General features: G+C 66.1%; 48 protein-coding genes, 1 pseudogene and 1 riboswitch (1 of these 50 running past the window's edge). Of the genes and pseudogenes, 22 read left to right on the top strand and 27 right to left on the bottom strand.

Features of this window, described 5'->3' with window-relative positions; translation table 11 throughout:
* The 7 genes from QO207_RS16420 to gloB all read right to left on the bottom strand — a co-directional run.
* Positions 1-546, bottom strand: partial view of an ABC transporter ATP-binding protein gene (locus QO207_RS16420; RefSeq protein ID WP_301533418.1) — the start only. Its footprint begins 1,065 nt before the window's first position; 546 of the gene's 1,611 nt are visible here — the first part of the coding sequence; it begins with the start codon at positions 544-546; its stop codon lies beyond the left edge, outside the window.
* A gap of 1 nt (position 547) precedes the next feature.
* Positions 548-1,567, bottom strand: a complete 1,020-nt coding sequence (locus QO207_RS16415) for an ABC transporter permease (RefSeq protein WP_301533417.1) — start codon at positions 1,565-1,567, stop codon at positions 548-550.
* A 4-nt stretch (positions 1,568-1,571) separates the two neighbouring features.
* Complete coding sequence (locus QO207_RS16410) at positions 1,572-2,654, bottom strand: microcin C ABC transporter permease YejB (RefSeq protein WP_301533416.1); 1,083 nt, start codon at positions 2,652-2,654, stop codon at positions 1,572-1,574.
* A complete protein-coding gene (locus QO207_RS16405) occupies positions 2,654-4,519 on the bottom strand; it encodes an extracellular solute-binding protein (protein WP_301533415.1) in 1,866 nt (621 codons plus the stop codon). The genes QO207_RS16410 and QO207_RS16405 overlap by 1 nt, the downstream gene beginning before the upstream one ends.
* Positions 4,516-6,345: an extracellular solute-binding protein gene (locus QO207_RS16400; RefSeq protein WP_301533414.1), complete on the bottom strand. Its 1,830-nt coding sequence runs from the start codon at positions 6,343-6,345 to the stop codon at positions 4,516-4,518. Before QO207_RS16400 ends, QO207_RS16405 begins: the two co-directional genes overlap by 4 nt.
* Before the next feature lie 115 nt (positions 6,346-6,460).
* On the bottom strand, positions 6,461-8,074 hold the full coding sequence (locus QO207_RS16395; protein WP_301533413.1) for a LysM peptidoglycan-binding domain-containing protein: 1,614 nt from the start codon (positions 8,072-8,074) through the stop codon (positions 6,461-6,463).
* Between the two features lie 79 nt (positions 8,075-8,153).
* Entirely contained in the window at positions 8,154-8,933 is a 780-nt protein-coding gene (gene gloB, locus QO207_RS16390) for a hydroxyacylglutathione hydrolase (protein ID WP_301533412.1), read from the bottom strand.
* Between the two features lie 89 nt (positions 8,934-9,022).
* On the opposite strand from gloB, the gene QO207_RS16385 reads away from it, so the two are divergent.
* The 9 genes from QO207_RS16385 to nudC all read left to right on the top strand — a co-directional run bounded on the left by QO207_RS16385 (position 9,023) and on the right by nudC (position 21,303).
* Positions 9,023-9,778, top strand: coding sequence for a class I SAM-dependent methyltransferase (locus tag QO207_RS16385; protein ID WP_301533486.1), 756 nt, complete (start codon positions 9,023-9,025; stop codon positions 9,776-9,778).
* A gap of 11 nt (positions 9,779-9,789) precedes the next feature.
* Positions 9,790-10,233, top strand: a complete 444-nt coding sequence (gene rnhA / locus QO207_RS16380) for a ribonuclease HI (RefSeq protein WP_296288268.1) — start codon at positions 9,790-9,792, stop codon at positions 10,231-10,233.
* A 58-nt stretch (positions 10,234-10,291) separates the two neighbouring features.
* Positions 10,292-11,029, top strand: coding sequence for a DNA polymerase III subunit epsilon (gene dnaQ / locus QO207_RS16375; RefSeq protein ID WP_301533411.1), 738 nt, complete (start codon positions 10,292-10,294; stop codon positions 11,027-11,029).
* 578 nt (positions 11,030-11,607) lie between these two features.
* Positions 11,608-13,860: an arginine/lysine/ornithine decarboxylase gene (locus tag QO207_RS16370; protein ID WP_301533410.1), complete on the top strand. Its 2,253-nt coding sequence runs from the start codon at positions 11,608-11,610 to the stop codon at positions 13,858-13,860.
* Between the two features lie 105 nt (positions 13,861-13,965).
* The gene (locus QO207_RS16365) at positions 13,966-16,152 is read left to right on the top strand and encodes a bifunctional diguanylate cyclase/phosphodiesterase (protein ID WP_301533409.1); all 2,187 of its coding nucleotides are present in this window, start codon (positions 13,966-13,968) and stop codon (positions 16,150-16,152) included.
* Positions 16,153-16,353: 201 nt separating this feature from the next.
* Positions 16,354-17,697 carry an amino acid permease gene (locus tag QO207_RS16360; RefSeq protein WP_301533408.1) on the top strand — a complete coding sequence of 448 codons (1,344 nt, stop codon included), beginning with the start codon at positions 16,354-16,356 and terminating at the stop codon, positions 17,695-17,697.
* Between the two features lie 238 nt (positions 17,698-17,935).
* Entirely contained in the window at positions 17,936-18,748 is an 813-nt protein-coding gene (locus QO207_RS16355) for a crotonase/enoyl-CoA hydratase family protein (RefSeq protein WP_301533407.1), read from the top strand.
* Positions 18,749-18,790: 42 nt separating this feature from the next.
* Positions 18,791-20,464 (top strand): ferrous iron transporter B, encoded by a 1,674-nt coding sequence (locus QO207_RS16350; RefSeq protein WP_301533406.1) that lies wholly within the window; start codon positions 18,791-18,793, stop codon positions 20,462-20,464.
* Positions 20,464-21,303 carry an NAD(+) diphosphatase gene (gene nudC, locus QO207_RS16345; RefSeq protein ID WP_301533405.1) on the top strand — a complete coding sequence of 280 codons (840 nt, stop codon included), beginning with the start codon at positions 20,464-20,466 and terminating at the stop codon, positions 21,301-21,303. Before QO207_RS16350 ends, nudC begins: the two co-directional genes overlap by 1 nt.
* Positions 21,304-21,339: 36 nt before the next feature.
* Here the strand turns inward: nudC and QO207_RS16340 are convergent, their stop codons facing one another.
* A complete protein-coding gene (locus QO207_RS16340; protein WP_301533404.1) occupies positions 21,340-22,119 on the bottom strand; it encodes a TSUP family transporter in 780 nt (259 codons plus the stop codon).
* Between the two features lie 156 nt (positions 22,120-22,275).
* Here QO207_RS16340 and QO207_RS16335 point away from each other — a divergent pair, with 156 nt between their 5' ends.
* A complete protein-coding gene (locus QO207_RS16335) occupies positions 22,276-22,920 on the top strand; it encodes a hypothetical protein (protein WP_301533403.1) in 645 nt (214 codons plus the stop codon).
* Positions 22,921-23,672: 752 nt separating this feature from the next.
* On the opposite strand, the gene QO207_RS16330 is transcribed toward QO207_RS16335, so the two are convergent.
* The 4 genes from QO207_RS16330 to QO207_RS16315 all read right to left on the bottom strand — a co-directional run bounded on the left by QO207_RS16330 (position 23,673) and on the right by QO207_RS16315 (position 26,949).
* On the bottom strand, positions 23,673-24,440 hold the full coding sequence (locus QO207_RS16330; protein WP_138216316.1) for an SDR family oxidoreductase: 768 nt from the start codon (positions 24,438-24,440) through the stop codon (positions 23,673-23,675).
* Positions 24,441-24,467: 27 nt separating this feature from the next.
* Complete coding sequence (locus QO207_RS16325; RefSeq protein ID WP_301533402.1) at positions 24,468-25,535, bottom strand: phosphotransferase family protein; 1,068 nt, start codon at positions 25,533-25,535, stop codon at positions 24,468-24,470.
* A 333-nt stretch (positions 25,536-25,868) separates the two neighbouring features.
* Positions 25,869-26,180: an SCP2 sterol-binding domain-containing protein gene (locus QO207_RS16320; protein WP_081516542.1), complete on the bottom strand. Its 312-nt coding sequence runs from the start codon at positions 26,178-26,180 to the stop codon at positions 25,869-25,871.
* Positions 26,181-26,238: 58 nt separating this feature from the next.
* Complete coding sequence (locus tag QO207_RS16315) at positions 26,239-26,949, bottom strand: histidine phosphatase family protein (protein WP_301533401.1); 711 nt, start codon at positions 26,947-26,949, stop codon at positions 26,239-26,241.
* A gap of 211 nt (positions 26,950-27,160) precedes the next feature.
* Between QO207_RS16315 and sohB the strand changes: the two genes are divergently transcribed.
* Both sohB and QO207_RS16305 read left to right on the top strand, forming a co-directional pair.
* Positions 27,161-28,189: a protease SohB gene (gene sohB / locus QO207_RS16310; protein ID WP_301533400.1), complete on the top strand. Its 1,029-nt coding sequence runs from the start codon at positions 27,161-27,163 to the stop codon at positions 28,187-28,189.
* Positions 28,190-28,262: 73 nt separating this feature from the next.
* Positions 28,263-29,255 carry a YhdH/YhfP family quinone oxidoreductase gene (locus tag QO207_RS16305; RefSeq protein ID WP_301533399.1) on the top strand — a complete coding sequence of 331 codons (993 nt, stop codon included), beginning with the start codon at positions 28,263-28,265 and terminating at the stop codon, positions 29,253-29,255.
* Between the two features lie 47 nt (positions 29,256-29,302).
* Here QO207_RS16305 and QO207_RS16300 read toward each other — a convergent pair whose 3' ends face one another.
* Together QO207_RS16300 and QO207_RS16295 are read right to left on the bottom strand one after the other, a co-directional pair.
* Positions 29,303-30,157 carry an alpha/beta fold hydrolase gene (locus QO207_RS16300; protein ID WP_301533398.1) on the bottom strand — a complete coding sequence of 285 codons (855 nt, stop codon included), beginning with the start codon at positions 30,155-30,157 and terminating at the stop codon, positions 29,303-29,305.
* An 11-nt stretch (positions 30,158-30,168) separates the two neighbouring features.
* Positions 30,169-30,606, bottom strand: coding sequence for a hotdog fold domain-containing protein (locus tag QO207_RS16295; RefSeq protein WP_301533397.1), 438 nt, complete (start codon positions 30,604-30,606; stop codon positions 30,169-30,171).
* Between the two features lie 150 nt (positions 30,607-30,756).
* Between QO207_RS16295 and QO207_RS16290 the strand changes: the two genes are divergently transcribed.
* The gene (locus QO207_RS16290) at positions 30,757-31,335 is read left to right on the top strand and encodes a TetR/AcrR family transcriptional regulator (protein ID WP_301533396.1); all 579 of its coding nucleotides are present in this window, start codon (positions 30,757-30,759) and stop codon (positions 31,333-31,335) included.
* A 397-nt stretch (positions 31,336-31,732) separates the two neighbouring features.
* Here QO207_RS16290 and QO207_RS16285 read toward each other — a convergent pair whose 3' ends face one another.
* From QO207_RS16285 to QO207_RS16265, 5 genes are all read right to left on the bottom strand, one after another.
* Positions 31,733-32,236, bottom strand: a complete 504-nt coding sequence (locus tag QO207_RS16285; RefSeq protein WP_301533395.1) for a DUF934 domain-containing protein — start codon at positions 32,234-32,236, stop codon at positions 31,733-31,735.
* A complete protein-coding gene (locus QO207_RS16280) occupies positions 32,220-33,878 on the bottom strand; it encodes a nitrite/sulfite reductase (RefSeq protein WP_301533394.1) in 1,659 nt (552 codons plus the stop codon). Before QO207_RS16280 ends, QO207_RS16285 begins: the two co-directional genes overlap by 17 nt.
* Positions 33,879-34,138: 260 nt before the next feature.
* Entirely contained in the window at positions 34,139-34,651 is a 513-nt protein-coding gene (locus tag QO207_RS16275) for a PaaI family thioesterase (RefSeq protein ID WP_301533393.1), read from the bottom strand.
* 344 nt (positions 34,652-34,995) lie between these two features.
* Positions 34,996-35,211, bottom strand: coding sequence for a DUF2970 domain-containing protein (locus QO207_RS16270; RefSeq protein ID WP_138525536.1), 216 nt, complete (start codon positions 35,209-35,211; stop codon positions 34,996-34,998).
* Between the two features lie 48 nt (positions 35,212-35,259).
* The gene (locus tag QO207_RS16265) at positions 35,260-36,585 is read right to left on the bottom strand and encodes an MATE family efflux transporter (RefSeq protein WP_301533392.1); all 1,326 of its coding nucleotides are present in this window, start codon (positions 36,583-36,585) and stop codon (positions 35,260-35,262) included.
* A 230-nt stretch (positions 36,586-36,815) separates the two neighbouring features.
* Positions 36,816-36,903: riboswitch (cyclic di-GMP riboswitch) on the top strand.
* Between the two features lie 121 nt (positions 36,904-37,024).
* Here QO207_RS16265 and QO207_RS16260 point away from each other — a divergent pair.
* From QO207_RS16260 to QO207_RS16245, 4 genes are all read left to right on the top strand, one after another.
* Positions 37,025-37,624, top strand: a complete 600-nt coding sequence (locus QO207_RS16260) for a hypothetical protein (RefSeq protein ID WP_301533391.1) — start codon at positions 37,025-37,027, stop codon at positions 37,622-37,624.
* Positions 37,621-38,151, top strand: coding sequence for an ATP/GTP-binding protein (locus tag QO207_RS16255; RefSeq protein WP_301533390.1), 531 nt, complete (start codon positions 37,621-37,623; stop codon positions 38,149-38,151). Before QO207_RS16260 ends, QO207_RS16255 begins: the two co-directional genes overlap by 4 nt.
* Before the next feature lie 31 nt (positions 38,152-38,182).
* Positions 38,183-38,593, top strand: coding sequence for a hypothetical protein (locus QO207_RS16250; RefSeq protein ID WP_301533389.1), 411 nt, complete (start codon positions 38,183-38,185; stop codon positions 38,591-38,593).
* Positions 38,594-38,663: 70 nt separating this feature from the next.
* Positions 38,664-39,023, top strand: a complete 360-nt coding sequence (locus QO207_RS16245; protein WP_301533388.1) for a hypothetical protein — start codon at positions 38,664-38,666, stop codon at positions 39,021-39,023.
* Positions 39,024-39,089: 66 nt separating this feature from the next.
* Here QO207_RS16245 and QO207_RS16240 read toward each other — a convergent pair whose 3' ends face one another.
* Both QO207_RS16240 and metH read right to left on the bottom strand, forming a co-directional pair.
* A complete protein-coding gene (locus QO207_RS16240) occupies positions 39,090-39,440 on the bottom strand; it encodes a 50S ribosome-binding protein YggL (RefSeq protein ID WP_301533387.1) in 351 nt (116 codons plus the stop codon).
* 197 nt (positions 39,441-39,637) lie between these two features.
* Positions 39,638-43,330, bottom strand: coding sequence for a methionine synthase (gene metH, locus QO207_RS16235; protein ID WP_301533386.1), 3,693 nt, complete (start codon positions 43,328-43,330; stop codon positions 39,638-39,640).
* A 272-nt stretch (positions 43,331-43,602) separates the two neighbouring features.
* Between metH and QO207_RS16230 the strand changes: the two genes are divergently transcribed.
* From QO207_RS16230 to nfuA, 5 genes are all read left to right on the top strand, one after another.
* Positions 43,603-44,409 (top strand): hypothetical protein, encoded by an 807-nt coding sequence (locus QO207_RS16230; RefSeq protein WP_301533385.1) that lies wholly within the window; start codon positions 43,603-43,605, stop codon positions 44,407-44,409.
* 260 nt (positions 44,410-44,669) lie between these two features.
* Complete coding sequence (locus tag QO207_RS16225) at positions 44,670-45,887, top strand: hypothetical protein (protein WP_301533384.1); 1,218 nt, start codon at positions 44,670-44,672, stop codon at positions 45,885-45,887.
* Positions 45,872-48,031: an ATP-binding protein gene (locus tag QO207_RS16220; protein WP_301533383.1), complete on the top strand. Its 2,160-nt coding sequence runs from the start codon at positions 45,872-45,874 to the stop codon at positions 48,029-48,031. Before QO207_RS16225 ends, QO207_RS16220 begins: the two co-directional genes overlap by 16 nt.
* A gap of 70 nt (positions 48,032-48,101) precedes the next feature.
* Positions 48,102-50,384, top strand: coding sequence for a fatty acid cis/trans isomerase (locus QO207_RS16215; protein ID WP_301533382.1), 2,283 nt, complete (start codon positions 48,102-48,104; stop codon positions 50,382-50,384).
* Between the two features lie 194 nt (positions 50,385-50,578).
* A complete protein-coding gene (nfuA, locus tag QO207_RS16210; RefSeq protein ID WP_296288236.1) occupies positions 50,579-51,163 on the top strand; it encodes a Fe-S biogenesis protein NfuA in 585 nt (194 codons plus the stop codon).
* Positions 51,164-51,397: 234 nt separating this feature from the next.
* On the opposite strand, the gene QO207_RS16205 is transcribed toward nfuA, so the two are convergent.
* From QO207_RS16205 to QO207_RS16180, 6 genes and pseudogenes are all read right to left on the bottom strand, one after another.
* Positions 51,398-52,567: an MFS transporter gene (locus QO207_RS16205; protein ID WP_301533381.1), complete on the bottom strand. Its 1,170-nt coding sequence runs from the start codon at positions 52,565-52,567 to the stop codon at positions 51,398-51,400.
* 9 nt (positions 52,568-52,576) lie between these two features.
* Entirely contained in the window at positions 52,577-52,819 is a 243-nt protein-coding gene (locus QO207_RS16200) for a DUF1272 domain-containing protein (RefSeq protein ID WP_301533380.1), read from the bottom strand.
* A 27-nt stretch (positions 52,820-52,846) separates the two neighbouring features.
* Entirely contained in the window at positions 52,847-53,851 is a 1,005-nt protein-coding gene (locus tag QO207_RS16195; protein WP_301533379.1) for a GlxA family transcriptional regulator, read from the bottom strand.
* A gap of 84 nt (positions 53,852-53,935) precedes the next feature.
* A complete protein-coding gene (locus tag QO207_RS16190) occupies positions 53,936-56,989 on the bottom strand; it encodes an efflux RND transporter permease subunit (RefSeq protein WP_301533378.1) in 3,054 nt (1,017 codons plus the stop codon).
* Entirely contained in the window at positions 56,989-57,435 is a 447-nt protein-coding gene (locus tag QO207_RS16185) for an efflux RND transporter periplasmic adaptor subunit (protein WP_301533485.1), read from the bottom strand. The genes QO207_RS16190 and QO207_RS16185 overlap by 1 nt, the downstream gene beginning before the upstream one ends.
* Positions 57,436-57,486: 51 nt before the next feature.
* Positions 57,487-57,671: pseudogene (locus QO207_RS16180) on the bottom strand (hypothetical protein); the annotation flags it as partial.

Genomic DNA, 57,671 nt, shown 5'->3' with positions numbered 1-57,671 from the left:
GGCGATCAGCAGCTCCGGCTCGCAGGCCAGCGCCATGGCGATCATCACCCGCTGCCGCTGGCCGCCAGAAAGCTCGTGCGGGTAGGCCTTGAGGCGCGACGCCGGGTTGGGGATGCCGACCAGTTCCAGCAGCTCGAGGGTTCGCGCACGGGCCTGGTTGCCGCTCATGCCCTTGTGCAGGGCGAGCACTTCGCCGATCTGCTTCTCGATGGTGTGCAGCGGGTTCAGCGAGGTCATGGGTTCCTGGAACACCATGGCGATGCGGTTGCCGCGGATGCCGCGCAGTTTGCGCTCGGGCAGCTTGAGCAGGTCCTTGCCGGCGTACTGGATGCTGCCGGAGGGATGGCTGGCGGTAGGGTAGGGCAGCAGGCGCAGGATGGAGTGCGCGGTCACCGACTTGCCCGAGCCGCTTTCGCCGACCAACGCCAGGGTCTCGCCCTTGCGGATGTCGAAGCTGATGTGTTCCACCGCGCGCACCTGTTCGTCGCCGCAGAGGAAATCGACGGACAGGTCGCGGACTTCGATGAGGTTCTCGTTCTGGTTCATGTCACTTCCTCGGGTCGAAGGCATCGCGGGCGGCTTCGCCGATGAACACCAGCAGGCTCAGCATCACGGCCAGTACCACGAACGCGGTGATGCCCAGCCAGGGCGCCTGCAGGTTGGACTTGCCCTGGGCGACCAGCTCGCCCAGCGACGGCGCGCCGGCGGGCAGGCCGAAGCCGAGGAAGTCCAGGGAGGTCAGGGTGCCGATCGCGCCGGTGAGGATGAAGGGCATGAAGGTCAGGGTGGAGATCATCGCGTTGGGCAGGATGTGGCGGAACATGATCGCCCCGTTGCGCATGCCCAGGGCGCGCGCGGCGCGCACGTACTCCAGGTTGCGGCCACGGAGGAACTCGGCGCGCACCACGTCCACCAGGCTCATCCAGGAGAACAGCAGCATGATCCCCAGCAGCCACCAGAAGCTCGGCTGCACGAAGCTGGCGAGGATGATCAGCAGGTAGAGCACCGGCAGGCCCGACCAGATTTCCAGGAAGCGCTGGCCGAGCAGGTCCACCCAGCCGCCGTAGAAACCCTGCAGCGCACCGACGACGACGCCGACGATGGAGCTGAGCACGGTGAGGATCAGGGCGAACAGCACGGACACGCGGAAGCCGTAGATCACCCGCGCCATGACGTCGCGGGCCTGGTCGTCAGTACCCAGCCAGTTTTCCGCGGTGGGCGCCGAGGGTGCCGGCACCCGAAGGTCGTAGTTGATGGTGTCGAAGCTGTAGGCGATCGGCGGCCAGAGGATCCAGCCGTTCTTCTGCGCGATCTGCTCGCGCATGTACGGGCTCTTGTAGTTCGCTTCCATGGGGAACTCGCCGCCGAAGGCGGTTTCCGGGTAGCGCTTGACCACCGGGAAGTACCATTCGCCGTCGTAGCGGATCGCCAGTGGCTTGTCGTTGGCGATCAGCTCGGCGCCCAGGCTCAGGATGAACAGCGTGAGGAACAGCCAGAGCGACCACCAGCCACGCTTGTTGGCCTTGAAGCGCGCCCAGCGGCGCTGATTGATGGGAGACAGGCGCATCGGATTACTCCCGGTTCTCGAAGTCGATGCGCGGATCGACCAGCGTGTAGAGGACGTCGCTGACCAGCTTCATGATCAGGCCGAACAGGGTGAAGATGAACAGCGTGCCGAACACCACCGGGTAGTCGCGGTTCAGTGCCGCCTCGAAGCTGAGCAGGCCCAGGCCGTCGAGGGAGAAGATCACCTCGATCAGCAGCGAGCCGGTGAAGAAGATGCCCAGCAGGGCCGAGGGCAGGCCGGCGATGATCAGCAGCATGGCGTTGCGGAACACGTGGCCGTAGAGCACGCGGCGCTCGGTCAGGCCCTTGGCGCGGGCGGTGACCACGTACTGCTTGCCGATCTCGTCGAGGAAGCTGTTCTTGGTCAGCAGGGTGATGGTGGCGAAGTTGCCGATCACCAGCGCCGTGATGGGCAGCGCCAGGTGCCAGAAGTAGTCGCGGACCTTGCCGGCCCAGGTCAGCTCGTCGAAGTTATTGGAGGTCAGTCCCCTTAGCGGGAACCAGTCCCAGTAGCTGCCGCCGGCGAACAGCACCACCAGCAGGATGGCGAATAGGAAGGCGGGGATGGCGTAGCCGACGATGATCGCAGAGCTGGTCCAGACGTCGAAGTGGCTGCCGTGGCGCACCGCCTTGGCGATGCCCAGGGGGATCGACACCAGGTACATGATCAGCGTGCTCCATAGCCCGAGGGAGATGGAGACCGGCAGCTTCTCGACGATCAGGTCGGTGACCTTGGCGTCGCGGAAGAAGCTCTGGCCGAAGTCCAGGTGCACGTAATTCTTCAGCATGATCCAGAAGCGCTCGGGCGCCGGCTTGTCGAAGCCGTACATGCGCTCGATTTCCTTCACCAGTTCCGGGTCCAGGCCCTGGGCGCCGCGGTAGTGGGTGCCGGCCGCGGCAACTTCACCGCCGCCGCCGGAGATGCGCCCGGTGGCGCCGCCGCTGGCGGCGTCGAAGCCTTCCAGCTTGGCGATCATCTGCTCCACCGGGCCGCCGGGGGCGGCCTGGATGATGATGAAGTTGATCAGCAGGATGCCGAACAGGGTGGGGATGATCAGCAGCAGGCGCCGCAGGATGTAGGCCAGCATTACTGGGCCCCTTGGACGACGGCGCCGTCAGCCGGCGTTTCGCTGGCGGCCTTGGCGTCCGCCTTGGTCGGCACCGCCTTGTCGCGGGCCTGCCACCAGGTCTGCAGGGCATAGCTGTAGGGCGGCAGTTTTTCCGGGTGGGCGATGCGGTTCCAGTAGGCGATGCGCCAGTTGCCCAGGTACCAGTTGGGCACCACGTAGTGGCCCCAGAGCAGTGCGCGGTCGAGGGCGCGGGCGTGGCGCACCAGGCTTTCGCGGGAGTCGGCGTTGATCAGGCCCTCCACCAGGGCGTCGACGCCGGGGTCGCGCAGGCCGATGAAGTTGCGGCTGCCGGGCTTGTCGGCGCTGCTGGAGTGCCAGAACTCGCGCTGTTCGTTGCCTGGCGAGCTGGACTGCGGCCAGCTGCTGACGATCATGTCGTAGTCCCGCGAGCGCAGGCGGTTGATGTACTGCGAGACGTCGACGCGGCGCAGCTGCATGTCGATGCCCAGCTCCGCGAGGTTGCGCTTGAAGGGCAGCAGCACGCGCTCGAAGTCGGCCTGGGCGAGCATGAACTCGAAGCTCAGCTGCTTGCCGTCTGGGCCGACCATCTTGTCGTTCTCGATCTTGTAGCCGGCCTCCAGCAGCAACTGGTAGGCCTTGCGCTTCTGCTCGCGGATGATGCCGCTTCCGTCGCTGGTGGGCGGCACGTAGACCTGGGTGAAGACTTCCGGCGGCAGCTTGTCGCGCAGTGGTTCGAGGATTTTCAGTTCCTGCTCGTCGGGCAGCTGCTTGGCGGCCATCTCGGAGTTCTCGAAGTAGCTGCCGTCGCGCAGGTAGGAACCGAAGAACAGCTGCTTGTTGGTCCACTCGAAGTCGAACAGGTTGCTGATCGCCTCGCGCACGCGCGGGTCCTGGAACACCGGGCGGCGGATGTTGAAGGCGTAGGCCTGCATGCCCCAGGGGTTGCCGTTCACCGGTTCCTCGCGGACGATGCGGCCGTCGCGCACGGCGGGCGAGTCGTAGGCAGTCGCCCAGTTCTTCGCGATGCGCTCGTCGTTGAAGTCGAACTGCCCGGCCTTGAAGGCTTCCAGGGCGACGGTGAGGTCGCGGTAGGACTCCACCACCACGGCGTCGAAGTTGTTGAAGCCGCGGTTCACCGGCAGCTTGTCGCCCCACCAGTCCTTGACCTTCTCGTAGCGGATCGAGCGACCGGCCTCGACCTTGGCGATGCGATAGGGGCCGCTGCCCAGCGGCGGCTCCATGTTGGTCTTGTTGAAGTCGCGGCTGGCCCACCAGTGCTTGGGCAGGATCGACAGCTGGCCAAGGATCAGCGGCAGCTCGCGGTTGTCGCCGTGCTTGAAGTCGAAGCGCACGCGGAGCTTGTCCTCGGCCACCACCTTGTCGACGTCCGCGTAGTAGTTGCGGTACATCGGGTCGCCGTCCTTCATCAGGGTCTCGAAGGTGAATACGACGTCTTCGGCGGTGACCGGCGTGCCGTCCTGGAAGCGTGCCTCGGGGCGCAGGTAGTAGCGGACGAAGCGATGCTCCGGGTCCTTCTCGATCTTCTCGGCGAGCAGGCCGTATTCGGTGAAGGGCTCGTCGAGGGAGTGGAAGGTCAGGGTGTCGTAGATCAGGTTGATCTGCGGCGCGGAGTTGCCCTTGGCGATGAACGGGTTGAGGCTGTCGAAGCCGCCGAAGTCGGAGAGGCGCAGGGTGCCGCCCTTGGGCGCATCGGCGTTGACGAAGTCGAAGTGCTTGAAGTTCGCCGGGTATTTCGGCGCCTCGTCATACAGGGTGATGGCGTGCTGCGGCGCGGCCTGCGCACTGCCCAGCAGTCCCAGCAACAGGCCGGCGCAGAGCGCGGCGCGGCGGGGGCTTTTCATAGGTTTTTCTCCTGGTCTTTTTGCCACCAGGCGCGCAGGCCCAGCGTATAGGGCGGCGTGGTGACGAAGGCGAAGCGGTTGCGGTACGCCAGCCGGTGCTTGTTCAGGTACCAGTTGGGAATGCTGTAGTGCTGCCACAGCAGCACCCGGTCGAGGGCGCGGGCGGCGGCTTCCTGCTGGTCGCGGTCGGTGGCGCCCAGCAGTTTCTCGAGCATCGCGTCCACCACGGGGTTGGCGATGCCCGCATAGTTCTTGCTGCCCTTGACCGCCACCTGGCTGGAGTGGAAGTACTGCCATTGTTCGAGGCCGGGGCTCAGGGTCTGGGGCAGGGTCATCAGAATTATGTCGTAGTCGAACTGGTCCAGACGCTGTTTGTACTGGGCGCGGTCCACGGTGCGCAAGCTCGCATCGATGCCGATGCTGGCGAGATTCTCGCGGTAGGGCTGGAGGATGCGCTCAAGGCTCGGGTTGACCAGCAGGATCTCGAAGCGCAGCGGCTTGCCGCTGGCGTCCTGCAGGCGGTCGCCGGAGAGCTTCCAGCCGGCTTCGCCCAATAGACCCAATGCATGGCGCAGGGTTTCCCGCGGGATGCCGCTGCCCTTGGTCACCGGCACCGTGAAGGGGCGGCTGAAGAGGCCGTCGGGCAATTGCTGACGGAACGGCGAGAGCAGCAGCCACTCCTTGCCCTGGGGGACGCCGCTGGCGGCGAAGGTACTGTTGGGGTAGTAGCTGCTGGCGCGTACGTAGGCGTCATTGAACAGTGCGCGGTTGGTCCATTCGAAGTCGAACATCATGCCCAGCGCCTCGCGCAGGCGGCGGTCGGCGAAGGTTGGCCGGCGCGTGTTCATGAACAGCGCCTGGGTCTGGGTGGGGATCTGGTGGGGAATCTCCACCTTGACCACCTCGCCGCGACGCACCGCCGGGAAGCGGTAGTTGCTGCGCCAGTTCTTCGCCTGGTGCTCGATGTAGACGTCGAATTCGCCGGCCTTGAATGCCTCGAAGGCAATGCCGGCATCACGGTAGAAGTCCACCTCGACGCGGTCGAAGTTGTACTTGCCGCGGTTCACCGGCAGGTCCTTGCCCCACCAGTCCTCGACCCGCTCGAACACCAGGCGCCGGCCCGGTACCACCTCTTTGATCCGGTAGGGGCCGCTGCCCAGCGGTGCGTCGAAGGTGGTGGCCTGGAAGTCGCGGCCCTTCCAGTAGTGCTGCGGCAGCACCGGCATCTCGCCCAGGCGCAGGATCAGCAGCGGGTTGTCGTGGCGCTTGAAGACGAAGCGGATGCTCTGCGCCGAGAGAATGTCGACCCGCTGCACTTCCTGCAGGCTGGTGCGGTACATGGGGTGGCCGTGGTGCAGCAGGGTGCGGTAGGAGAAGGCCACGTCGTAGGCGGTGATCGGCTTGCCGTCGTGGAAGCGCGCTTCCGGGCGCAGGTTGAACACCACCCAGCTGCGGTCATCGGCGTATTCCACGCTGCGGGCGATCAGGCCATAGCTGGAGGCGGGTTCGTCGCCGGAAGGATCGTACAGCCCAGTGCCGACCATCAGCGGTTCGTTCAGCTCGCTGACGCCGTACTGCAGGAAGTCGGCGGTGCTGATCGGCGGGCTGCCCTTGAAGGTGTAGGGGTTGAGCGTGTCGAAGCTGCCCAGGGCCATCAGGCGCAGGGTTCCGCCCTTGGGCGCCTTCGGATTGACCCAGTCGAAATGGTCGAAGTTGGCCGGGTACTTGAGATCGCCGAACTGCGCGTAGCCGTGGCTCTCGATGATCTGGGCGGAGGCGGGGAGCCCCAGGAAGAGGCCCAGGAGCAACAGAGACAAACGACGCATCAGGCGTAGGATCCGATCCTGGCTGGCTGAAGGGGTTAGCGTCGTACAGTAGCAGCTTGTCTAGGCTGCCAGAAGACATGCTGCCGGGGCTGTGCGCCCCGGCGCAGGGTGAAACTCAGCGGCTGGCGGTGTCGAGGTACAGGGTGATGGTCTGGCCGGGCTTCAGCGCCTTGCCGCTGCGCGGGTTCCAGCGCTTGATGTGCTGCATCTCGACGTTGAAGCGCTTGGCGATCAGGTACATCGAATCGCCCTGCTTGACCTTGTAGTAGGTCGCGGTGTCCTGCTTGGCCTTGGTCTTGCTGGTGGACGCCAGCTGGGTGGCGGCGGCGCTCTGCAGCTTGAGGGTCTGGCCGGGCTTGACGCCGTGGCTGTCCAGGCCGTTCCAGCGCTTGAGGTCGGCGACCTCGACGCCATTCTTCTTGGCGATGTTCCACAACGTATCGCCGTTCTTCACGGTGTAGCTGCGGGTGGCGACGCGGGCGCCGGCGACGGTCTTCGAGTTTTCCACCGCGGCCAGTTGGCGCGGGCTCTCCGGTTCGATGGTCGGGCGGCCCGGCTGGCCGGGGATGGTCAGCGTCTGGCCATTGCGCAGGCGGTTGGCGCTCAGGCGGTTGGCCGCCTTCAGCTCAGCCACGCTCAGGCGGTAGCGCTGGGCGATGCTGTGCAGGCTGTCGCCCTTACGCACACGGTACTGGCTGCCGCGGCTGGCCACGATCACCGGCTTGATCTGCACCGGCTCCAGGTTGGCTACGCCGGCTTTCAGGCTGTCGGCCTTGGCCAGCGGTACCAGCAGGTGATGCGGCCCGTCGATGGTCACCTTGCGCTTGAAGGCGGGGTTGAGCTGGTACAGCTCGTCTTCGTCCAGGTCGGCGACGGCGGCGACCTGGGACAGGTCCAGGCCCGGCTTGACGCGAATGGAGGTGAAGTAGGGCTGGTTGGCGATCGGACTGAGGTTGATGCCGTAGATGGTCGGGGCATTGACCAGCTGCGACAGGGCCAGCAGCTTGGGCACGTAGTCCTGGGTTTCCTGCGGCAGCGGCAGGTTCCAGTAGTCGGTGGGCAGGCCGAGGCGCTCGTTGCGCTCGATGGCGCGGCTGACGGTGCCTTCGCCGGCGTTGTAGGCAGCCAGGGCGAGCAGCCAGTCGCCGTTGAACATGTCGTGCAGGCGATTCAGGTAGGTCAGCGCGGCATTGGTCGACGCGGTGATGTCGCGGCGGCCGTCATAGAAGTTGGTCTGGCGCAGGTTGAAGTGCGTACCGGTGCTCGGGATGAACTGCCACAGGCCCACGGCCTGGGCGCGCGACACGGCCATCGGGTTGTACGAGCTCTCGATCATCGGCAGCAGCGCCAGCTCCAGCGGCATGTCGCGCTCTTCCAGGCGCTCGACGACGTAGTGCATGTACGGCGCACCACGTTCGCTGGCGTTTTCCAGGAACGACTGGTTGCTCATGAACCACAGGCGCTGGCGCTCGATACGCGGGTTGGTATTGAGCTGGTCCTGCAGCTGGAAGCCGCCGCGCATGCGATCCCAGATATCGTTCTGGGCCTGGGTCCAGGCTGGGTTGAACTGCACGTCGATGGCGCGCGAAGCGCTACGGACCGGGCTGCTGGACGACGATTGCGGCGTCGACTGGCAGCCGGCCAGGCCTGCGGCGAGCAGTACGATGGAGACTCGGATGGCACGTGCCAATGCGTCTAGATCGGAGGTCTTGCTGGTCTTGGGCGGCATTGGCTGTTGACTGTGTCCGGGGCAAAAATTTCGGGGATTCTAGGAATCGCGCCGGCCCTGGTCAAGATTTCGCCAAGCCTCAGAACTGGTCCTTCCAGCGACGAATAGCCGCAAAGACCTCCTCCGGCGTGCGGATTTGCTGGCCGCTCCGCTCGTCGGCGATTTTCTTAACGGATATTTCCGACACCCGAAGGAATGGATTCGTAGCTCGTTCCAGGGCAATTGAAGAAGGTAGGCTGATCTTCCCCTGTTCCCGCCAGCGGCTGACTTCCTCGAAGCGGGCGAGCACCTCGGGATTCTCCGGTTCCACCGCACAGGCGAAGCGCAGGTTGCTCAGGGTGTACTCGTGGGCGCAGTACACCGCTGTGGAGCCGGGCAGGGCAGCCAGGCGGCTCAGCGAGGCATGCATCTGCGCCGGGGTGCCCTCGAACAGTCGGCCGCAGCCGGCAGCGAACAGGGTGTCGCCGCAGAACAGCAGGGGCTGCTGCTGGTCATCGTTGAAATACGCGATGTGTCCCAGGGTGTGGCCGGGCACATGGATGATCTCGAAGCCCAGGCCGAGCACCTCGACCTGGTCGCCATCTTCCAGCGCCACGTCGCGGGCGGGGATCTTCTCTCCGGCCGGGCCGAGCACGCGGGCGCCGGTGGCTTCCTTCAGGCGGGCGACGCCGCCGACGTGGTCGGCGTGGTGGTGGGTGACCAGGATGTCGGTCAGCTTCCAGCCAGGGTGGGCCTCCAGCCAGCGCTCGACCGGGCCGGCGTCGCCCGGGTCGACCACCGCGCACTCGCGGCGGGTCACATCCTGCAACAGCCACAGGTAGTTATCGGAAAAGGCGGGCAGTGCGTCTATCTGTATCATGGGCTCGAAGTCGCCAAGAGGTGGGCATTGGCGCATAGTAGTGCGGATACGCACATTTGTGTCGCGCTGTCCCACAGGGGGTAGTGATGATCGAAGAACCCTTCGCCCAGGCCGATGCCGACTGGCTGGAGCTGATCGACCAGGCCCGCCACTGGCTGTCCGGGCCGATCGGCGGAATGATGCTCGCCGAGGAACAGCAACTGCTGATCGACGAGCTCGAACGCTATTTCGGCGGTTACCTGGTGCATTACGGGCCCCATGCGGAGCTGCCGGCCAGCGTCGGCAATATCCAGCGTGGCGTGCGCCTCGGGCCGCCGCTGCCGGGGGTGGAGATCGCCTGCGACGAGGCGGCCTGGCCGCTGGGCGAGCACGCCGCCGACGTGGTGCTGCTGCAGCACGGCCTGGACTTCTGCCTGTCACCCCATCGCCTGCTGCGTGAAGCCGCTCGCAGCGTGCGCCCTGGCGGGCACCTGCTGGTGGTCGGGGTCAACCCCTGGAGCGCCTGGGGCATTCGCCATTATTTCGCCCGTGACGCCTTGCGCCGTGCCCGCTGCATCTCGCCGACGCGGGTCTGCGACTGGCTCAACCTGCTGGGCTTCGCGCTGGAGAAACGCCGCTTCGGATGTTATCGTCCGCCGCTTGCATCGGCGAAATGGCAGGGCCGTCTGGCCCGCATGGAAACCTGGGGACCCGTCCTGCAGGGGACCGGCGCCGGCTTCTATCTGCTGGTGGCGCGCAAGCTGGTGGTCGGTCTGCGACCCCTGCGTCAGCCCCGTCGCGAGCCGCGCGGCCAACTGGTGCCGCTGCCGGTGGCCAAGGTCAGCCGCCGCGATTCCGAGTCCTGAAAGCGAGCCAAATGAGCGAAGAGAAAGTCGAGATCTATACCGACGGCGCCTGCAAGGGCAACCCGGGACCGGGTGGCTGGGGCGCCGTGCTGTTCTACAAGGGCGCCGAGCGCGAACTGTGGGGCGGCGAGGCGGAAACCACCAACAACCGCATGGAAATGACGGCGGCCATCATGGCCCTGGCCGCGCTCAAGCGGCATTGCGATGTGCGTATCGTCACCGACTCGCAGTACGTCATGCAGGGCATCACCGAGTGGATGCCCAACTGGAAGAAGCGCGGCTGGAAGACCGCCGCCAAGCAGCCGGTGAAGAATGCCGACCTGTGGCAGGCGCTGGACGAGCAGGTGAACCGGCATACTGTCGAATGGCGCTGGGTGCGCGGCCACACCGGCCACCCCGGCAACGAACGCGCCGACATGCTCGCCAACCGTGGCGTGAGCGAACTGCCGCGCTGAGATCAAGGATTGCCCGGAGCGTTCCGGGCGAATCAACCGCAAGAAGGTTTCACACAGAATGCGTAGCGTCGTACTCGACACCGAAACGACCGGTATGCCGGTCACCGACGGCCACCGGATCATCGAGATCGGTTGCGTCGAACTCGAAGGCCGCCGGCTGACCGGCCGGCACTTCCACGTCTACCTGCAGCCTGATCGCGAGATCGACGAAGGCGCCATCGCGGTCCACGGCATCACCAATGACTACGTCAAGGACATGCCGCGCTTCCGAGAAGTGGCGGATGACTTCTTCGAGTTCATCAAGGGCGCCCAGTTGATCATCCACAACGCGGCGTTCGACGTTGGCTTCATCAACAACGAGTTCGCCCTGCTGGGGCAGAGCGAGCGCGCGGACGTGGCCGATTACTGCGGCATCCTCGATACCCTGCTGATGGCCCGTGAGCGCCATCCGGGGCAGCGCAACAACCTCGATGCGCTGTGCAAGCGCTACGGTGTCGATAACTCCGGCCGTGATCTGCACGGCGCATTGCTCGATGCCGAGATTCTGGCCGACGTCTACCTGGCGATGACCGGTGGCCAGACCAGCCTGTCGCTGGCTGGCAACGGTGCTGAAGGTGACGGCAGCGGCCGTGCCACGGCCTCGGCGATCCGTCGCCTGGCGGCTGAGCGTGGGTTGACGCGGGTGATCCGCGCCAGTGATGCGGAGATCGAGGCGCATGTGGCGAGACTGGCGGTGATCGAGAAGTCTGCCGGCGGCCCGTCGCTGTGGGCGCAGATGGAGGCGCCGAAGGAGTGATTCTTCGTGCTGCATGATTTGTGAGGAAAGGCCCCTGAACTGGGGCCTTTTTCATTTGTGGCACTGGCTATGGGGTTTGGGCTTTTGTAGGAGCGGAGCTTCTCCGCGATGCTCTTGCTTCTGGTTGGGATTTTCTGCGCCGCTTCGGCGTGCGCCTGGACTTCCTGTTTCGCCCCCTCGGGCGACCTCCTTTGGCAAACGCCCCAAAGGAGGCAAAGGTCTTGCCCCGGACATCCGGTTTTTCGCTTAGGCGAAAAATTCCCTCGTTGAATCGAAGTTTCAGGGGCACGCCGCGAAGGGCCATCCCTGGCCCATCGCGGCTCTCGCGGCATCCATGCCGCTCAACCCCTGAAACTTCGCTTCAACGAGGCCTCCTGAACGGGGCAGTCGGAGTGCGCTGATGTTTTGCTGGAAGTCCTAATAAGCCAGAGCAGAGCAGAGCAGAGCGCTGAAGGTGGGTGTCCTGTCACCCACGCGACGTTTTATTACAGCGGTCAGCCGAGCGCATTCCCTTACATTCCGTGGGTCCATACTCTGAAAGGGATCGACGCCAGTCGTACGTCATTCAGGGGTTCACAATGTACAAAGACTTGAAATTCCCCATCCTCATCGTCCACCGCGATATCAAGGCCGATACCGTGGCCGGCGACCGGGTGCGGGATATCGCGAGGGAGCTGGAGCAGGACGGCTTCAGCATCCTTTCCACCGCCAGTTCCGCCGAAGGCAGGATCGTCGCGTCGACCCACCACGGGCTGGCCTGCATCCTGGTGGCCGCCGAGGGGGCGGGGGAGAACCAGCGGTTGCTGCAGGACGTGGTGGAGCTGATCCGCATGGCGCGGGTGCGGGCGCCGCAGTTGCCGATCTTCGCCCTGGGCGAGCAGATGACCATCGAGAACGCGCCCGCCGAGTCCATGGCCGACCTGCACCAGCTACGCGGCATCCTCTACCTGTTCGAAGACACCGTGCCGTTCCTTGCCCGGCAGGTCAGCCGCGCCGCGCGCAAGTACCTGGAGGGGCTGCTGCCTCCGTTCTTCCGCGCGCTGGTGGAGCACACCGCGCAGTCCAACTATTCCTGGCACACGCCCGGCCACGGCGGTGGCGTGGCTTATCGCAAGAGCCCGGTAGGGCAGGCTTTCCATCAGTTCTTCGGCGAGAACACGCTGCGTTCGGACCTCTCCGTCTCGGTGCCGGAGCTGGGCTCGCTGCTCGATCACACCGGCCCGCTGGCCGAGGCGGAAGCCCGCGCTGCGCGCAATTTCGGCGCCGACCACACCTACTTCGTGATCAACGGCACCTCCACGGCGAACAAGATCGTCTGGCACTCCATGGTCTGCCGCGACGACCTGGTGCTGGTGGATCGCAACTGCCACAAGTCGATCCTGCATTCGATCATCATGACTGGCGCGATCCCGCTGTATCTGACGCCGGAGCGCAACGAACTGGGCATCATCGGGCCGATCCCGCTGTCGGAATTCAGCCGTGAATCCATCGCCGCGAAGATCGAGGCCAGCCCGCTGGCGCGCGGCCGTGAGCCCAGGGTGCGGCTGGCGGTGGTGACCAACTCCACCTATGACGGCCTCTGCTACAACGCACAGATGATCAAGCAGGCCCTGGGCGACAGCGTCGAGGTGCTGCATTTCGACGAAGCCTGGTACGCCTATGCGGCCTTCCATGAGTTCTATGACGGCCGCTATGGCATGGGCACCAGCCGCGACGACGGCGGCCCGCTGGTGTTCACCACCCACTCCACGCACAAGATGCTCGCGGCGTTCAGCCAGGCCTCGATGATCCACGTGCAGGATGCCGGCGTGCGGCGCTTCGAGCAGGCGCGCTTCAACGAAGCCTTCATGATGCACATCTCCACCTCGCCGCAGTACGGCATCATCGCCTCGCTGGACGTGGCCTCGGCGATGATGGAAGGCCCGGCCGGGCGCTCGCTGATCCAGGAGACCTTCGACGAGGCGCTGAGCTTCCGCCGCGCCCTGGCCAACGTGCAGCAGAGCCTTGCCGAGGATGACTGGTGGTTCTGCGTCTGGCAGCCGCCAGGGGTGGAAGGCACCGACGAGGTGAAAACCCGTGACTGGGTGCTGGAGCCCAACGCCGACTGGCACGGCTTCGGCGACGCAGTGGAAGACTACGTGCTGCTCGACCCGATTAAGGTCACCCTGGCCACGCCGGGGCTGACCGCGGGCGGACGGCTGGATTCGCGGGGGATTCCCGCCGCGGTGGTCAGCCGCTTCCTCTGGGAGCGCGGGCTGGTGGTGGAAAAGACCGGGCTGTACTCCTTCCTCGTGCTGTTCTCCATGGGTGTGACCAAGGGCAAGTGGAGCACCCTGGTTACCGAACTGCTGGAGTTCAAGCGCAGCTACGACGCCAACCAGCCGCTGGCGGACGCGTTGCCCAGCGTTGCCCAGGCTGGCGGCGCGCGCTATGCCGGCATGGGCCTGCGCGACCTGTGCGACGAGCTGCACCGCTGCTACCGCGATCACGCCACTGCCAAGGCGATGAAACGCATGTACACGGTGCTGCCGGAGATCGCCATGCGCCCGGCCGACGCCTACGCACAACTGGTGCGTGGCGAAGTCGAAGCCGTCCCTATCGATCGGCTGGAGGGACGCATCGCGGCGGTGATGCTGGTGCCATATCCGCCAGGCATCCCGCTGATCATGCCAGGGGAAAGGTTCACTGAATCCACCCGTTCCATACTCGATTACCTGGCCTTCGCCCAGAGTTTCGAGCACAACTTCCCCGGCTTCGATTCCGACGTACACGGCCTGCAGATCCGCGAGATAGATGGGCAGAAACGCTACACCGTGGAGTGCTGCAAATGACCGTCCGGCCCCTGCGTGGCGGGGGCCGGCCCTGAATGTCCAAAGTGCTACTATCCTGTGCGGATCGGTAAAGGGAGAAATTGAGGAAAAAGGGAGGTTTCCCCCATGCGCTGTCCCGTGACGTTGCCGAACGAGAGTGAGCGCCTGAGCGCGCTTGCCGACTATGGATTCGACGACGAAAGCCTGCTGCCCAGCCTGGACCCGGTTGTGCAGATCGCCGTGCGCATGTTCGGCATGCCGGTCGCGGCCGTGAACATGATCGGCAGTGACCATGTGTTCTTCGCCGCCGCCGCCGGTATTGGCGAGGTGGACATGGGCCGCGACGTTTCCTTCTGCGCCCACGCCATTACCCAGGATGAAGTGATGGTGGTGCGTGATGCCAGTCAGGACGAGCGCTTCCACGACAACCCGCTGGTGACCGCGCCCAACGGCGTGCGTTTCTACGCGGGCGTGCCGTTGCTATCGGTGGAAGGGCAACCGTTGGGTGCCCTGTGCATCATCGACAGTCAGCCCCATGAAGACTTCACCCCCGATGACTGCGAACGCCTGCGCGAGCTGGCGCGCATGGCATCCGACCGCCTGGAGCTGCGGCGCATCGAGGTGGCCTCGTCGCGCACGCGGCCGCTGTTCGAGGAGTACGCCGGCACCTCGCCGACTCCCGTGGTCTGGTTCGACTGCTGGGGCGAGATCGGCGCCTGGAACGAGGCGGCGGCCAACCTGTTCGGCTACGAGCTTATCGAGGGCTGCGGGCAGGCCTTCGAGTTGCTGCTGCCCGAGCGCGACCGCGCGACCTTCCACGCCCTGATCAGCGGCGCCAGTGACGCTACCTCGCTGGACGGCATGGCCGTGCCCGGCGAGATCACCGGTGTACGCAAGGACGGCGCCGAGCTGGCCCTGGGGCTGACCCTGTTCAGCTGGTCGGAGAAGGGCAAGCTGAAGTTCGAGGCCGTACTCAAGGACCTCACCGCCCGCCATCAGCAAGAGGAAGCACTGCGCCAGCTGGCCAGCGTCGACGTGCTCACCGGCCTGGCCAACCGTGGCCAGTTCTATCGGTGTGCCGAAGAGCTGCTGGTGCAGTCGCGCCCGGCGGCGGTGCTGATGATCGACCTGGACGGCTTCAAGGACGTCAACGACTCCCTCGGCCACGCCGTGGGAGATGGCATTCTCCGTCAGGTTGCCGAGCGCCTGGCGCGCCTGGCCACGCCCGGCGCCACGGTGGCACGGATCGGCGGCGACGAGTTCGCCATTCTCGAACCCAATCTGCTGACACCCGAGCACGCCATGCGCTTCGCCCAGGCAGTGATCGCCAGCATCGCCGAACCGATCGTCATCGATGCCCATGAAGTACGGGTGGCCGCCAGTTGCGGGGTGGCGCTGTCGCCGCTGCACGCACAGGAGGCCCTGGAGCTGGTGGGCGATGCCGACCTGGCGCTGTTCAAGGCCAAGATCAGCGGGCGTGGCCACGCTTTCGTGTTCGTTCCGGCACTGAAGATGGAAGCGGCGGCGCGGCATCTGTATGGCATGGAGTTGCACCGGGCCGTGGCCAACGGTGAGTTTCTGCTGTTCTACCAGCCGCAGGTCAGCCTGCGTGATGGCTCGCTGCGCGGCGCCGAGGCGCTGATCCGCTGGCAGCACCCGCAGCGCGGCCTGCTGTCGCCCGCGGCCTTCCTGCCTTCGCTGGAGGGTGGTCCCTTGGCGGCCATCGTCGGTGCCTGGATTCTCGATGAGGCCTGTGCCCAGGCCGCCTACTGGCGGCGCAACGGCGCGCCTAACCTGCGCATGGGGGTGAACCTGTTCGGTGCGCAGTTCCGCATGGGCAACCTGGTTTCGCAGGTGCTCGAAGCGCTGGAGCGCCATGGCCTGCCGGCGGAGGCCCTGGAGCTGGAAATCACCGAGAACATCGTGCTCAACCACGATGACTCGGTGCTCAGCACCTTGCAGAGCCTGCGCTCCTACGGCGTCGGCATCGCCTTCGATGATTTCGGCACCGGCTATGCGTCCCTCAGCCTGCTGAAGACCTACCCGCTGAGCCGGATCAAGATCGACCGCAGCTTCGTCATCGGCATGCTGGAAACCCAGCAGGACCTGTCGGTGATCCGCGCCATTCTCGACATGGCCCGCAGCTTCGACCTGGAGACCATCGCCGAGGGCATCGAGTCCAGCGCCCAGCGTGACCGTCTGCGCGCCGAGCGCTGCACCGAAGGGCAGGGCTACCTGTTCGCCAAACCGATGCCACCGCAGCAATTCGAGCAGTTCTATGACCTCGGTTCGCGTCAGGTCGGTTCTGCCTGAACCTGTTCATTGCGAGGCGCTTTCTGCGCAGATATTGACCGAGCGGGGCGAAATCACTCGAAACGAGGGGTTTCGCCCTGCAAATCGGTTTCCTCCTTTGCCCGCCGCTGTCTACCCTGTAGGACAGATCGCCGCTCTGCACCCGTAGCAGGGCAGGGCGCAACCAGTCGAAACGGGATGGCGGGCTTCTAAGGAGCGCAGATGGCGGAAGCGAAGAAGGGCAGCATGGGGTTCTGGAGCTGCACCGCGCTGGTGGTTGGCAACATGGTGGGGTCGGGGGTGTTTCTGCTGCCGTCGAGCCTGGCGGCTTTCGGTGGCCTGAGCCTGTTCGGTTGGCTGGTATCGAGCACCGGGGCGGTGATCCTGGCCTTCACCTTCGCCCGGCTGGCGCGGCTCAACCCCAGCGCTGGCGGGCCCTATGCCTATACCCGCGACGGCTTCGGCAGCTTCGCCGGCTATCTCTGCGCCTGGACCTACTGGAAAGCCGCCTGGATCGGCAATGCCGCCATCGCCGTGACCCTGGTGGGCTACCTGCGGGTGTTCATCCCGGCGCTGGCCGACCCACTATTGATGGTGGCCACGGCCATCGGCGCCATCTGGCTGTGCACGCTGATCAACCTGCGCGGCATCACCGCCTTCGCCGTGGTACAGAACTGCCTGACCGCGCTCAAGCTGATCCCGCTGCTGCTGGTGGGGATCCTCGGCTGGTTCCACTTCAATCCCGATTACCTGACCATCCCGGCGCCCAGCGAGCTGCCGAACATGGGTTATGCCCAGGCCATCGCCACCACGGCGGCGCTGACGCTGTGGTCGTTCATCGGCCTGGAGTCGGCCACCGTGCCGGCGGACGACGTGCGCGACCCGAAGAAGACCATTCCCCGCGCCACGCTGTTCGGCACCCTGGCCGCCGCCGCGGTGTACATCCTCTCGATCACCGCCGTGCAGGGCCTGATGCCGCCGGAAGTGCTGGCCAAGTCCACCTCGCCGTTCGCCGATGCCGCGCGCATCCTGCTGGGCACCTGGGGTTACTACCTGGTGGCCGGTGGCGCGGTGATCGCTTGCCTGGGTGCGCTCAACGGGTGGGTCCTGCTGCAGGGCCAGATTCCGGTGGCGCCGGCCCGTGACGGGCTGTTCCCCGAGTCCCTGGGCAAGCTCAACAAGAACGGCGCGCCGGCCAATGGCCTGCTGTCGTCGGGGCTGCTGGTCACCGCGCTGGTGATGGTCGACGGCCATGGCGAGCTGGTGGAGGTGTTCAACGTCATCATCCTGCTCGGCACCATGACCGGCGTCGTGCCCTACGCCTTCTGCACCGCCGCGCTGATCCAGATGCTGGCGGTGAAGCCGGAATCCTTCTCGCCGCGCTCGCGCCCGCAGGTGCTGGCCATCGGTTGCCTGGGCTTCCTCTACTCGCTGTGGGCACTCTACGGCACCGGCCAGCAGGCGATCTTCTGGGGCTTCCTGGTGTTCATGGCGGGCATCCCGATGTACACCTGGCGGCAGTACCGCAACCGCGCCCAGGGGCTGCCGCTGGCCGCAGGCGACTGATTGTCGCGGCGGCATGGCTCCTGCCAGATCAAGCACTTGCCGAAGCCTGCGCAAGTCGATTCGCGGCCCATGCCGTGGCCTGTGTCACAGACCACGGCATCGACATTTGGTCTTGCCTTGTTATAGTGGCGCGATGCCAAAAATCTGTATGCAGCACCCATAAGAACTGTTGGCCCGGGCTCCAGCGGCAGCGCGCCGCACCCAGACGAGAAGCAGGGCATTCCCGAGGACATCTCCCGTGACCGAGTACAAAGCATTCCGCGTCGAACTGGCGGACAAGATCGCCCATGTGCAGATCAACCGTCCGGAAAAGATCAACGCCATGAACGCCGACTTCTGGAAGGAGATCATCGATATCTTCCAGTGGGTCGACGACACCGATGAAGTCCGCGTCGTGGTCCTCAGCGGCGCCGGCAAGCACTTCTCCGCCGGCATCGACCTGGCACTGCTGGCCCAGGCCGGCAGCCAGATGAGCAAGGACGTCGGCCGCAACGCCCGCGCCCTGCGCAAGACCATCCTGCAGCTGCAGGGCTCGTTCAACGCCGTGGACAACTGCAGCAAGCCGGTGCTGGCCGCGATTCAGGGCTACTGCATCGGCGGCGCCATCGACCTGGTCTCCGCCTGCGACATGCGCTACTGCAGCAGCGATGCGCTGTTCTCCATCAAGGAGATCGACATGGGCATGGCCGCCGACGTCGGCACCCTGCAGCGCCTGCCGCGCATCATCGGCGACGGCATCATGCGCGAGCTGGCCTACACCGGCCGCAACGCCGACGCCGAGGAAGCCCGCCAGATCGGCCTGGTCAACCGCGTCTATGCCGACCATGCCGCGCTGCTCGACGGCGTGATGGAGATCGCCCGGCAGATCGCCGCCAAGTCGCCTATGGCCATTCGCGGCACCAAGGAAATGATCGGCTACGCCCGCGACCACAGCGTCGAGGACGGCCTGGAATACATCGCCACCTGGAACGCCGCCATGCTGCAGTCCGCTGACCTGCAGACCGCCATGATGGCGCACATGAGCAAGAAGACCGCCGAGTTTGCCGATTGATGCCCTTCCACTCTTCTTGCGCGCAGGAGGCGCACTAGGCCGATGGTTACTGGAGCCACGTCCCTCAGTCTGGTCCGCGACGAGCTGTTCGCCACCATGGAAGAGGCCGAGCAGAACCTTGAACATTTCATCGCCGAGCGCCAGAACGGCAGCCTGCTGCAGCACTCCGTCGAGTGCCTGAGCCAGATTCGCGGCACACTCAACCTGATCGAGCTGGCCGGCGCCGAGCTGCTGGCGCAGGAGGCGCTGTCCCTGGCCACCGATATTCCCGCCGGCGTCAGCGAGGACCGCGACGGCCAGCTGGCCGCGCTGGGCAATGCGCTCTACGTGCTGCGCCGCTACCTGGAAAACCTCGAAGCGCATCGCCAGGAGATCCCCGAGCTGCTGCTGCCGGCGATCAACGACGTGCGCCAGGCCGCCGGCCAGCCGGCGCTGCCGGAGAGCTTCTTCTTCAGTGCGCGGCTCGACCTGCCGCGCCCGCTGCGCGCCGTCACTGCGCCGCAGGTGGAAGACCCGGCGCGGGAAATCCGCCGCCTGCGGCAGATGTACCAGGTCGGCCTGCTCGGGCTGATCCGCGAACAGAACCTCTACCCCAGCCTCAAGCTGATGGGTCGCGCCCTGGGCAAGCTCGACGTGCTGCTGGGCAGCGCCGCGCGTACCCGCCTGTGCTGGGTCGGCGCCGGTGCGCTGGAGGCCCTGGTCGATGCGCAGATGCTGCCGCGCAAGACGCGCAAGCAGGTGTTCTCGCGCCTGGATCGGGAGATCAAGCAACTGATCGGCAACCCGCAGTACGAGGCCCCGCGCCAACTGCTCAAGGAGTTGCTGTACCTCACCGCTCTGGCGGACACCAGTGGTGTGCGCGCCAGCGAACTGCGCCAGGTATTCGGCCTGGCGCCGCTGCCGTTCACCGACCACCTGCTGGAAGACGAATCCCAACGTCTGTCCGGCCCCGGCCAGTCGGTGATGCGCTCGCTGTCGGTGGCGATCCGCGAGGAACTCACCGCAGTGAAGGACCAGCTCGACCTGATCGAGCGCGGCGTGTCCCAGGCAGACGCGTTCGGCATTTTGCATACCCAGCTGGGCAAGCTGGCCAAGACCCTCGGCATGGTCGGCCTGAACTCCGCTGCCACCTCGCTGCAGCACCAGCACGGCGTGGTCGCCGGCTGGGTTGCCACAGGGCAGGTGGACGACCCGGCGTCGCTCAACTCACTGGCCGATGCGCTGCTCTATGTCGAAAGCATGGTCGGCAACCTGGAGCGCGGTGAGCGCTCCAGCGCCCGCCCGGCGCCGCAGGGGGAGGGTGACTCCTTCGCCGTGCACCAGCTCGCCGAGGCGCGCATCGTGGTGATCGACGAGGCCCAGGCTGGCCTGGCGCTGGCCAAGCGCGCGATCACCGCGTACCTGGAATCCAACGGCGACAAGCTGCACCTGGCCAACGTACCCACCAGCCTGCAGGCGGTGCGCGGCGGCCTCTGGTTCCTCGGCCAGGAACGCGCGGCGTTGCTTGTCGGCGCCTGTGCCGATTACATTCAGGGGCAGATGATCGAGACGACCCAGATGCCGTCCGAGCAGATGCTGGAAACCCTGGCGGATGCGCTGACCGGCCTGGAGTATTACCTGGAGGGTGGAGCGATGATGCGGCCTGAAGGCCAACCCGACGTCCTGGACGTCGCCAGCGAGAGCGTCAAGGCCCTGGGCCTGACGGTGGCAGCCTGATGCGTACCGGGCGCTGGGAATCCTCGATGTTCGAGATCGCTGCCACGGGCGGCTGGGCGCTCGCCCACTGCCAGCAGCAGTTCCTCGCCGACAGCAACGGCGTGCTGTTCCCCCGCGACTGGCTGAAGCGCCAGGACCTGGCGGTGCTCTCCGAGCATGCCGTCGGCGAGTTCGACGGCGAGCCGGTGTACCTGCTGGAAATCGACCGTACCGACCCGCTGGAAGGTGCCAGCTGGGTCGGCCTGCGCCAGTTCATGATGCAGGCCGAGGAAGACATCTTCGCCATGCTCGGCTTCGCCAGCCAGATCGGCATCTGGTGGCGCCAGCACCGCTTCTGCGGCAGCTGCGGCCAGCCCAACCAGCGCCTGCCCCGCGACCGCGCCATGCACTGCGAGGCCTGCGGCCTGCAGCGCTACCCGCTGCTGTCGCCGAGCATGATCGTACTGGTGACCCGTGGCGACGAAGTGCTGCTGGCACGCTCGCCGCGCTTCGTGCAGGGCATGTACAGCACCCTGGCCGGCTTCGTCGAACCGGGCGAGTCGGTGGAACACTGTGTTGCGCGCGAAGTGCGCGAGGAAGTGGGCGTCGAGATCGGCAACATCCGCTACCTGGGCAGCCAGCCCTGGCCATTCCCGCACTCGCTGATGTTCGGTTACCACGCCGAGTACGTCAGCGGCGAGATCGTCATGCAGCCGGACGAGATCGAGGATGCCCGCTGGTTCCACGTCGACGAGCTGCCGCGCCTGCCGGCCGAACGCTCCATCGCCCGTTACCTGATCGAGGTCTACCTGGCGCGCCGCGCCGGTCGTCCCGAGCCCGCACTGCCCGGCGGCGCCTGAACCCAGGCGCCGCGCGCGGTTATCGCGGCGAGCCGATCAGACTGCGCTGAACCAGTGCTGCCAGGCCAGGCGCACGGTCAGCGCCAGTACCACCAGGATGAACACCGGACGGATGAACTTGGCGCCGCCGCCAATTGCTGTGCGCGCGCCGAAGTAGGCGCCGATCATCAGCGAACTGCCCATGCACAGCCCCATCAGCCAGACCACCTGACCCGAGGCGATGAATACCGCCAGCGCGACGATGTTGCTGACGAAGTTCATGCTGCGCGCCACGCCGCTGGCGCGGACCAGGTCCAGCGGGTACATCAGCAGGCTGCTGACGGTCCAGAAGGCGCCGGTGCCGGGGCCGGCCACGCCGTCGTAGAAGCCCAGGCCGAGGCCCTGCGGCCACTGGCGGCGCTGGGCGATCTGCGGATTGGCGTCCAGTGGCGCCTCGGGCGTCTTGCCGAACAGCAGGTAGAGACCGCAACCGAACACCACCACCGGCAGCATGCGGTTCAGCCACTCCGCCGGCATCAGGTGCGCGGCCCAGGCGCCCAGCGCGGCGCCGATAGCCGTGGCGATCAGGCCGTTGCGCCACTTGCGCGGCTCGAACAGCTTGCGCCGGTAGAAGGTGTAGCTGGCCACGGCGGCGCCGAAGGTCGAGCTCAGCTTGTTGGTGCCCAGCGCGAGGTGCGGCGGTACGCCGGCAGTGAGCAGGGCAGGGATGGTCAGCAGGCCACCGCCGCCGGCAATGGCGTCGATGAAGCCGGCGAGGAAGGCGACGCCGGCGAGGATGACGAGGGTGGTCGGGTCTACGACGAGTTCGAAGGGCATGGGTCAGGCCTTGATCGGGGGCCCGTGGCACCACTCTCTCGTAAAGAATGCTGCGCGGGAAACGTTAACGGGCCCGAAAGCTGCGACGGTCTGGCTGGCCGCGCAGGTACGCGGTGCGCATAATGCCGGCAATTCTACGAGGAAGGAAATCATTCGATGCAGTACGACGGTCTGGCCTGGGTCGTGGCGATCCTGGCGCTGCTGGCCCTGGTGGTGGCGGCCCGCATCCTGTTCGACCGTCACTGGTTCCTCGGCTGGCTCCGCGGCAGCGCCGGGATGCTGTTCGTCGCGCTGGCTGCGTTGGTCGCGCTGGTCGCCTGGGACCTGCATAGCTACGCGCCGCTGCCGCAGGAGCGCCCGCTGGCGACCCTGAGCTTCCACAAGGTGGCCGAGCAGCACTACGACGTGACCCTGCTGGAGGGCGATGCCGAACGCCATGTGGAGCTGGCCGGCGACCTCTGGCAGCTGGATGCGCGGGTGCTGGAGTGGAAGGGGCTGGCGCGGTTGATCGGCCTGGCGCCGGGCTATCGCCTGCAGGACCTCAGCGGGCGCTTCCTGGCGGTCGAGCAGCAGGCCCTGGGCCGCAAGGTGCCGCTGGCTGATGAAGTGCTGGGGATCGACCTGTGGCGCTGGCTGCGCGACGGCCAGCATGACCTGCTGACCTTCGTGCCGAAGGCGGGTCGCGTGAACTATCTGCCCATGGCCGACCAGGCGGTGTTCGCCGTGCGCTACGGGCCGGGCGGGCTGACCGCTGAGCCGATGAATGCGGCGGCGATCCAGGCGCTGAAGACCTGGCAGTGACCCTCGTGCTTGTATAGGAGCGGTCCATGCCCGCGATCCGCCGGCAGGACCGGCGCTTTCTTTGGCTCTGGTGCTGCCGGTCTGCCGCGTTGGCTTGGGTGTTCCAGCGCCGCTTCGGTGCGCGCGCGGACTTCTTGTTTCGCCCCCTCGGGCGACCTACTTTGGCAAACGCCCCAAAGTAGGCAAAGGTCTTGCCCCGGACATCCGGTTTTTCGCTTAGGCGAAAAATTCCCTCGTTGAATTGAAGTTTCAGGGGCACGCCGCGAAGGGCCATCCCTGGCCCATCGCGGCTCTCGCGACATCCATGTCGCTCAACCCCTGAAACTCCAATTCAACGAGGCCTCCTGAACGGGGCGTTCGGAGTGCTCGGAGGTTTCTCTGGAAGTCTTCAGTGCGAGAGCTACGGCAGGAATTGATTGGGTGTTTGGCTCTTCGTGGGAGCGAGCTTGCTCGCGAATCACTTGGCACCGCGCCTGACCGTAGGGGTGGACTTCCCATCCACATCGAAACCGAAGCGAAGCACGAACGTAGGATGGCGTGGAGCGAAGCGATACCCATCGATCCCCTTGCACTCGCAGCAGCATGGGTATCTCAAGCTCCCGGACTGACCTGCAGAGGCGCTCGCTGAGGAGAGAGGCTGAGTGCGTTCGCGAGCAACCGCGATGGCGTTCTCTTTGCTCTTACAGGTAGCCGAATTCCGGCAAAGGAAAAAGGGAGCCAACCAGCTCCCTTTTTCATATCCGCGATAACGCTTAGGCGAGGAACCCGCCATCCACGTTCAGCGTCACGCCGGTAGTGTAGCTGGACGCCTCGCTGGCAAGGTACAGCACGGCACCGGCCATCTCACTCGGGTCGGCTACGCGCTTGAGCGGGATGCGCTGCAGGGCGACGTTGCGGATGGCGTCGTTGCTCACCAGCGCCGAGGCGAACTTGGTGTCGGTCAGGCCCGGCAGCAGCGCGTTGCAGCGGATGTTGAACTGCGCGCATTCCTTGGCGAAGACCTTGGTCATGCTGATCACCGCGGCCTTGGTCACCGAGTAGATGCCCTGGAACTCGCCCGGGGTAACGCCATTCACCGAGGCAACGTTGATGATGCTGCCGCCGCCGTTGGCCTTCATCAGCTTGCCGCCTTCGATGGACATGAAGTAGTAGCCGCGGATGTTCACATCGACGGTCTTCTGGAAGGCCGACAGGTCGGTATCCAGTACGTTGCAGAACTGCGGGTTGGTGGCCGCGTTGTTGACTAGGATGTCCAGGCGACCGAACTGCTCGCGGATCTGCGCGAAGACTGCCTGGATCTGCTCCATCTCGCCGATGTGGCAGGCAATCGCGGTGGCCTTGCCGCCGGCGGCGACGATCTCGTCAGCCACGGCCTGGCAGCCGTCGATCTTGCGGCTGGAGACGATCACGTGGGCGCCCTGCTGGGCCAGCAGCTTGGCGATGGCCTCGCCGATGCCACGGCTGGCGCCAGAGACGAAGGCGATCTTGCCTTCGAGGTCGAACAGTTGGGTCTTTGACATGGGAGTTCTCCTTGTTCTGGGGCGCCGTTACAGGCGGGACTTGCCGATGACTTGCAGGCTCACCTGCTCCAGCAGCTTGTTGGCATGGATGAAGGTGGCGAAGCGCTTGTCCTGGGTCTGGCCGTGGAAGAAGCGGTAGTAGATCTGCTGCATGATGCCGGCCAGGCGGAACAGGCCGTAGGTGTAGTAGTAATCGAGGTTGTCGATCTGGATGCCGGCGCGCTCGGCGTAGTAGTCGGCGAACTGCTGGCGGGTGAGCATGCCCGGCTCGTGGCTGGGCTGGCGGCGCAGCATCTGCATCGGCTGCGGGTCGCCGGCTTCGATCCAGTAGGCGAGGGTGTTGCCCAGGTCCATCAGCGGGTCGCCGATGGTGGTCATCTCCCAGTCGAGCACGCCGATGATCTGCATCGGGTTGTTCGGGTCGAGGATGACGTTGTCGAAGCGGTAGTCGTTGTGAACGATGCCCGGCTTGTGGTGGTCGGCCGGCATCTTCTCGCGCAGCCACACCTTCACCTGTTCCCAGGCCGGCGCGTCGGGGGTCAGGGACTTCTCGTAGCGGTCGATCCAGCCGCCGATCTGGCGCTGTACGTAGCCTTCGGGTTTGCCCAGGTCACCCAGGCCGCAGGCGTTGTAGTCGACGTTGTGCAGGTCGACGAACTTGTCGATGAAGCTCTTGCACAGTGCAGTGGTCTTCGGCGCGTCGAGGTTCAGTTCCTTGGGCAGGTCGCTGCGCAGGATGATGCCGTTGACCCGCTCCATGACGTAGAACTCGGCGCCGATCACCGACTCGTCGGTGCAGTAGGCGTACGCCTTGGGGCAGTAGGGGAAGCCGTCCTTGAGCTGGTTCAGGATGCGGTATTCGCGGCCCATGTCGTGGGCGGACTTGGCCTTCTTGCCGAACGGCGGACGGCGCAGGACCAGTTCCTGGTTGTCGTACTGGATCAGGTAGGTCAGGTTCGACGCGCCGCCGGGGAACTGGCTGATGCGCGGCTGACCCTGCAGGCCGGGGATGTGGTCCTTGAGGAAGCCGTCGATCACGGCGGCATCGAGTTCTTCGCCTTCGCGGGAGCGGATGGTCTGGTCGGTCAACGACATGCTGGTCCCTTTTTATCTAGGAGCTCGTCTTGTACTGGCTCGTACTGATCGCCTCGCAGGGCCAAGGGCTCCTGGCGAGGTGCGCGCAGGCCGGCGCCGGTATCTTGCCCGATGGGTCGCGACAGGATCAGGCAAAGCAATGATGGCGCCGGGTGATCATTGGCTAATCTAATGTGCCACCCTGCCGCTCACAAGCACGCAAAGCCCTTATTGGCGTCGGTGTTGGACCCCGATCAGGCTGCCTGATCCGGGCCTTGCAGCGGCGCGCGGGCATAAAAAAACCGGAGCCAGGGACTCCGGTTTTTCGCGCTGCGCGGGCAGGTTTTCCGCGGATCAGACCGGGAACAGTTCGCCCAGCTTCATCGCCAGCATCATGTCGCCTTCGGCGCGCAGCTTGCCAGCCATGAAGGCCTGCATGCCGTCGGTTTCGCCGCTGGTGATGCCCTTGAGGGTTTCGCTGTCCATGATCAGGGTGACGTTGGGGGACTCGGCGTCGCCCTGCACGACCTGGCAGGTGCCGTCCTTGACGACCAGGTAGTGGTTGTCGCCGTCTTCGATGTTGAACTGGAACACCAGATCCAGGCCGGCGGCCGCGCTGGCGTTGAACTTGCTCTGCATGGTGGAAACGATGTCAGCAACACTCATGGTTCTATTCCTTTTCTAGGTTTTCTCGCGCGACGCGCGCGTCGCAATGGGCCGGTACTCAACGATAGGTGATGAGTTCCGGCGCCTTCAACAGTTCCAGATGCACGTGACTGTTGAAGGAAGCCAGGGCCACTTCGCTGCCGCGGAACTTCAGGCGGTTGAGCGAGGTGTTGACGATCTGCCAGTTGAGCTCGAAGGCGTTCAGCGCCGGGATGCCGGTGACCATCTGCAGGACCGCGGTGATGGTGCCGCCAGAGGTGAACACGCCGATGGTGTCCTTGCCGCTGGCCGATTCCAGCAGGCGCTTGAGGCCGCCGTGCACGGTATCGAGGAACTCGGCCCAGCTGACCAGGCCGTCCTTGTCGTGGTCGCCGGAAACCCAGCGGGCGATCACGGTGGAGAACAGGCGCTGGAACTCGGCGCGATGATCGGCGGCGTTGCGCATGATGTGCAGGGCCTGCGGCTCGATCTCCAGCAGGTCCGGCAGGTGCGCGCGGATCACCGCATCGGCTTCGAATTCGTTGAAGGCGGAATCGACTTCCAGGGTCGGCGTGGCGATACCGGCCTCGTTCAGCCGGCCCATCACCGCTTCGGCGGTATGGCGCTGGCGGCGCAGGTCGCCGGCGACGCAGCGGTCGAAGCGCAGGCCGAGGCTGGCCAGGTGCTCACCGAGGATTTCCGCCTGGCGCACACCGGTGGCCGAGAGCACATCGTAGTCGTCGGCACCGAATGAAGCCTGGCCATGTCGAATCAGGTAGATGCTTCCCACGCGCAGTATCCCGGCAGGGCTGAAAGTTCCGGCGAGGTTATGAGGATCACCTGGGGCTGTCAACGAAAAAACATACGCTTGTTTGAATGCTATTCGCTGGACTGATACAGCGCTTTGCCAGCGCTGGTGGCGGGCCTGCGGCGTGGGTATGCTTGCGGGATTCGCTGCGCTCCTCGCGCGGGCGCGAACAGAATTGTAAAAGGGGATGTGAGTGGAGTTTCTAGCCGATTACGCGGGTTTCCTGACCAAGACCTTCACCGTGGTGGTGGCCATCGTCATCGTCCTGGTGGTGATCGCCGCACTGCGTGGCCGCGGTCGTCGCGGTGGCAGCGGGCACCTGGAGGTGCACAAACTCAACGACTTCTACAAGGAGTTGCGTGAGCGCCTGCAGCACAGTGTGCTGGAAAAGGCCAAGCTCAAGGCCCTGCGCAAGTCCGAGGCGAAGAGCCTGAAGGAAGCGAAAAAGAAGAAGGGCGGCGAGAAGAATCGCGTCTATGTGCTCGACTTCGATGGCGACATCAAGGCCTCTGCCACCGAGCAGCTGCGCCATGAAGTGACCGCGCTGCTGACCCTCGCCACCTCGCGTGACGAAGTCGTGCTGCGCCTGGAAAGCGGCGGCGGCATGGTCCACGGCTACGGCCTGGCTGCCTCCCAGCTGGCGCGTATCCGCCAGGCCGGCGTGCCGCTGACCGTCTGCGTCGACAAGGTCGCGGCGAGTGGCGGCTACATGATGGCCTGCATCGGCGAGCGCATCCTCTCCGCGCCCTTCGCCATCCTCGGCTCCATCGGCGTGGTGGCGCAGCTGCCCAACGTCAACCGCCTGCTGAAGAAGCACGATATCGATTTCGAGGTGCTCACCGCTGGCGAATACAAGCGCACCCTGACCGTGTTCGGCGAGAACACCGACAAGGGCCGCGAGAAATTCCAGGAAGACCTGGAAACCACCCACGAGCTGTTCAAGCGCTTCGTCGTCCACTACCGCCCGCAACTGGCCATCGACGAGATCGCCACCGGCGAGGTCTGGCTGGGCCAGGCGGCGCTGGGCAAGAAGCTGGTCGACGAGCTCAAGACCAGTGACGAATACCTGGCCGAACGCGCCCGCGAGGCGGATGTCTACCAGCTCAGTTATGTGCAGAAGAAGTCCATCCAGGAGCGCTTCGGCGTCGGCGTCAGCGGCGTGATCGATCGCGTGCTGGTGACCTGGTGGGACCGCCTGGGGCGCAGCCGCTTCTGGCAGTGATGCTTCTGCCAATGATTGTCGTCGGGCGCCGGGATCGCGCCCGTTTCAGCGAATTCGAAAGAGGAGGGTCGAGATGAGTGCATTCAAGGCGTTGTGGGTCACGGAGAGCGCGCATGGCGTGCATGACCTGCAGGTGACCGAGCGGCAGGTGGCCGATCTGCCGGCGGGTGAGGTGCTGGTGCGGGTGAAGTATTCCTCGCTGAACTACAAGGATGCGCTGTCCGCCAGCGGCAACCGCGGCGTTACCCGCAAGTACCCGCACACTCCCGGCATCGATGCCGCCGGCGTGGTGGAAGAGTCCTCGGTGGGCGAATTCGCCGCTGGCGACGAAGTCATCGTCACCGGCTACGACCTGGGCATGAATACGCCGGGCGGTTTCGGCCAGTACATTCGCGTGCCCGCGGCCTGGCTGATCAAGCGCCCGCAAGGCCTGTCGCTGCGTGAATCGATGATCCTCGGCACCGCCGGCCTGACGGCCGCGCTGTGCGTCGACAAGCTGGAGCGCGCCGGTGTCACGCCGTCCGCCGGGCCGATCCTGGTCACCGGCGCCACCGGCGGTGTGGGCAGCATCGCGGTGATGCTGCTGGCGCAACTGGGCTACACCGTGGCCGCCGCTACCGGCAAGCTGGAGCAGGCGGAGCTGCTGAACCGCCTCGGCGCGCGGCAGATCCTCGACCGCGCCACTGTCTCCGATGGCGTCGACAAGCCCCTGCTGCGCGAGCAGTGGGCCGGCGCGGTGGATACCGTGGGCGGCGACATCCTGTTCAACGTGGTCAAGTCGCTGCAGTACGGCGGCAGCGTTGCCTGCTGCGGCCTGACCGCTGGCGCGGCCTTCAAGGCCACCGTGCTGCCCTTCATCCTGCGCGGCGTGAACCTGCTGGGCGTGGACTCGGTGGAGCTACCGCTGGTGGTCAAGGCTTCCATGTGGGACAAGCTGTCCCTGCAATGGAAGCTCGACAACCTCGAAGCAGCGGTGCGCGAGGTCAAGCTCGACGACCTGCCGGCCGCCATTCACCAGATTCTCGCCGGCAAGCTGGTTGGCCGGGTGCTGGTGAGCCTCGACTGATATTCCGCGACTGATCTTCCGCTCGATGCTCGTGTCGGGCCTGGGTGTCAGCCCAGGTCCGGCAGCAGGTAGTCGGCCCACAGCGAATCGGCGAACTGGCTACGGAAGAAGCCGAAATGGCCGATGCGTTTCACGCCGATATCCTCCGGGGCGATTCTCTTCAGCGTCTTCGGCGAGCCACGGTAGAAACCGTGCAGCGAGTCGGTATTACGCCTGGACATCATCTCGTCGTCGGTGAAGGAGAGGGAGGTGATGGGTGTGCGCACCGATGAATACGCCTCGCGCACCGCGCCACCTTCCGCGCCCACGGCGTACTCCGGGTCCAGGCACCAGCGCCGCCATTGCTCGATCACTCCGCGCGGCAGGTCGCCGACCACGCCCAGGCGCTTGCCGGGGAAGTAGCCCAGCAGCGGCGTGATGGTCGGTGCCAGGCAGTACCAGAGCAGCCAGGCCTTGTGTCGCAATCCCTTGGTGTTCTCGCGCCAGTAGCCGCTGCCGGTGGCGATGGTGAAGGCGCGCAGGATGCGTTCGTTGCCGCGCACGAAGGGCAGGATCTGCCCGCCGAGGCTGTGGCCGATCCAGTACACCGGCAGCTCGCCAGCGGCCTCGACCACGGCGTCGAGCATCGCGCTGCAATCGTGGTTGCCCCAGGCGACGACATCGACGTCCAGGTCGCGCAGGTGGCCGGCGCGGGACTTGCCCATGCCGACGTAATCGAAGGTCACGGTCAGATAGCCACGCTCCGCCAGCCAGTGGGCGAAGGCGGTGTAGAAGCGTTGTTCGACGCCCATGGCGGGGACGATCAGCACCGCCCCGCGAGCTTCGCCGGGCGGGTAGTACCAGTGGCTGGAAAGGCTGTGGCCGTTGCCGTTGTCCAGCGGACGGGGGAGCGGGGTGATCATGGCAGCGTCCCTCAGGCCTGGCTGACGTACATGGTGATGTCGGCGCGGAAGACCTTCTTGTCACCGACGTAGGCCAGCACTGGCACGGTGATGTCGCCTTCCTGGTTCCAGTCGATGGCCAGGCCGTCGGCCACAGCGCGCACGTCGCCCTCGGCCTTGGCCAGGTATTCCACGGTCATGCCGCGGGGAATCCAGCGGCGGCCCTTGGGGATCGACACGTCGGTCATAGTCCCGGCCACCAGCTCGGCGGCGTTGCACAGGGCGATGGCATGCACAGTGCCGATGTGGTTCAGCACTTCGCGGCGCTTGGGGAAGGTGACTTCCGCATAGCCCGGGCGCAGTTCGACGAACTGCGGGGCGATGGTGGAGAAGTAGGGGGCGACCTGGCCGATCATGGCGCTGAACTGCGCCGGGCCGGCCTGTTGGAACATCTGCAGCATCTGGCTCATGGTGGCTCCGCAAGCTGGGAATGACGAACTGCGATTGAAGAACTGTCATTGAAGAGAAGTGCGCGCCCAGGCAGTATACGAAGATTAGAAAGTAATTCTAGAAGATTATTCTAGAATTACGTTCTGGAACGAATTCTAGACAGGACCCCCATGGCCCGAGCTTCCCGCAAAGACGACATCCTCCAGGCCGCGCTGGCCTGCTTCAGCGAATCCGGCGTGGACGCCACCACCATCGAGATGATCCGTGATCGCTCCGGCGCCAGTATCGGCAGCCTCTACCACCACTACGGCAACAAGGAACGCATCATCGGTGCGCTGTACCTGACCGGTATCGGCCAGTATGCGGCGCTGCTCGATGCGGGGCTGGAGGCGGCGAAGAGCGCCGAGACGGTGGTGAAGCTGTTCGTCACCTCCTACATCGACTGGGTTTCGGCCAATCCGCAGTGGGCGCGCTTCATCCTGCACAGCCGCGGGCGCGTGGAAGCAGGGGAGGTGGGCGAGGAACTGCGCGAGGCCAACCGCCAGCAGGGCCGGCGCATCGCCGAGCTGCTCGCCGAGCACCGTAAGGCGGGTGCATTCAAGGCGCTGTCGGCGGAGCTGTTCAACTCCGTGGTAATCGGCCCGACCCACGACTACGCGCGCAACTGGCTGGCCGGGCGCACGCGGGTGGACCTGATCGACTGCCGCGAGCAGCTGGCGCAGATTGCCTGGGACAGTGTCCGCGCCTGAGCGTTTGCTTGCCGCGGCGCCCTGGATACTCCTGTAGGAGCGAGCTCGCTCGCGAACGCATTTACCGGCAGCGCCGAAGCTGGGCGGGTTCGCGAGCAAGCTCGCTCCTACGAAGGGCCCCGAAGCTTCACATCGGCGTAGGGCGAATAACCTGGAACAGGTTATCCGCCGTTGTCCCGGCGGCGGATAACGCTGGCGCGTTATGCGCCCTGCGGGAGCGCCTGATGGCTCTTGTAGGAGCGGAGCTTCTCCGCGAAATCCCGGCGTAACCGGGACAGAGGCTGAGGTGTGAGCCCGGCCTGTCGGCCGAATCGCGGAGAAGCTCCGCTCCTACGAAAAGCTCGCAGGGCAGAAACGAAAAAGCCCCGCACTGCGGGGCTTTTTCTTGTCGACCGGATCAGGCCAGCTGACGGCGACGGAACAGCGGTTGCGGCTGGGTCACCGAGGTCTGGTAGACCTCGGAGAAGTCGTCCAGGCCGGCCAGCGCCGCTTGCGGGTCGCGGTCGGCGCGGATGGCGTAGGCGTCGAAACCGCAGCTCTGCATGAAGAACAACTGGTCACGCAGCACGTCGCCGATGGCGCGCACTTCTCCCTGGTAGCCGAAGCGCTCGCGCAGCAGGCGCGCGGTGCTGAAGCCGCGGCCGTCGGTGAAGGCGGGGAAGTTCACGGCGATGACCTTGAACTTGTCCAGGTCGCCCGCGATGGCTTCCGGCTCTTCATCCGCGTCCAGCCACACGCCCAGGCCGCCGTCACGGCCGCGCAGGGCAGGGCCGTGTTCCAGCCACAGGTTCAGCGGGATGATCACGTCGTCGCAGTTGGGCACTGTCTCGAGGGTCGCGTCCTTGGGCAGCAGGTGCCAGCGATCGTCGACGACCTCGCGGTTCTTAATGATTCGCTGCATATACGCGCTCCTTGAAGAGGTCGATGCCGATGCGACGGTAGGTATCGAGGAAACGTTCCTCTTCGGTGCGCTGTTCCACGTAGACCTTGATGATCTTCTCGATCACGTCGGCCATCTGCTCCTGGGCGAACGACGGGCCGAGGATCTGCGCGAGGCTCGCCTCACGGCTGGCACTGCCGCCGAGGGAGACCTGGTAGAACTCCTCGCCCTTCTTGTCCACGCCGAGGATGCCGATGTGGCCCACGTGGTGGTGGCCGCAGGCGTTCATGCAGCCGGAGATGTTCAGGTCGAGGTCGCCGATGTCGAACAGGTAGTCCAGATCGTCGAAGCGGCGCTGGATGGCTTCGGCCACCGGCAGCGACTTGGCGTTGGCCAGGGAGCAGAAGTCACCGCCCGGGCAGCAGATCAGGTCGGTCAGCAGGCCCACGTTCGGGGTCGCGAAACCGTTCTCGCGCAGTTCGCCCCAGAGGGTGAACAGCTGCGCCTGCTCGACGTCGGCGAGGATGATGTTCTGGTTATGGCTGTTGCGCACTTCGCCGAAGCTGTAGCGGTCGGCGAGGTCGGCGACCACGTCCAGCTGCTTGTCGGTGATATCGCCAGGCGCCACGCCGGTGGGCTTGAGCGACAGGGTCACGGCGACGTAGCCGGGCTTCTTGTGGGCGAAGGTGTTGCGGGTGCGCCAGCGGGCGAAGCCGGGGTTCTCGGCGTCCAGCTGGGCGAGGGCGGCGTCCTGGTCTTCCAGGGCCTGGTAGGCCGGGTCGACGAAGTGGGCGGCCACGCGCTGCAGCTCGGCGTCGGTCAGGGTGCTCGGGCCGTCCTTCAGGTTCGCCCATTCGGCGTCGACCTTCTGGGCGAAGACTTCCGGAGTCAGCGCCTTGACCAGGATCTTGATGCGCGCCTTGTACTTGTTGTCCCGACGGCCATAGCGGTTGTACACGCGCAGGATGGCGTCCAGGTAGGACAGCAGGTGCTGCCAGGGCAGGAATTCATTGATGAAGCTGCCAACGATCGGGGTACGGCCCAGGCCGCCGCCGACGGAGACGCGGAAGCCCAGTTCGCCGGCTTCGTTCTTCACCGCTTCCAGGCCGATGTCGTGCACCTCGATGGCCGCACGGTCGCTCACGGCGCCGTTGACGGCGATCTTGAACTTGCGCGGCAGGTGGGCGAATTCGGGGTGGAAGGTCGACCACTGGCGGATGATCTCGCACCAGGGGCGCGGGTCCACGAGTTCGTCGCGGGCAACGCCGGCGAACTGGTCGGTGGTGGTGTTGCGGATGCAGTTGCCGCTGGTCTGGATCGCGTGCATCTGCACGGTGGCCAGCTCGGCGAGGATTTCCGGCACGTCTTCCAGTTCCGGCCAGTTGTACTGGACGTTCTGGCGGGTGCTGATGTGCGCGTAGCCCTTGTCGTAGTCGCGGGCGATCTGCGCCAGCTTGCGCACCTGCCGGGAAGACAGCAGGCCGTAAGGCACAGCCACTCGCAGCATGGGCGCGTAGCGCTGGATGTACAGGCCATTCTGCAGACGCAGCGGGCGGAATTCCTCGCCGGTCAGTTCACCCGCCAGGTAACGGTGGGTCTGATCGCGGAACTGCTTGACGCGATCTTCTACGATCCTCTGATCGTATTCGTCATATACGTACATGAATCTTCCTGCTGTCAGGCTATGGCGCTCAGGCTTACTGCGTATCCCAGCGCGCACGGCAACGCGCTCCACGCGGAGTGGGGCGCACGATACCAGTTCGGGAATATGCGCAAAAGTGATGTTTGAGTATATGGCGAGAACTTTCGGATCTAAGCCCCGCCAGGCCTGAAGCTCAGGCGAGACGGGGACTTGAAGCGGGACGTTCGTTCTTCCATTGCGCCGTTTCGCCTGGCTATTGTCCCAGGCGTAACCGGATTCGATCAGGCCTCGCGGCCGTGGGCGGCGTCGCGCAGTTGCGAGGTGTCGACACGGACGAAGATCGAGTCGCCAACGCAGGTCAGCACGTCGCCGGCATAGACCTCGCAGATGATCCGGCTCTTACGGCCGACTTCGCCTTCTACATACGCCTTGAGGGTCAGCGGCACACCCATGGGCGTCGGCTTGATGTACTTGATGCCCAGGTTGCCGGTGACGCAGTCGATGCGCGGCAGGCTGCCCGGCTCGCGGCCTTCGGCGCGGTAGTGGTAGGCCATGGCGGTCCAGTTCGAGTGGCAGTCCACCAGCATGGCGATCAGGCCGCCATAGACCAGCTCCGGCCAGCCGCAGTACTTGGCTTCGGGCAGGTGCTCGGCGATGACGTGGACACCGTCCTCGTGCCAGCGGCTCTTGATGTGCAGCCCGTGCGGGTTGCTGCCGCCACAGCCGTAGCAGACGCCTTCCGGCGCGACCCGGTCTTGCAGCGAATCGAGAGATTGCAGTGAATCGACTTGCATGGCCCTTCCTTGTTCTTGTCGTCTGTTCGTGTCGAAGCCGCAGCCTAACGGCATTCGCCAGCGCGGGAAAAGGCCAGGCTCGCTTGAACAGCGGCTTGAGGGGAGGGCGGGGCTGGTCTTAACTGCTTCCTGTGGTCCTTCAGCCAATAACGAGAAGATGGGGGAAACATGAGCGAAGAATCGTCCAGCAAGACCAGCGACAGTGTCGTCGATGCCCGCGCCGCATTCATCCTGATCCTGCTGGTGGTTGCGACCGCCGTGTTCTGGGTCAGCCATCAGTGACAGCGGTACCGGGCGGGCCGTCCTGCGGCCCGCCCGGTACCTTATCCCTCAGTCAGCCTTATCTACAGTCCGGCAAAATGCAGCACCAACTGCACCAGCCCGTAGAGCAGCAGCACGAAGACCAGCGTGAAGAGAATGCCCATGGCGATGAAATGACTGGGCTTGCCATGGGTGAAGTCGCGCGCGCGGTTGCGCCCGCTCTGCACGCCGAAGGCCGCGGCCAGCACGCTGTGCAGCATCTGCCAGAAGGTCGGCGGCTTGTTCTGTTGCTCGTCCATCATTCGTCCTCCTTTTGCCTGCAAGCCTAGCTCCTCAGGGCGCGAGCGCTAGAGTTCGATCTGCGTCCACTGGCGCTTCTGCCACATCACCGCGAAGATCGCCGAGGCCAGCCCACGCTGGAGTATCTGCATGCTCCAGATCGCCAGCAGCCCGCCGCCCAGCACCGGGCCGACCAGGTAGGCCAGCGGCAGGAAGAACAGCCACTGGTTGCCCAGGCTGACCGCCATCACCGTACGCACGGCTCCTGCGCCCAGCAGTGCCTGGGTCAGCACCAGCGCCGTGGCGTCGATCACCATGCCCATGCCGGTGAGCATCAGCGGCACCCGGCCCAGTTCGATCAGCGCAGGGTCGCTGACGAACAGCCGCAGGATGGCTTCGGGGAATATCCAGAATGGCGCGCCCAGCAGCGCCAGGCCGCAGGCCGCTACCTTCACCACATCCCAGCCCCAGCGGTGCGCGCTGTCGAAGTCGCGCTCGCCCATGCTCTGGCTGACCAGGGTGGTGGCCGCCATGCCCAGGCCGACGCCGGGGAGGATCAGGAACAGCGCGAGGTTGATCAGCACGTGGGCCACCGCCAACTCGCGGGTGCCGACCTGGGCAATGATCCAGAACAGCAGGGTGATGCCGGCGGCGAAGAAGAACTGCTGCAGCGAGTTGGGCAGCGACAGGCGCAGCAGGGTACGGATGTCCCGCTCGCTCGGCAGGCGCGGGTGGAAGCCCTGGGTACGGGCGTCGCGCCAGGTGATCCAGGCGTAGATCATCGAGCCGAGGTACAGCGCCAGCGTGGTGCCCAGGCCGCTGCCCACGGCGCCCATCTGCGGCAAGCCGAACAGACCGTGGATCAGGCTGTAGCTGATCGCCGCGTTGGCCAGGTGCATCACCACCAGGGTGCGCATGTACATGCCCGAGCGGCGGGTGCCGTTCCAGTAGCCGCGGAAGGAGAAATTCAGGCCGACGGCAAGCACCGACAGCGCGCGCCATTCGAAGTAGGGAATACCGACCGCCAGCACCTCGGGGTCATTGGACAGGGCGCGGACGATGGGTTCGGCAAACAGCAGGCAGATCAGCGTGATCGGCAGCGACAGGCCCAGCGCTACCAGCAGTCCGCAGTTCAACGGTGCGGGCAGCTCGTCGCTGCGGCCTTCGCCACGCCGGCGCGCCACCAGTGCCTGCACGCCAGCGCCCAGGCCCATCACCAGGGAGATGGCGACGAAGTTGGCGTAGCTGCCGATGCCGACCCCGGCCAGGGACTTTTCCCCGAGGTGGCCGACCATGGCCGCGTCCACCAGGTTGAGCAGGCTCTGGCTGAGCATCCCGCCGATGATCGGCAGGCCCAGGCTGAGTATGTTCTGGAACCGCTGGCGCTCTAGCATGGCGTCTCTGGGCAGTGAGCTCCGGCCTGTTGTGGACATCCGGCGGGCCCATGCCGGTGTGGCGCCGCTGAGGGAAATCCTAGCCGAAGAGGCAGCTTCCCGCTCCGGTTGGGAACGGAATATGCCTAGGAATATTGCGAAGTTGTTCCGGGGATATTTCCGATATTTGTGTGAGGCCTGTCACGCTTTTTCGCCTTGGCGTTTGGGACCGACGTACTACGCTCAGAAGCAATTGACCAGGGCAAACCTGTGCGAAAGCCAGGGACGCAAAGCCACCGATCTACAGTCCGGAAGGGCCATGACCGCGGGGTTGCCAAGCCGGCCGGACGTTCGTCCGCGCCTTCAGCGAGCCTCGCGCTCGGCAACTTCCAGGTCCCGGTGAGCCTCCTGATCAACCCGTGCAGGTTGATGGTGTTTATTGGCCAAAGGGAGCGCGCCGATGAATCAGCCGTATCAGGTCAAGTGCACCTACGGGTTCGCCCGGATGGCACTGCGGGATCAAGTGGTCTTCAAATCCATCGTCGGCCTGCTCAGCGGCCGCACCCTGGCGAACTGGGCCTATGTCGAAGGCCCGGCCGACCTGCTGGTGGAGGGCGAGGAGGGCGAGCCGCGCGTGCAGCTGCGCACCGCCGAAGGCGAGCCGCTCTGGGTACATTGGCCGCTGCGTGCCAGCGAAGTCTTCGATTGCCTGGAGCGTGCAGCTCGCGCCATTAGCCACCGACCGGCGCAGCCCGGCGGCGAGGCGTTACGCCTGAAGCACTGGCCGGCGGCCTCGCTGCTGCAGGGTGACGCCCGCTACGTTCGCCTGGCCACGCTGCTCTGTGCCCGGGCCATGAGCCTGGATGAACTCTGCGAACGCTCCGGCGTGGCGCGGCCGGTGGCCGAAGCCTTCGTCAGCGCGATGGCCGGGCAGGACCTGCTGCTGCGCAGCGAGTCGGCTCCCGTTGCTGCCAGGCCGCAGTCCGCGGCACCGGTCGGGCTGCTGGCACGGATTCGTCGCCACTTCGGCCTGGGCGGCAGCGAGGGGGCTGGCCGATGAGGGAGTACAAGATCCTCTTCACCGGCACTATGGGTGCGGGCAAGACCACCGCCATCGCGGCGATCAGCGACATCGCGCCAGTCAGCACCGATGTGCAGAACAATGATCCGAACCTGGACAAGGCACGTACCACGGTCGGCCTGGATTACGGCGAGGTGGTACTCGGCCCGGACGAGCGCCTGCGCCTCTACGGCACCCCCGGCCAGGCGCGCTTCGCCTTCATGTGGGGAATCCTCTCCCGGGGTGCGCTGGGCCTGGTGATCCTGATCGACAACTCGCGGCCCGACCCGCTGGGCGACCTGCGCGTCTACCTCGACGGCTTCGCCGAATGCATCGCCACCGCACCCTGCGTGATCGGGATCGGTCGCCTTCCTGGTAACCCCAGTCCCGGACTGGACGACTATGCCACCGCCCTGGCTCGGGCCGGGCACACCTTCCCGGTGGTGGAAGTGGACGTGCGCGAAGCCGAGCAGGTGCGCATGTTGCTCGACCTTCTGCTGCTGCAACTGGAATGCACGGTGGCCTGAGGCCTGACGTTCACACGGATTGGAGTCGATGATGGAACACGCCTTGATGAGCCTGCCGGATCGGCTGCGCCAGGATGCCGAGCGCGCGCTGGATGAACTCGGCGCCAGCCTGGGTCGGCTGAGCGCGGCGGTGATCGCCACCACCGATGGTTTCGAAGTGGCTTCGCGCGCCGGTAAAGGGCTGGAAGTTTCCAAGCTGGCGGCCATGGCCTGCTCGATCTCGGCGCTGGGCGCCATGGTCGGCCAGGAAAGCGAAGTCGGACCGCACCAGAACGTGATAGTCGAGGCCAGCGAAGGCTACATCGTCATCGTCGACATTCCGCACCCGAGCTACCCGATGATTCTCAACCTGGTCGCCGATCGCGAGGAGATGCTGGGGCAGGTGCTTTACCAGGCCAAGCGCACGGCGACACGGCTGGCGGACTTGTCGCTGGTCGGCTGAGACAAACGGCTTCGCGGCGCGCGCGGCTGCGGGGCCCCTAAAACAGAACGCGCACTGAGGAGTAATCGCTATGGCTGCACTGCAACAATCGCTGGACGAACTGCTGAACCTGGATGGAGCTCTGGCGTCGGCCGTGGTGGATGCCAAGAGCGGCATGCTGCTTGGGCAAGCGGGCGGCGGCGTGGACCTGGAACTGGCCGCAGCGGGCAACACCGAGGTGGTGCGGGCCAAGCTCAAGACCATGAAGTCCCTGGCGCTCAACGACGTGATCGAGGACATCCTCATCACCCTCGGCCGCCAGTACCACATCATCCGACCGATGGCGAAGCACGACGGCGTGTTCATGTACTACGTGCTGGACAAGGTCAAGGCCAACCTCGCCCTGGCTCGCCGCAAGCTCCAGGAAGTGGAGGGGCAGATGGCTATCTGAGGAGGGATCGGAATGCTAATGCGGGCGAGCTGGGGAGGCTCGCCCGCGTTTGCTGTGGTGCAGGCTTTACTCGAACAGGCCGTGCCAGCAGTCGCTGAGGTCGCCCAGTTCGAAGGACTTGGCCCAGGACTGTTTTTCCAGCCACAGGCGGGTGGTTTCGCGGTCAGCCTCGGTCAGGCTGCCAACGGCGTTCAGGCACAGGTAGCCGGTGAACTCGCCGTCTTCGGTGGCGCCGCCGACGAAGACCCAGCCCTCGGACTCGACGAAGGCGATCCACTGGTCGAGCACGTCATCCAGGTCGCCGGTGTAGTTCACTTCCAGGCTGAAGCCGAACTCCTGGAATTCGGCCAGGCGCAGCTTCTTCAGCAGGCGGCGTTTGCGCGGTTTGGCCATCTGTTCGGGGGTGAGGTATTTCATTCGCATTGCTCTCGTCAGCGGAAGCCCGGCGGGTGGCCGGCTTCGATCCGTTGTGGCCCGGGGGTACCCAGGATGGCGGGATTATCCCGCATCTGCGGCGCAAGTGCAGCGAAGGTTTTCCGCGGGCCGCGGAAAGCCCTGACGAGCCTGTCGCGCCGGGCGGGCCCGGTCGCGCCCAGTCGCGATATGGGGGCTGCTTAGTAGTCGTACCCCAGGTTCGGCGACAGCCAGCGCTCGCTGGTGCCAACTTCCTGGTCCTTCCGCGCGCTGTAGCGTTCGATCTGGTCCTTGTCGACCTTGCCCACCGCGAAGTACTGCGCCTGCGGGTGGGCGAAGTACCAGCCGCTGACGGCAGCGGCGGGGAACATGGCGTAGTGCTCGGTCAGGGTCACGCCGGAATCGCCCTTCGGGTCGAGCAACTGGAACAGCGTGCCTTTCTCGGTGTGGTCGGGGCAGGCCGGGTAGCCGGGGGCCGGGCGGATGCCGACGTACTGCTCCTTGATCAGCGCCTCGTTGTCCAGGTGCTCCTCGGGCTGGTAGCCCCAGTAGTCCTTGCGCACGCGCTCGTGCAGCCATTCGGCGCAGGCTTCGGCGAGGCGGTCGGCGAGGGCCTTGACCATGATCGCGTTGTAGTCGTCGCCCTTGGCCTCATAGGCCTTGGCCACTTCCTCGGCGCCGATGCCGGCGGTGGTGATGAAGCCGCCGACGTAGTCCTTCACGCCGCTGTCCTTCGGTGCGACGAAGTCGGCCAGGCTGAAGTTCGGCTTGCCGTCGGGCTTGATGGTCTGCTGGCGCAGGTGGTGCAGGGTGGCCAGCTTGTGGCCGTCGTCGCCGTAGACTTCCAGGTCATCGTGGTGCACCTGGTTGGCGGGCCAGAAGCCGAAGACCGCCTTGGCGCGAATGAGCTTCTCGTCGATCAGCTTCTTCAGCATTGCCTGGGCGTCGTTGAACAGGCTGGTCGCCGCTTCGCCGACCACTTCGTCGGTGAGGATGCGCGGGTACTTGCCGGCCAGGTCCCAGGAGATGAAGAAGGGTGTCCAGTCGATGTACTCGGCCAGCACGTTGAGGTCGATGTCTTCCAGCACCTTGACGCCGGTGAAGCTCGGCACCGGCGGCTGGTAGCCGGCCCAGTCGAACTTCGGCTTGGCAGCGATGGCCTGCTCGTAGCTCAGGCGTTCGGTGCGCGCGCTGCGGTTGGCGGTGCGCTCGCGGACTTCCGCGTACTCCTCGCGCAGCTTGCGGGCGTACTCGGGCTTCATTTCCTTCGACAGCAGGGTGGTCGCCACGCCCACCGCACGGGAGGCGTCGGTGACGTAGACCACCGCGTCGTTGCTGTACTGCGGGTCGATCTTCACCGCGGTGTGCGCCTTGGAGGTGGTGGCGCCGCCGATCATCAGCGGCAGGCTGAAGTTCTGCCGCTGCATTTCCTTGGCGACGTGGACCATCTCGTCCAGCGACGGGGTAATTAGACCGGACAGGCCGATGATGTCGCATTTCTCGGCGATGGCGGTCTGCAGGATCTTCTCCGCCGGGACCATCACGCCCAGGTCGACGATGTCGTAGCCGTTGCAGCCCAGCACCACGCCGACGATGTTCTTGCCGATGTCGTGCACGTCGCCCTTCACCGTGGCCATGAGGATCTTGCCCTTGGCCTCGGGCTTGTCGCCTTTTTCCTCTTCGATGAAGGGGATCAGGTGGGCCACCGCCTGCTTCATCACGCGGGCGGACTTCACCACCTGCGGGAGGAACATCTTGCCGGCGCCGAACAGGTCGCCGACCACGTTCATGCCATTCATCAGCGGGCCTTCGATGACCTCGATGGGGCGCGCGCATTTCTGCCGGCACTCCTCGGTGTCCTCGACGATGAAGGTGGTGATGCCCTTGACCAGCGCGTGTTCCAGGCGCTTCTCGACGCTGTGGCTGCGCCACTCTTCGTCTTCCACTTCCTTGACCGCGCCGCCGCCTTTGTAGTTATCGGCGATGGCCAGCAGCGCTTCGGTGGCGTCCGGGCTGCGGTTGAGCACCACGTCCTCGACCTTGTCGCGCAGCTCCTTGGGGATCTCGTCGTAGATCTCCAGCTGGCCGGCGTTGACGATGCCCATGGTCAGGCCGTTCTGGATGGCGTAGAAAAGGAACACCGAGTGGATCGCTTCGCGCACCGGGTTGTTGCCGCGGAACGAGAACGACACGTTCGACACCCCGCCCGAAGTCAGGGCGTAGGGGAGGTTGTCGCGGATGTAGGCGCAGGCCTCGATGAAGTCGACCGCGTAGTTGTTGTGTTCCTCGATGCCGGTGGCGACGGCGAAGATGTTCGGGTCGAAGATGATGTCTTCCGGCGGGAAGCCCACTTCATTGACCAGGATGTCGTAGGAGCGCTGGCAGATTTCTTCCTTGCGCGCCTGGGTGTCGGCCTGGCCGGCTTCGTCGAAGGCCATCACCACCACCGCAGCGCCATAGCGCTTGCACAGGCGGGCGTGGTGCTTGAACTGCTCGACGCCTTCCTTCATGGAGATGGAGTTGACGATGCCCTTGCCCTGGATGCACTTCAGGCCTGCCTCGATCACTTCCCACTTGGAGGAGTCGATCATGATCGGCACGCGGGAGATGTCCGGCTCGGAGGCGATCAGGTTGAGGAAGCGGACCATGGCGGCCTTCGAGTCCAGCATGCCCTCGTCCATGTTGATGTCGATCACCTGGGCGCCGGCTTCCACCTGCTGCTGCGCCACTTCCAGCGCTTCGGCGTAGTTCTCCTCGCGGATCAGCCGGGCGAACTTGGCCGAGCCGGTGATGTTGGTGCGCTCGCCGACGTTCACGAACAGCGAGTTGCGGTCGATGGTGAACGGCTCAAGGCCCGACAGGCGGCAGGCGCGGGGGATTTCCGGAATCGCCCGCGGGGCGTATTTCGCCACGGCCTTGGCGATGGCCTCGATGTGCCCCGGCGTGGTGCCGCAGCAACCGCCGATGATGTTGAGGAAGCCCGAGGCGGCGAACTCTTCCACCACCACGGCCATTTCCGCCGGGGTCTCGTCGTACTCGCCGAAGGCGTTCGGCAGGCCGGCGTTGGGGTGCGCGGAGACGTGGGTACCGGCCTTGTTCGACAGCTCTTCCAGGTACGGGCGCAGCTCTTTCGCGCCGAGGGCGCAGTTCAGCCCGACGGAGATCGGCTTGGCGTGGCTCACCGAGTTCCAGAAGGCTTCGGTGGTCTGCCCCGACAGGGTGCGGCCGGAGGCGTCGGTGATGGTGCCGGAAATCATGATCGGCAGCTCGACGCCCAGCTCTTCATAGACGCCCTGCACGGCGAAGATCGCCGCCTTGGCGTTGAGGGTGTCGAAGATGGTCTCGATCAGGATCAGGTCCGCGCCGCCTTCGATCAGGCCGCGGGTCGATTCGCTGTAGTTCTCCACCAGCTCGTCGAAGGTGACGTTGCGGAAGCCGGGATCGTTGACGTCCGGGGAGATCGAGCAGGTGCGGCTGGTCGGGCCGAGGACGCCGGCGACGAAGCGCGGGCGGTCCGGGGTCTCGGCGGTCTTGGCGTCGGCCACTTCACGGGCCAGGCGCGCGCCCTCGACGTTGATCTCGTAGGCCAGCTCCTGCATGTCGTAGTCGGCCTGGGACACGCGGGTGGCGTTGAAGGTGTTGGTCTCGAGGATGTCGGCGCCGGCGTCGAGATAAGCCTTCTCGATGGCCTGGATGACATCCGGACGGCTGAGCAGCAGCAGGTCGTTGTTGCCCTTCACGTCGCTCGGCCAGTCGGCGAAGCGCTCGCCACGGTAGTCCTCTTCCTGCAGCTTGTAGCTCTGGATCATGGTGCCCATGCCGCCATCGAGGATCAGGATGCGCTCCTTGAGGGCTTGCTGGAGGGCTTGCAGGCGTGCGGCACGGTCGATCATTGGAAGTCCTGGAAAAGGGCGTGACGAAAGGTCGCTGATGATAGCAAAGCTGCACGGCTTTCCGGTGGTTCGCGGTTTTCCATGAATTTCGCTCATGTTGGCGCCGGGGACGACTTGACGGCGCGTCAACCGCACCCCAGCCGCACCTGACAAGTCCGGAACTGCCTGGCGGCGGGCTTGCTGGAAGAATCCACGGCATACGGCAGCACGGATGAAGAAGATTCTCGTCCGGCGGCCCGGCCCAGGAATTCATCCCGCAAGGAGACGCCCCCATGTCGCAGAACGCCAATACCCTGATGCTGTTCTTCAAGGAGCAGGGCCCGCACGAGCTGTGCGTGCTGTCGCTGGTCAACCTGATGCGCGACGACCCGGAGAAATCCCTCGGCTACCAGCAGCGCCTGGGCGTCGACTTCTCGGCAATCTGGCAGGACGAGTGGTTCAACCAGCAATTCAGCGCACAGCCTGAATACATCCGCCTGGACTTCGACACCTCGGTACGCGCCAACCTGCCGCTGGAGTTGCTGGAGGGCCTGTTCGAGCACGGCCTGCGGGCAGCGGTGATCGAGGTATTCCACGACCAGGTCGGCGAGACCCAGCGCCACCACTTCCTTGACGGCAAGCTGGTGAATCGCTCCGACCTGTACCACCGCGAGCCCTTCATCGAGCCTATCGTCAGCGCCCAACTGGACGCCCGCCGCGAGGACGGCGAGGAGGACACCAGCGTCTGCGTGCCGCGCCCGGTGCCGCTGCGCAAGCTCATCGAGGAGGAGCGCGAGCACGAGGAGAAGGCCAAGGCGCTGGTGGAGGGCATCACCGAACTGGCCAAGGTAGCGCGCCAGACCGGCGTCGGGCCGGGCGGGGTGATCAAGACCGGGCTGGTGCTCTGGCAGATGGCCAAAGGCTTGCTGCACGCGGTGATCTTCACCGTGCTGGCGCTGGTGTTCTTCAAGGGCTTCTGGATGTGGCTGGGCCTGGGTGTGTTGCTCGCCATCGTGCTGCCGCTGCTTTATGGCTGGGTCGAGTACAGCGACCTCAGCGAGAAGAGCGAGGAGCCCGAGGCCGCCGAGGGGACGGACTGAGCGGCCGGCCCGTCGGTCGCTGGCCGCGAAATGCGAAATCCGTCGCAGCCGAAGGTGAAACGCTGTCGCACCCATCTAGGCGCGAACCCCCGCCGTGCGTATGCTGGCGCGCGGCGAGAGGTAGTGGCTATCTGCCTTCTCGTCGCTGGCGCAGCGTCATGAACCTGCGCTGGGTCATGAAGCCGGCAGCACTGCAAGACCGGCGCGGATGGAGTGTCTGGCGCGGCTGGTCGCCGGACGGGAGCTATGGATTGGCGACCTTGGACACGGATGCTTTCTCGCAACTGCTGACGCTCTACATGCGCCGGATTCGCGCCAGCGCCTCGGGCGTGGCGACGGAAATCGGCCTGAGCCGCGAGGCGGTCAACAACTGGCGCAACGGCCTGTCGCTGCCCAATCCGAAATCCCGCGACAAGCTCATCGCCTGCGCGCGCTACCTGCGCCTGACCGAGCTGGAAACCAACCGCCTGTTCAGCGCCGCCGGCTTCGAGCAGGAATTCCCGCTGCAGGCCGAAACCGCTGGCAGCGTGCCTTTCGCGCCCTACATCGAATCGCTGTTCGACCAGCTGCGTCGGCTCACGCCGTATCCCATTGTCCTGCTGCTGTCCCAGGCGCACTGGGGCCAGCCGCCGTTCCGCCAGGAGCTGCTGGGCCGCGCCCGCGCGCTGTATGGCGAGCAGTCGGTGCTGCACATCCAGCCGCCCTACAGCGCCAGCACCGTCAGTGCCGACTACTTCGCCGCCATCGGCCGCCAGTGCGGCTTTGCCGACGTCACCTCGGACTACGAATTCGAAGCCGCGCTGGAGCGTCGCCTGCTGGCGGGGGAGCGGCTGTTCTGCCTGGTCAGTCGTTTCGAGCAGGGCACCCCGGAGTTGCGCGAGATGCTCGCCGGCATCCTGCGCAGCCTCAGCGAGATGCACAGTGGCCGCCTGCACCTGCTGCTGTGCGGCGGGGAAGGGCTGGCCGACCTGAAATACCGCAGCGGCGACCTGTCGCTGCTGAACATCGCCCAGGTCAGCCACTGGTCCGAGCTGACCCTGGCCGACCTCGCGCTGCTCGCCCAGCGCCGCTGGCCGGAGCGGCGCTTCGACCAGGCGATGCTCGGCGAGCTTCTGGAAAGCTGTGGCGGCCATCCGGCGCTGGCCGAAGAAGGGCTGGAGTGGCTGGTGCAGCACGAGGCGCTGACGACCGAGTCGCGGCGTGCCCTGCACGAACTGCTGTCGCGCAGCGCGCGGCTGTGGCAGGCCTTCCTGCCGCTGGCGGAAACCGAGAGTTCACGCGAACGTCTGCGCCAGCGCCTGGACGCTGTCGACCTGGGCCGCGCCAGTCCCTACCTGGCCGACGGTGAATTGCGCCGGCTGTTCTGGAACAACCTGATCACCGTGCGTGGCCAGGGCGATTCCGCGCGCCTGGCGTGGCGCTGCGAAATCATCCGGCAGACCGGCCGGCAGGTGCTGGACGCATGGGTCGAAGCCTGAACCGGCAGCGCGGCGCGGTGCGGGTCAAGCGCCTGCTGTTCATTGCCACCGCCACCTTCCTGCTGTTCAGTGCGGTGCTGGCGCCGCAGCTCAACCCTTTCACCCGCGATTCGGCGCTGGGCAACGAGGCTTTCGAGCAGTTCTTCGGCGAGATGACCGGCTGGCGCACGGCGATGATGCAGGCGCAGCAGATCGAAGGGCACTGGCCCGCGGATATCCAGGCCCACGCGCCGCCGTTACGCGACCCGATCCTGAAAGTCGTGTCGCCACAGCCGCAGCGCCTGGTGATGACCATCGAGGACCGCGCCGAGCTGGGCGTGCTCGCCGGCAAGCAGGTGATAGTCGACATGCCGCCAGGCAGCAGCGAGTGGAGCTGCCGACCGGGCAATCCGCCGATCCCCGAGCGCTACCTGATGAGCAGCTGCCTGGTCCGGGACGACGCTGCCCCGGCGGAAAACCCTTTGGTGGAAAGCCTGCGCTGGCTGCTGGTCATCTGCGTGCTGCTGTTCGTCATCGCCGGCCTGCTCCTGCTGTTCCGCCACCCGCTGCTGGGGCCGGTGCAGCTGCGCCCGCAGCGGCTGCTGGATACCGACACCGCCGACCTGCGCCAGCTGGATCGGCTGCTTGGCCTGCTCGGCCGCCGCCAGGCAACCCTGCGTGCTGCCGGGGTCGATGCGGCCAGCTGGCAGCAGGCGCTGGACTACGCCGGCGCCGAAGCCGAGCAGCGCGCGCAGGCCCTCGCTCTGGCGCTGGGGGCCAGTTGCCAGGTCAGCTGGGGTTGGTCTCTGCCCGGGCGTGTCTTCGAGTGGAAGCTGGCCGACGGCGTGCCGGTATCGCTGGACCGCTGCCTGGTCTATGTGCCGGCGCCGGACGAGCACGACGGGCAGATCATGCAGCACCTGCGCAGCGTCAATGCCGGGATCGACGTGATGCTGGTGCTGGCAAAGACGGGGCAGCCGCAGCTGCTCAAGTACTGCGCAGACACCGCCAACCTCTGTGTCGCCATCGACTCCCGCGAACAGACGCGTTGGCTGCTCGGCGGCAATGCCGGCGAGCTGCTGCTACGCCTGCTCGCCGCACAGCTGCGGCTGACCCGCATCTCGCCGTACCAGACCCGTGGCGGCGTGGTGCGCGCCAGCTCGTTCTTCGGCCGTGACCAGCTGCTGGCGCGGGTGCTGGGCCGTGAGCCGGCCAACTACCTGGTGGTCGGCGGCCGCCAGTTGGGCAAGAGCAGCCTGCTCAAGGCCGTGCAGCGGCGCCTGGAGGACCATCCGCAGATGGTCTGTCATTACGTCTCGCTACGGGATCACCGCCTCACGCCACGGCTGGCGCTGCAGTTCGGCCTGCCGGCGGACAGCCCGCTGGACCGCATCGTCGAGCACATCGCCACGCAGCACGCCGGCAAACGCCTGTTCCTGCTGATCGACGAGGCCGACCTGTTCTTCCGCGACGAGGCCGCCAACGGCTATCCGCAGCTATCGACCCTGCGCGCGCTGAGCGAGGAGGGCCGCTGCTGGTTCATGCTCGCCGGTTTCTGGGACCTCTACGCCACCGCCGTGCTGGACTACCAGTCGCCGCTGCGCAACTTCGGCGAAGTGCTGACCATCGGCGCGCTGGAGCGCCAGGCCTGCCGGGAACTGGCCAGCGTGCCGCTGGCCAGCCTGCGCCTGGGCTTCGCCAGCGACACCCTGCTCGAAGACCTGGTGGACGCCAGCGGCCAGCGCGCCAACCTGGTGGCGATCCTCTGCCAGGAATGCCTGGAAGCGCTGCCGCCGGGCGCGCGGGTGATCGAGCGCCTGCAACTCAAGGGCGCGCTGGCGTCCCAGGCGTTGCAGGATGCGCTGGCCGGCTGGGGCCGCCTGAGCCAGGACGAAGCCGCCTGTCGCCTGGACCGCATCCTTGTCTACCACACCGCGCAGCACGGCAGCACCAGCCTCGCCGGGCTGATCGAGCTGTTCGGCGAGCACACCGATGCGGTGGCGCTCAAGCAATCCCTCGCGCGCCTGCAACTGGCCTTCGTGCTCAAGCGCAGTGGCGAAGGCTACGAGTTCGCCGTGCCGCTGTTCGCCGGCCAGTTCGAGGCCGCCGAGCTGCCGTTGCTCATTCGCCATGAGCTGTCGGCAATGACCCAGGGCAACCACTAGGCAAAAGGCGCGCAGCCGGCGAGCCCGCGAATTGGTAGACTTCCGCGGTTACTGGTCAAGGAACGCTCCCATGCTCCCCCGGATTCTTGTGCTACTGGCCCTGCTCATGGCCAGCGTGGGCCTGCGTGCCGAATCGATGTCCTACACCCGCGATATCCAGCCGATCTTCACCGAGAAGTGCGTGGCCTGCCACGCCTGCTACGACTCGCCGTGTCAGCTCAACCTGACCGCCGCCGAAGGCGCGCAGCGCGGGGCGAACAAGCTGCCGGTGTATGACGGTGCGCGCACCAGGGCGCAGGACCCGACCCGGCTGTTCCTCGACGCCCAGGGCGCCGACGCCTGGCGGCGCAAGGACTTCTGGTCGGTGCTCGATGGCCGTGGCAGCCAGGCCGCGCTGATGGCGCGGATGATCGACCTGGGCCATGAGCATCCGCTGGTGCCCAACGCGAAAATCCCTGACGGCCTGGACCTGTCGATCAACCGCACCAACCAGTGCCCGACGCCCGACAGCATCGACGACTTCATCGCCAAGAACCCGCGCAGCGGCATGCCCTTCGCGGTCACCGGCCTGAGCGACAAGCAGCTCATGACCATCAAGACCTGGCTGGCCCAGGGCGCACCGGTGGACGAAAAGGCCTGGCAGCCGGGCGCCGGCGAGGCCGCGCAGATCGCCGACTGGGAGGCCTTCCTCAACCAGCCCGGCGCGCGCCAGAGCCTGGTGCAGCGCTGGATCTACGAGCACCTGTTCCTCGCCCACCTGTACTTCACCGAGCGTGGCGAGCCGGGGCACTTCTTCCAGCTGGTGCGTTCGCGCACGCCCAGTGGCCAGCCCATCGACCCGATTGCGACACGCCGGCCGAACGACGATCCGGGCAATACCTTCTATTACCGCCTGTGGCCTATCCAGGGTGTGATCGTGCACAAGACGCACATCACCTATCCGCTCAACGAGGCCCGCCTCAAGCGCAACCAGGAGCTGTTCTACGGCAGCGACTGGAACACCGACAAGGTGCCCGGCTATGGCCTGCAGCACCGCGCCAACCCCTTCGTGACCTTCGAGGCGATCCCGGCGCGGGCGCGCTACCAGTTCATGCTGGATAACGCCGAGTACTTCGTCCGCACCTTCATCCGCGGGCCGGTGTGCCGTGGGCAGATCGCCACCGACGTGATCCGCGACAACTTCTGGGCGGTGTTCCAGGACCCGGATCACGACCTCTACGTCACCGACCCGAAGTTCCAGGCCCAGGCCTCGCCGCTGCTGGCGCTGCCGGGGCAGATCGACGACGTGGGCACCATGCTCTCGCAGTGGCGCTCCTACCGCGACAAGCGCAACAAGTACGAGGAGCTGCGCCAGGACGTCTACGACGACGCGCCGGCGCCGACCTGGGGCGATATCTGGGCCGGCAACGACAACGCCGTGCTGAGCATCTTCCGCCAGTACGACAGCGCTTCGGTGCGCAAGGGCCTGATCGGCGGCGTGCCGCAGACCATGTGGTGGATGGACTATCCGCTGCTGGAGCGCACCTACTACGGGCTGGTGGTGAACTTCGACGTGTTCGGCAACGTCGCCCACCAGGCGCAGACGCGGCTGTACTTCGACCTGATCCGCAACGGCGCCGAGCAGAACTTCCTGCGCCTGATGCCGGTCGGCGCGCGCAAGAAACTGCTGGATGACTGGTACCAGAGCAGCGGCAAGCTGAAGATGTGGGCCGACTATTACAACTCCGACAGTGACGCGCCCACCGGCATCTTCCTGCCGGAGAAGGGCGCCAAGCTGGCCTTTGCCAAGGAGCTGCTGAAGCACTACGTGGCGCTCAACGCGCGGCCCGACCCGATCAACCTGTGCGAGGACGGCGCCTGCTACCGCAACACTGTCGCCGCGCCGCTGCAGGACGCCGAGCAGGCCTTCAGCCGCCTGGTCAGCCGCCCGGCCGCCGGGCTGGCGGTGATCAACCAGTTCCCCGAGGCGACCATCCTGCGGGTGGAACTGGCGGACGGCCAGCGCGAGATCTACACCGTGCTGCGCAATCGCGCCCACAGCAACGTCGCCTTCATGACGGGCGAGTCGCTGCGCTACCTGCCGGGGCTCGACACCCTGACCATCTACCCCGGCGTGCTCTCCAGCTACCCGAACTTCATGTTCAACCTGAAGGCCGCCGAGGCGGGTGATTTCGTCTCGGCGCTGGAGCAGGTGAAGAGCGCCGCCGATTTCGAGAAGGTCGCCGACCGCTGGGGCATCCGCCGCAGCCACCCGCAGTTCTGGTTCTACTTCCACGACCTGGATGCCTACCTGCGCGAAACCGAGCCGGTGGAGGCGGGCGTGCTGGACATGAACCGCTACGAGAACCTTTAAGCCGGACCTGTAGGAGCGAGCTTGCTCGCGAGCCAACCCCACGTTGCGGGGTGTTCGCGAGCAAGGACCAGGCGTCCCCCCGGTCCTGCGAAAAGCGCTTCGACCCAGCTGCGAATTATTCCTACTAAAACGGTAGGGCTTTATCCCGTCCCCCCGAATGGCGTAAACTGGCGCCACGTTTGCGAGGAGTTGCCATGAGCGCTATCACCATTACCGAAGCCGCACAGGATTACCTGGCCGAGCTGCTGTCCAAGCAGGACACTCCCGGCATCGGCATTCGCATCTTCATCACCCAGCCGGGCACCCAGTACGCCGAAACCTGCATCGCCTACTGCAAGCCGGGCGAGCAGAAGGCGGAAGACACCCCGGTCGGCCTGAAAGCCTTCACTGCCTACATCGACGCCATCAGCGAGCCGTTCCTGGACGACGCCGTGGTCGATTACGCCACCGACCGCATGGGCGGCCAGCTGACCATCAAGGCGCCCAACGCCAAGGTGCCGATGGTCAACGAAGACAGCCCGCTCACCGAGCGCATCAACTACTACCTGCAGACCGAGATCAACCCGGGTCTGGCCAGCCACGGCGGCCAGGTGAGCCTGGTGGACGTGGTCGAGGACAACATCGCCGTGCTGCGTTTCGGCGGCGGTTGCCAGGGCTGCGGCGCGGTCGAGATGACCCTGAAGGATGGCGTCGAGAAGACCCTGATCGAGCGCATCCCGGAGCTGAAGGGCGTGCGTGACGTCACCGACCACAGCAACCGCGAGAACGCCTACTACTGAGTCAGGCGATCGAGCAGCGAAAAGGCGACCTTCGGGTCGCCTTTTTTGTTTGGGTTGGGGCAGGGTTCGCGAGCAAGAACTAGGCGTCCCCCTCGCTCCTACAGATGGACTTCGGTGCTCTTCGTAGGAGCGAGCTTGCTCGCGAACCGCCTTAGCGCAGAAAGAACGTAGGGCGCACAACGCCCCAGGCGTTATCCGCCGTGGCGGCGGATAACCCGTTCCGGGTTATGCGCTCTACGAAGCGGCCGCCAATTCCCTGCGCCCGGACCAGAGCATCACCAGCGCCACCAGCAATACCGGCCACACCAGCAGGTTCACCGCGCTCCAGCCGACGCTGGTGATCAGCGCGCCGGAGCTGAAGGACATCAGCGCCGCCAGGCTGCCGTTCCCCAGCTCCATCAGACCCTGTGCATGGCCACGTTCCTGTGGCGTATGGCCGAAGGCGAGCAGCGTGGTGCCGGCCACCAACATCAGGTTCCAGCCCATGCCCAGCAGCAGCGAGCTGACCAGGAACTGCGCCACCGACTGCCCGCTCAGGGCCACCGCCGCGCTCACTGCCAGCAGTGCCATGCCAACCCAGGCCACGCGGCGGCCGCCGAGGCGATCCACTAACGGGCCGGCGACGAAGGCGGGCAGGAACATGCCCAGCACGTGCCACTGGATCACGCTCACCGAGCGCTCCAGCGGCAGGCCGCAGAAGCTCATGGCCAGCGGCGTGGCGTTCATGATCAGGATCATCAGCCCGTGGCCGGCGGCGGTGCAGGCCATGGCGGCGCGAATTGCCGGACGCGACAGCAATGCTCGCATCGCCTTCCAGCCACCGGTGGACGGCGCGGGCGCAGCGCCTTCCGGCAAGCGGCTGAGCACTGCGATGGCGACCAGCGCCAGCGCAGCAATCGCCAGGTAGGAACCCACGAAAGGTGCGGGCAGCGCATTGCGCGACCACAGCGCCAGGCTCGGCGCCAGTAGCGCGGCGAGCACGCCGCCGCCGATCACATAGGCTGTGGCGCGGCCCTTGTGGCTTTCATCCACCGACTCCAGCGCCGCAAAGCGGTAGTACATCGCCGACGCCTGATAGGCGCCGATGGGCAGCGCGCCGAGGCAGAACAGCAGGAAGTCCGCCAGCCACACGCCCAGCGCGCAGAGCAGCCCGCCCAGCACACCGCAGGCGGCGCCGAGCAACAGGCCGCGCCGCCGCCCGTGGCGCTGCATGAACAGCGATAGCGGCTGCACCGCCAGCAGGTTGCCCAGCACCAGGATCGCCAGTGGCAGCGTCGCCAGGCTGTTGAGGGGCGTGAGCTGGGCGCCCACCAGCGAGGTGAGGGTGATGCCGATCAGCGAGCAGGACCAGTACAGCGCCTGGCTGGTGAACAGCAGGCGGATCGCCGGGGTGCGCAGCAGCATGCTCCGCCCTCAGCCCTGACAGCCGTTGGGCTTGAGCACCCGCTGGGTCGAAGCCGGGCTGGTCGCCAGTTTCGCCAGCGGGCGGCGCGGGCGGGGCACCAGCTCGCCGCCGCAGTTCGGGCATTTACCGTGCAGCACCTGGTCGGCGCAGTCGCGGCAGAAGGTGCATTCGAAACTGCAGATCAGTGCGTCGGCGCTGTCGCCGGGCAGGTCGCGGTCGCAGCATTCGCAGCCGGGGCGGAGTTCGAGCATGGCAAGGTCCTTGGGTGGTGGTCGTTGTCAGTGCAACTGGCCGAAGCGCTCGGCGTATTCCTGCGGGCTGATCGCCAGGTGCTTGTGGAAGGTGCGGCGCAGGTTTTCCGGATGGCCGAAGCCGCACAGGCGCGACACCGTGCTGATCGACGCCTGGGCGTCCTGCAGCAGCGCGCGCGCCGCTTCCAGGCGCACCCGCTCGACGTAGCGGCCGGGCCCCATGCCCAGTTCGTTGATGAACACCCGCGAGAGCGTGCGCGGGCTCATGCAGGCCTGCTCGGCCAGGGCCTCCAGCGACAGGTCGTTGCCCAGGTGCGCCGGAATCCATTCCAGCAGCGCGGCCAGGCGCGGCGTGCGGGTCGGCTCCGGGGTCAGCCAGTGGCTGAACTGCGCCTGGCCGCCGGGGCGCTTGAGAAACATCACCAGACGCCGAGCGACGGCCAGGGCCAGTGCGCGGCCGAGATCGGCCTCCACCAGCGCCAGGGCGAGGTCGATGCCGGCGGTCACGCCTGCCGAGGTGAAGACGTGGTCGTCGCCGTCACGGCGCTGCGGGTCATAGGTGTGCAGGCGGTCGCCCTGGACCAGCACTTCGGGGAAGCCCGCGCAGAGCTCGTCCACGTCCGCCCAGTGGGTGGTGGCCGGGCGGCCGTTGAGTACGCCAGCGGCGGCGAGAATCAGCGCGCCGGAGCACACCGAGCCGAGCCGGCGCACCTGGGGTTCGGCGGCCGCCAGCCAGCGCAGCAGCTCGCTGTTTTCGCATTGCGTCGGCACGCCCAGGCCGCCGGGCACCAACAGGGTATCCAGGCTTGCGGGATCGACTTCCCGCCACGCCTGGTCGGCACAGATACGAATGCCCGCCGAGGTCGCCACCGGTCCGGCCTGTTCGCCCAGCACCAGCAGCTCGTAGAGCGGCGCCAGGCCCTGGCGCTGGCGCTCGACGTTGGCGGAGGCAAACACCTGCAGCGGCCCGGTGATGTCCAGGCTCATGACCTCGGGGTAGAGAAGGCAGGCGGTGCGGCGCGGCGATTCCATGGCAAGACTCGTTCATTGGATGCCACGAGTGTGGCGGTGACCGACGCTGGCGGCAACGTCAGTCACCCCACATATCTTGCCAAATCAGGCGATAGCCACCTTCGAGCCGCCGAGCCGGTAGGCGCTGGCATACAGCACCGGCAGCACGATCAGCGTCAGCAGCGTGGCGAAGCCCAGGCCGAACATGATGACCACCGACATGCTCTGGAAGAAGGCATCCAGCAGCAGCGGCGCCAGACCGAGGATGGTGGTCAGCGCGGTCAGGCAGATCGGCCGCAACCTCGCGCAGCTAGCGTTCACCAGCGCCTCGCGCGGCGGCTGGCCGCTTGCGACAAGGTTGTCGACTTCCTCCAGCAGCACGATGCCGTTGCGCACCAGCATGCCGGACAGGCTCAGCAGCCCGAGCAGCGCCATGAAGCCGAAGGGAATGCCGGTGAGCAGGAAGCCGAGGGTCACGCCGATCATCGCCAGCGGCACGGTCAGCCAGATCAGCAGCGCCTTGCGCGGCGAGGAGAACATCAGCACGGTGATGATGAACATCGCCAGGAAGGCCATCGGCAGGCTGCCGAGCACGCCGTTGCGGGCGTCGCTGGAGCTTTCCACGTCGCCGCCCCAGGCCAGTTGGTAGCCCGGCGGCAGCGGCAGCGCCTCGATCTGCGGGCGCACCCGGCCGAGCAGTTGTGAGGAGGTTTCGCCGCTCTGCGGGGCGACGTCGGCCATCACCGTCAGCGTGCGCTTGCGGTCCTCGCGCAGGATCAGCGGGTCCTCCCAGACACTGTCGAAACCGCTGACCACCTGCTCGATGGGCAGGTAACGCTGGCTCACCGGGCTCCATAGCATCAGGTCGTTGATCTGCCCGGCGTCGACATCGCGTTCGCGCACCACGATCGGCATCTGCTGGGTGCCGTCGCGGTAGATGCCCACGGTCAGCCCGCTGAAACTCATGCGCAGCAAGCCGTCCAGATCGCGCTTGTCGATGCCCAGCTCGCGGCCGCGGGCCTCGTTGAACTGCGGGCGTACCAGCAGCGCGCGGGCCTGCCAGTCGTGGCTGACGCCAGTGGCCACCGGGTCGGCGGCGAGGATGTCGCCCACCTGCGCGCCGAGGCGGCGCAGTTCCTGCGGGTCCGCCCCGGTCAGGCGCACTTCGATGGCGCTGCCATTGGAAGGGCCGAACATCAGGCGCTTGAGGCCGGTCTGCACCTGCGGGTAGTTCTCGTCGAGGTAATGCTGCAGGCCAGCAATCAGCTCCGGAATCTGCGCGCGGTTTTCGGTGCGCACCAGCACCTGGGCGTAGTTGGCGTGCTGGCGCTCGGCGCCATAAGTGAGGATGAAGCGCGGCGCGCCCTGGCCGATGCTGGTCACCGTGCGCTCCACGCCGGGGAGGGCGGTGATGTGCCGGTCGATCTCGGCGGCGAGGTCGCGGGTGTGCTCGATGGCGGTGCCCTGGGGCAGCCACAGGTCGACGAAGAACATCGGCGTGTTGGCCGGCGGGAAGAAGTTCTGCCGCACCTGGGAGAAGCCCAGCAGCGAGGCGGCCAGCGCCACGGCGAGCACGCCGAGGGTCAGCGCGCGCTGGCGCAGGCAGGCTTCCAGCAGGCCGCGATAGGCGCGGTACAGCCAGCCCTGGTGCGGCTCGGCGCTGTCGGTCTTCACCGGCATCTTCTCGAAGGCCCAGCGGGCGAACAGCGGCGCCAGGGTCATGGCGGTGATCCAGCTGAGCAGCAGCGACACCAGCAGCACGTCGAACAGCGAGCGGCAGTATTCGCCGGTGGAGTCCGAGGACAGGCCGATGGGCGCGAAGGCCAGCACTGCGATCACCGTGGCACCCAGCAGGGGCAGGGCGGTGAGACGAACGATGTGGCGGATCGCGGCGTCGATGCCCTGGCCGCGCAGGCGTCCGACCAGCACGCCCTCGACCACGACGATGGCGTTGTCCACCAGCATGCACAGGGAAATGATCAGCGCGCCGAGGCTGATGCGCTGCAGCTCGATGCCCAGCAGGTACATCAGCAGCAGGCTGCCCAGCACGTTGAGCGCCAGCACCCCGGCGATCACCAGCCCGCTGCGCAGGCCCATGAACACCAGCAGGGTGCCGACGACAATCGCCAGCGCGGTGACGAAGCTGAGCAGGAAGCCGTTGACCGCGCCGTGCACTTCCACGGCCTGGTCATAGAAGGGGGTGAGTTGCATGCCCGCCGGGCGCTCGCTTTCCAGCTGGTCGAGGCGCAGGTGCACGGCGTCGCCGACCTTCACCACGTTGACCTGCGGAGCGAAGGCGATGCCCAGCGCCAATGCGGGTTTGCCGTCGGCGCGCCAGAGGTGGCTGGGCGTGTCGGTGAAGCCGCGCTGCACCGTGGCAATGTCGCCCAGGCGGATCAGCTGGGCACTGCCCGGCGCGCTGACCAGCAGGCGCTCCAGCTCGCCGACGTCGGCGAACTCGCCGGTGGGGTGCAGGCGGATGCTCTCGCTGCCGACCCGCAGGCTGCCGGCGTCGGACACCACGTTCTGGCGGTTCAGCAAATCCACCAGGCGCTGCAGCGGCACGCCCATGGCGTTCATCTTCTCCCGCGAGACTTCCACCTGGACCTGCTCGGCCTGCAGCCCGGAGACCACCACCTTGCTCACGCCCGGTACCAGCACCAGTTCGCGACGCAGGTAGTCGGCGTAGTCGCGCAGTTCCTGGTAGCTATAGCCGTCGCCGGACAGCGACAGGAGGATGCCGTAAACGTCGCCGAAATCATCGTTCACCTGCGGCGGCGAAACCCCCGGCGGCAGGTGCGGGGCGAGGTCGTTGACCTTGCGCCGCAGCTCGTCCCAGATCTGCGGCAGCTCGCCGGCGCGGTACTGCGGCTTCACGTTGACGGTGATCTGCGAGAGGCCGGCGCTGGAAATCGAGGTCAGCTTGTCGACGTAGGCCAGTTGCTGGATGGCATTTTCCAGCGGGTAGGTGACCTCTTCCTCGACCTGTTGCGGCGAGGCGCCGGCGTAGCGGGTGGCGACCACGGCGGTCTTGACGGTGAAGGCCGGGTCTTCCAGGCGACCGATCTCGAGGATCGCGTAGAGGCCGCCGAGGGCCAGCAGGAGGATGACGATCCAGCTGCTCACCTTGTTGCGGAGAAAGTAGCCGCTGATGTCCATCACAGCCCCCGTTCGCGCTGCCACGGGCGCACGTGCTGGCCTTCGCGCAGCTCGGCGGTGCCGGCGGCGACTATCCGCTCGCCCGGTTCCAGCCCGGAGAGAATCTGGATGCCCGCGGCGCCCGGCTGGCCGAGCTGCACCGCGCGGCGCTCGACGTGCAGCGCGTCGCCTGCACCTTTCACCACCCACACCTGGCTCTGCCCCGGCGCGCCGTCATCGGCGCTGAACACCGCTTCGACCGGGATGCGCAGAATGGCCTGGGCATCGCGGCCGAGCTGGGCGAAGTCCACCTCGACGGTGGCGCTCATGCCCGGCAGCAGGGTGACGTCCGTTGGCCGCTGCAGAGTCAGGGTGACGGTGTAGCTCAGGGTCGCCGGATCGGGGCGGGTGCTGTGCTCCTTGTACTGCGCGGGGAAATCGCGGCCGGGGACGCGGGCCAGGCGCACGATGGGCTGGTAGTCCGTGCGCAGACTGGCGCCGTCGACCCGCTCCAGCAGGCTTTCCGGCAGCCACACCAGCAGCACAACTGCCAGCAGCAGCGGCAACACACCACCAAGCAGCAGCAGGCTATGCCAGCCGTAGGCCGGGATCAGCTTGGCGGAGACGAAACCGCCAGCACCAAGCAGCAGCAGGCTATGCCAGCCGTAGGCCGGGATCAGCTTGGCGGAGACGAAACCGCCAG

The organism is Pseudomonas sp. CAN1 (assembly GCF_030462585.1).
Taxonomy (GTDB): Bacteria; Pseudomonadota; Gammaproteobacteria; order Pseudomonadales; family Pseudomonadaceae; genus Pseudomonas.
Note: the sequence above shows the minus strand (reverse complement) of the source record. Positions and strands in the feature narration are given on the sequence as shown.

Bases quoted from the DNA above. Each gene is read 5' to 3' on its own strand.
- QO207_RS16285 (WP_301533395.1), bottom strand. From the start codon at position 32,236: ATGCAGCGAATCATTAAGAACCGCGAGGTCGTCGACGATCGCTGGCAC.
- metH (WP_301533386.1), bottom strand. From the start codon at position 43,330: ATGATCGACCGTGCCGCACGCCTGCAAGCCCTCCAGCAAGCCCTCAAG.
- gloB (WP_301533412.1), bottom strand. From the start codon at position 8,933: ATGATACAGATAGACGCACTGCCCGCCTTTTCCGATAACTACCTGTGG.
- QO207_RS16340 (WP_301533404.1), bottom strand. From the start codon at position 22,119: ATGCCCTTCGAACTCGTCGTAGACCCGACCACCCTCGTCATCCTCGCC.
- QO207_RS16330 (WP_138216316.1), bottom strand. From the start codon at position 24,440: ATGTCAAAGACCCAACTGTTCGACCTCGAAGGCAAGATCGCCTTCGTC.
- QO207_RS16280 (WP_301533394.1), bottom strand. From the start codon at position 33,878: ATGTACGTATATGACGAATACGATCAGAGGATCGTAGAAGATCGCGTC.
- QO207_RS16215 (WP_301533382.1), top strand. From the start codon at position 48,102: ATGCTCCCCCGGATTCTTGTGCTACTGGCCCTGCTCATGGCCAGCGTG.
- QO207_RS16230 (WP_301533385.1), top strand. From the start codon at position 43,603: ATGTCGCAGAACGCCAATACCCTGATGCTGTTCTTCAAGGAGCAGGGC.
- dnaQ (WP_301533411.1), top strand. From the start codon at position 10,292: ATGCGTAGCGTCGTACTCGACACCGAAACGACCGGTATGCCGGTCACC.
- QO207_RS16335 (WP_301533403.1), top strand. From the start codon at position 22,276: ATGCAGTACGACGGTCTGGCCTGGGTCGTGGCGATCCTGGCGCTGCTG.
- QO207_RS16260 (WP_301533391.1), top strand. From the start codon at position 37,025: ATGAATCAGCCGTATCAGGTCAAGTGCACCTACGGGTTCGCCCGGATG.
- QO207_RS16265 (WP_301533392.1), bottom strand. From the start codon at position 36,585: ATGCTAGAGCGCCAGCGGTTCCAGAACATACTCAGCCTGGGCCTGCCG.
- QO207_RS16400 (WP_301533414.1), bottom strand. From the start codon at position 6,345: ATGCGTCGTTTGTCTCTGTTGCTCCTGGGCCTCTTCCTGGGGCTCCCC.
- QO207_RS16350 (WP_301533406.1), top strand. From the start codon at position 18,791: ATGGTTACTGGAGCCACGTCCCTCAGTCTGGTCCGCGACGAGCTGTTC.
- QO207_RS16325 (WP_301533402.1), bottom strand. From the start codon at position 25,535: ATGTCGTTGACCGACCAGACCATCCGCTCCCGCGAAGGCGAAGAACTC.
- QO207_RS16255 (WP_301533390.1), top strand. From the start codon at position 37,621: ATGAGGGAGTACAAGATCCTCTTCACCGGCACTATGGGTGCGGGCAAG.
- QO207_RS16250 (WP_301533389.1), top strand. From the start codon at position 38,183: ATGGAACACGCCTTGATGAGCCTGCCGGATCGGCTGCGCCAGGATGCC.
- rnhA (WP_296288268.1), top strand. From the start codon at position 9,790: ATGAGCGAAGAGAAAGTCGAGATCTATACCGACGGCGCCTGCAAGGGC.
- QO207_RS16220 (WP_301533383.1), top strand. From the start codon at position 45,872: ATGGGTCGAAGCCTGAACCGGCAGCGCGGCGCGGTGCGGGTCAAGCGC.
- QO207_RS16200 (WP_301533380.1), bottom strand. From the start codon at position 52,819: ATGCTCGAACTCCGCCCCGGCTGCGAATGCTGCGACCGCGACCTGCCC.
- QO207_RS16240 (WP_301533387.1), bottom strand. From the start codon at position 39,440: ATGAAATACCTCACCCCCGAACAGATGGCCAAACCGCGCAAACGCCGC.
- QO207_RS16320 (WP_081516542.1), bottom strand. From the start codon at position 26,180: ATGAGTGTTGCTGACATCGTTTCCACCATGCAGAGCAAGTTCAACGCC.
- nfuA (WP_296288236.1), top strand. From the start codon at position 50,579: ATGAGCGCTATCACCATTACCGAAGCCGCACAGGATTACCTGGCCGAG.
- QO207_RS16305 (WP_301533399.1), top strand. From the start codon at position 28,263: ATGAGTGCATTCAAGGCGTTGTGGGTCACGGAGAGCGCGCATGGCGTG.
- QO207_RS16270 (WP_138525536.1), bottom strand. From the start codon at position 35,211: ATGGACGAGCAACAGAACAAGCCGCCGACCTTCTGGCAGATGCTGCAC.
- QO207_RS16365 (WP_301533409.1), top strand. From the start codon at position 13,966: ATGCGCTGTCCCGTGACGTTGCCGAACGAGAGTGAGCGCCTGAGCGCG.
- QO207_RS16360 (WP_301533408.1), top strand. From the start codon at position 16,354: ATGGCGGAAGCGAAGAAGGGCAGCATGGGGTTCTGGAGCTGCACCGCG.
- QO207_RS16245 (WP_301533388.1), top strand. From the start codon at position 38,664: ATGGCTGCACTGCAACAATCGCTGGACGAACTGCTGAACCTGGATGGA.
- QO207_RS16300 (WP_301533398.1), bottom strand. From the start codon at position 30,157: ATGATCACCCCGCTCCCCCGTCCGCTGGACAACGGCAACGGCCACAGC.
- QO207_RS16415 (WP_301533417.1), bottom strand. From the start codon at position 1,567: ATGCGCCTGTCTCCCATCAATCAGCGCCGCTGGGCGCGCTTCAAGGCC.
- QO207_RS16370 (WP_301533410.1), top strand. From the start codon at position 11,608: ATGTACAAAGACTTGAAATTCCCCATCCTCATCGTCCACCGCGATATC.
- QO207_RS16195 (WP_301533379.1), bottom strand. From the start codon at position 53,851: ATGGAATCGCCGCGCCGCACCGCCTGCCTTCTCTACCCCGAGGTCATG.
- QO207_RS16190 (WP_301533378.1), bottom strand. From the start codon at position 56,989: ATGGACATCAGCGGCTACTTTCTCCGCAACAAGGTGAGCAGCTGGATC.
- nudC (WP_301533405.1), top strand. From the start codon at position 20,464: ATGCGTACCGGGCGCTGGGAATCCTCGATGTTCGAGATCGCTGCCACG.
- QO207_RS16410 (WP_301533416.1), bottom strand. From the start codon at position 2,654: ATGCTGGCCTACATCCTGCGGCGCCTGCTGCTGATCATCCCCACCCTG.
- QO207_RS16290 (WP_301533396.1), top strand. From the start codon at position 30,757: ATGGCCCGAGCTTCCCGCAAAGACGACATCCTCCAGGCCGCGCTGGCC.
- QO207_RS16205 (WP_301533381.1), bottom strand. From the start codon at position 52,567: ATGCTGCTGCGCACCCCGGCGATCCGCCTGCTGTTCACCAGCCAGGCG.
- QO207_RS16295 (WP_301533397.1), bottom strand. From the start codon at position 30,606: ATGAGCCAGATGCTGCAGATGTTCCAACAGGCCGGCCCGGCGCAGTTC.
- QO207_RS16405 (WP_301533415.1), bottom strand. From the start codon at position 4,519: ATGAAAAGCCCCCGCCGCGCCGCGCTCTGCGCCGGCCTGTTGCTGGGA.
- QO207_RS16395 (WP_301533413.1), bottom strand. From the start codon at position 8,074: ATGCCGCCCAAGACCAGCAAGACCTCCGATCTAGACGCATTGGCACGT.
- QO207_RS16275 (WP_301533393.1), bottom strand. From the start codon at position 34,651: ATGCAAGTCGATTCACTGCAATCTCTCGATTCGCTGCAAGACCGGGTC.